Genomic DNA, 57,671 nt, shown 5'->3' with positions numbered 1-57,671 from the left:
CAAGCGGCGGCCGTTGGCAAGCGCCCCCATCTGCACGCCTTCTTCCAGGCCGTTGCCGACTTTCAGCTTCTTCGTCGTCGCGACGAAATGCTCCGTGAATTCCTCGTAAGCGGATTCCTCGACGATAAAACGCGTCGGCGAAATGCACACCTGACCGGCATTGCGGAACTTGGCGCTGGCCAGAAGTTTCGCGGCGCGCGGAATGTCGGCATCGGCGAAAACCAGTGCGGGCGCGTGGCCGCCGAGTTCCATCGTGGCGCGTTTCATGTGCTCACCGGCCATCGCGGCCAGCAACTTGCCGACTGCCGTGGAGCCCGTGAACGAGATCTTGCGGATCAGCGGATGCGTGATCAGGAACTTGGAGACATCGGCGGGAACGCCAAACACGAGGTTCAGCACGCCAGCAGGCAAACCTGCGTCGATGTAAGCCTGAACCAGCGCCGCGCAGCTCGCCGGCGTTTCTTCCGGGCCTTTCAGGACCACCGAGCATCCTGCCGCCAGCGCCGCCGATACCTTGCGCACAGCCTGATTGATCGGGAAATTCCACGGCGTGAAAGCGGCAACCGGGCCGACCGGCTCACGCGTCACGATCTGGCGCACATTACCGGCGCGGGCCGGGATCACGCGGCCGTACGTCCGGCGCGCTTCTTCAGCGAACCAGTCGATAGTGTCCGCTGCGCCGAGCACTTCAATGCGCGATTCGGCCAGCGGCTTGCCCTGTTCCATGGTCATGATCGCGGCCACTTCCTCGGCGCGGTCGCGCAGGTTTTGCGCGGCACGGCGCATGAGCTTGCTGCGATCGAATGCCGATACCTTGCGCCAGGCCGCAAAACCGCGTCCGGCGGCTTCGGCAGCGTCGGCGAGATGCTGTTCGCTTGCCAGCGAGAGGCGGCCAATTTCTGCTTCCGTCGCCGGGTTGACGACGGCCGTGTCGCGGCTGCCAGCGCGCCATGCGCCGTCGATGTACAACTGCGTGTTCGGGTAATTGCGCGATAGAGTGCTGTCGCTCATGCCTGGCTCCTGATGTTCGTGATGTTCACGGTTATTGGGGAAACTGCCGCCGGTGTTGATTCAACATTCTCAACATTCGAAACCCGGCGAATTAACCATTTATGGTAACGCGATCACGAGGGTTTTGCTCGCGGCGGTGAATCCGGGCGTGGTTGCGGGCCGCAGAGGGCGGTTTTTACGTCGGATATTTCCGTCGGTTTGAACTTAAACTGACCGCTCCGGCTGGCGGCGCCATCCGGGATTGCACCTTGCTGCCGCTGGCAAAACCACCGCCAAGCGCGAGCCCGACAACCCGACGGAATTCACCCAATAAACCCCTAGTGCTCACGGCAAAACTCACGTCTACACCCGAACTCCGGCGCTTTGCTCGCACGCTCGTCAGTTGCCTGCTCAGCTACTACGTCGCCAAACTCGCCACGCTCCCCGAGCTTTACTGGGCGGTCATCACCACCCTCGTTGTCGTCACGCAGCCCAGTCTCAACCAGGCGCTGAGCACGGGCCGGGACCAGATCATCGGTGCAGTGATTGGTGGACTGGTCGGCGTGGTGGGCTTGTTCGCCATCCTGCGCGGCGCACAGCCGCTCATCGTGTTCGCCATCGCACTCCTGCCGCTCGCAGCACTGGCCGCTTGGCGCCCAACCCTCCGGCTCGCCTGCGTCACGCTCGTCGTTGTTGTGCTGGTTCCGGCAAGTGGCCACGGCTCGCCGTATGCACGGCCGATCGACCGCCTGCTCGAAATCCTAATTGGCGCGGGATCAGCGCTACTCGTTGCGTTCTTGATGCCGAACCGCGCGATCAATATCGCCCATGACCGTGCAAGCGAAATCGTGCTGGTGCTGGGCGAGTTGATCGCGCTGACGCTGCGCAAGCCGGGTGACGCGAGCGATGCCGAGCGTTTGCATGGGCATTCCGCGGCCGCCGAGCAGGCACTCGATGAGGCCATTACCGAAGCAGGGCGCGAGCACATCATCGTGCCGGTGAAGCGCACGCGTGGTGACGTGATTGATAAGGTTGCGCCGATGCTGACGCGGCTGCATCGCGATGGGCTGTTTTTAGGGCAGGCGTTTGCGGGAGATGCGGGGTTGGCTGGACGGTTGACTTTAGTTGTCCGAGAAGCGTTGAGCAACACCGCCGATGCGTTCGATGGATTAGCGAAGGCGCTCGCGGCCACGCTCGATGCCGATAAGCGGAAACAAGATGAGAACGTTAGAGCGGCGCGCGAGGCGTTTGAGAGGCTGAGGGTGGCGGCGGAAAAGGCGAATGCATTAATGGAGAAGAATACCGTGCTGCCATTTGTGCTGAATTTGCTGGTGACGGATTTTGGGGAGCTGGTTACAACGGTGGAGGGGAAGGAAGGGTGACGCGAGTAATGGCGAGACGGCGGAGAGAGCTAAAGCGCTTGACTGGGCTCCTTTAGCTCACATGACGCGAATAGTGCAGATAAGAGATGCGTGAGATGGACGAAAAGCAGAGTTCTTTTCTTTCGAAACGAACGATCCGGATTTCGATAAAAATTAACCCTTGCTATGTGAATTTCTGACTTCACCTGTGACCTTTGTAATTCGCAATGCGAGCGCAAAAGCTAAGAGTAGTGGTCCTAAAACCTTCATCAGGTTTTCCGTCTTATTTGGTTTACTGGTCTCTCGATACATGGCATAACGATGCTGCTCGCGTTCGTAGAAGTCTGCAGCCTGGTTGATCTGCGCTACAAACTGCGTCCGATATTCAACGCTCATCCCAAATCGCTCGAAGCCCGTGTCGGCAAGCGGAGGCAGATCGCCCTCGAAATCCGCTGGCATCCGCTTCGCAATTTCATTCGACTTCACGCAGAGCTCACGCTCCTCTTCCGCGATAGCGTCAAAGTCTGGAGGCGAGTTTGGTCCCTTGGTGCGGATGGCACAAATGCCAACGGGATTAGTCAACGCTTCTCTCAGTTGATGGTATGCAGACCAAGTAGCGGGACCCTGAGAATGTTCCGCATAACGTCCTGACAAAAAATGCTCCGCTTCTCTGCTGCTCCCGATCAATCCCAATGTCGCAGCCGCAAGCCATATGTAGTCGGCACGCTTCCAAGAGCGGCTCGAAAGCGGCCACCAGTAGACGAGGGTTACGTGCATCAGTATCAACAGGAAAAGGAAAAAACCGATCAAATAGGCCGGTGTCGCGCTCAGTTCTTCAACCAAGGTGCTGTAACGCATGAACCCTCGCTTTTTGAGTAATATGGACGAGACTCGCTTGATCTGGGGGGAGTCGCATATGAGATAAATCTTAAAAGTGTAGGATGCGTTTTCGCGTTAGCGACACCTCTACAAACTCGCCGAAAGCCCGGATTGGCAGGTGTTAATGACAACGCACTCGCCGTATTTTGTGAACCCCTTTGATGATCACACGACCAGTATTCGCTTAGCAGGCTGCGGAAATAGAGGCCGACTTTACTGAGCCGTGAGCTTAATCAGAATTTTCAGCGGGGAATTTCTCATAGTTTGAAATGCGGACCGGTTAATTTCGGTTTTCGGACCTGTTTATGACGCTCTCTTGGGCATTTTTGGCTCACAGCGGCTGCAACGGCCGGATCTCTCCCAAGGTGCGCATGCGCACGAGGTTGTACGCGGCCATGGTCAGCACAAACATCTGATCGACCTTCTTCAAGCCGCGCACCATCACTTGACGCATACCGCCGATGCTCTTAGCCCAGCCGAAACCTTGTTCGATGAGCTTGCGCTTTTGCTGGGAAACCGCATAGCCCGCACTCTGGGCGATTGACTCGGGCACCGCCGACTGGCGGCCTGAGTTGTTTTGCGCCACGTGAGGCGTGACTTTCATGGTCTTGCAGCCTCGATGAACTCTGCCGCGTCATAGCCTTTGTCCGCCCCCAGCGTGATCTCGCGCGTCGGATCGCCAAGCGCCTGGCGGGCATCGTTGATCATCACTTTGGCCGCTTCGCGCTCGGCATAGCCATCGGCCAGCGTCACCACGGCGCTGGCGATCAGCCCATGGCGGTTATCGCTTAACGTGTGGCCCATGTAGCGTAGCTCGCTTGCCGTTTTGCCCTTACGATACAGCCGCGAATCGGGGTCGCTCTTCGATTCATGCGTCTCATTGCTGCGCGTCTCACCCTTGAAGCTCCCACCGTCTTCGGGGTCCTGATCATCATCGCGGCGCACAAAGCTTTTATGGCCGGCCCATGCTTGAATTAACGTGCCATCGACGCTGAAGTGCTCACCGCAAAGCCAGCACTTCTTCTCGGCAATGCCCACAACCTCGTTGAAGAACTCGATGACCGCGTCATGCTTGATCAGGCGCTCGCGGTTCTTGGTGAAGACAGTGGGCACCCAAACGGCATCGTCCATCGACAGCCCGATGAACCAACGAAACAGCAGGTTATATTGAACCTGCTCCATCAACTGGCGCTCCGAGCGAACGCTATAGAGCACTTGTAATAGCATCGCGCGCAGCAACTTCTCCGGGGCAATGCTGGGCCGCCCACCTTTGATATCAGCCTCGTACATGCCGGCAAACAAGCGATCCATCCTGGCCAATGCTGCGTTGGCCATCTTGCGAATCGAGCGCAGCGGATGATCGGCTGGAACAAAGTCCTCCAGCTTACGCAACGTGAACAAATTCTCGGTAAAGGTATCCGCGCCGCGCATCGCTTCTCACAGTTGTGGGGTCTTCACTAACAACGTTTGAACTGACCTTTTGGGTGACTCCGGGGTGAGGTATTTCCGCAGCCTGTTAGAGCGCATGAACGACGCGGATGCGAAACCTATTGCTCCGAAAACCTATTGAACCGCCCCGGGAATCGTGGAGGCTGGTTGGTTTAAGTTAATACGGGTTCAACGGCGGATGTTTCAAGTTGCCGGTAGTAGTTTGCCTCAGCTTCAGCGGGCGGGATATAGCCAAGCGGTTCCATCAGCCGATGGTGATTGAACCAGGCCACCCATTCCAGCGTTGCCAACTCGACGGACTCACGTGTTTTCCAGGTGCGGCGATGAATCAGTTCAGCCTTGTACAAGCCGTTGATCGTTTCAGCGAGGGCATTATCGTAGCTATCGCCCCGACTGCCGACCGACGGTTCGATGCCCGCTTCGGCGAGCCGCTCGCTATAGCGAACGCTGACGTATTGCGAACCTCTGTCGGAGTGGTGTATCAGCATTCCGTCGCCGCCTGGTCGCCGTGCGTAAAGTGCCTGTTCAAGCGCATCCAGAACGAAGTCCGTGGTCATCGATGTGCTAACGCGCCAGCCAACGATCCGCCGAGCGAACACGTCGACCACGAACGCGACGTACAACCAGCCCTGCCACGTCGAGACGTAGGTGAAGTCCGAGACCCAAAGCTGGTTTGGCCGCGAAGCGTTGAACTGGCGATTGACCCGATCCAGCGGGCGCGGGGCGCAGGCATCGGGGACGGTCGTGCGAACACGCTTGCCTCGCATCACGCCACGCAAACCCAGTCGTCTCATCAATCGCTCAACGGTGCAGCGAGCCACCTTGATGCGCTCCCGGTTCATCTGTTTCCAGACCTTATCCGCGCCGTAGACCTGCATGTTGGTCTGCCAGACGCGCTTGATCTCGGGTTGCAGACGTTCATCGCGTATCGCGCGAGCACAGCGCCGCGACGGATCGCGAAGCTGTGCGGCATGACGCCGATAGCCCGACGGGGCAATCCGCAAGACCTTGCAGATCGACTCGACCCCGAAGGTGTCGCGATGCTGATCGACGAAGGCCTTCAGGACTTCAGACGGCGGTCGAGCTCCGCCTGGGCGAAAAACGCGCTCGCCAACTTCAGAATCTCGTTGGCGCGGCGCAGTTCCTTGTTCTCACGTTCCAGCGTCTTGAGGCGTTCACGCTCCGACGTGGTCACGCCTTCGCGCTCGCCGCTGTCGATCTGCTCACGCTTGACCCAGCCCAATAGGGTCTGGCTCGAACAACCGATCATCGGCGCAATGGTTTCAACAGCTGCCCACAGTGACGGGTGCTCGCCACGCTGCTCGCGCACCAGACGAACGGCGCGCTCTCGGACTTCAGGGGAAAATTGGCTTGGCTTGCTCATGGCTCCATTCTGGTAAGAAGCCGTTATGACGGGGAAGCTGGCTGCACCGGATATCCAAGATCCGTGAGGCGTTTTAGTAATCGCTTAACGGTGCTCTGCATGTCGTGCCGGGTGAAATAGTCTGCACCGAGATCTGCGTATTCCACGCCATTGCGAAGCATGTGCCACGCTGCGGTGAGCATCGACGCAGCCACTGCGATGATTGCTTTCTTTGAACCGCGCCGCGCCTTGACGCGAGTGAACTGGGCGAACAGGTAGCTGTTCTTCGTACGTACTGCGGCCCATGCGGCAGTCACGAGTGCCGTCTTGAGCCATGTGCCGCTCTTGCGGACACGCGTACTGCGGCGCTTACCGGCGCTCTCATCATTGCGGGGACACAGTCCGGCCCACGATATGAGGTGAGCGGAATCGGGAAAGCGCGTCATGTCGACCCCAATCTCGGCCACCAGGACCCGCGCGGTCAGGTCACCGACGCCGGGAATGGTTCTTAGCAGTTGAACGTGCTGCCGGATTGGCGTCAGAGCAAGTCCCACGGCGGCATCCAGTTCAGTCAGCGCGTGCTCAAGGGCGTCGATGAGCTGCAAATGCAGCGCGAGCATCGTACGGTGATGTGAAGTTATGCGGCCGCGCAATGCTTCGCGTAGTTCACTCGTCTTCTTGCGCGCGTGACCTTGCGCCAGTGCCGCGAGCAGCACCGGATCGTTCTCGCCCGAGATGATGGCCTTCAGAATCGCGCGTCCGCTGCCGCCAAGTACGTCAGAAAGGACACTGCCCAGTTTGAGATTGGCATCCTCGAGCACCTTCTGGACACGCAGACAATGCTGGGCGATCTCGCGCGTCAGCTGTTTGCGTGTGCGTGTCAGATCACGTAACTCCTGGATCGCGGCCGGCGGGACGAAGCTGGAGCGGATCAGCCCGTGTGCGAGCAGGTCTGCGATCCACGTCGCATCGTTCACATCGGTTTTGCGGCCAGGCACGTTCCGAATATGCGCAGCGTTGCCCAGCACGAGTTCGAAGGAGCCCTCGAGAACGTGCCACACTGGCTTCCAGTAAACGCCGGTGGCTTCCATTGCCACGTGGGAACAGCCATGGACGGCCAGCCAGTCCGACAGCGCCAGCAATCCCTTAGTGGTACTGTAAAATCTCTGCACTTCACGGTGCTCCGGCGCTGACACACAACGGACGCAGGCGACGATGATGTCCTTATGTATGTCCAGCCCGGCACAGCGCGGATAGAGTACCTGCATGCTGCCCTCCTGCAAGATAGAGAATGGCAGCGGCGACAACCCTCGTTATCGGATTCTGGTAAGCGTGCTCCGGCAGGGCGACATTTGCCCTCGGTCACAATTCGGGGTGCTCGCAGGGTTGCGGGTCCAACTCTCAAACGGGCTCAGTGCACCAGATAATGGGCCGACCTCGACCACCGCTGCCTCGTAATCGTATTCCTTCCCAGATCCGCCTGCAGCAGTCGCGCGCTTCATCCTTCGGGGTCGGGCAAAACCCGATGAATCACTCTCAAGAGTTGGAGCCTCCACCAAATCCGGGGCGGTTCACTATCGTTCTGATTCGATTGCCTTCGAAGGGGATGAAAAGCAGCGCCTTCAGGCCCTTCAACACATTGATCCCAGTTTCTCCGAGGTATTCTTTGGGTCTTATCCAATTCTCGTTGAAGGCGACACCGAACATGCTGCATTTATAGCTGGGCGGTTTTAAGATAGTTGAATGGACCAAGGAGCACGGAGTTGAAAAAGCTATCCGGTTTTCGGGAAAACTGCCGGCTTAGCTCCAGATTAACGGCGACTCCTGCCTGACTTGAGAACCCAGACGCCTCAAACGCTTAAGCTAATTTCGACTCGTTTTCGATCCCCTATTAGTGAAAACAGAGTATTGGCGGCCGTAGATTGCCGTTCGACCGTCCACGGTCTCGTTGCAAAGTCTTCATCGCCGAAAACAAAGCCGACCTCCGGTCGGCTTTGCCCTTTCATACGTCGATGCCGTAAAAACTTACATCGGCGGCGCAACCCCATCCTTCTCAACCACCACGCGCGAAGCCGCGAACTCGGTACCGCTCACCGGCGTCGCCACGATAAACACCTTCTTGCCCGCGACCAGATCCGTGCGCGCGGCCGGCGCGAACGTCACCACAGGCACGCCGTCCGGCACCGTCACTGTGTTGCTGCCACCCTTGTACGACAGCTTCAGATCACGCCCGCTCGTGCCCGTCACGACCTGATCAACGTTCGCGTTGGTCATCGTGCTGTTCGGCGAGAGATCCCATGCATAGTGGCCTTCACCCGTGCCGCGTGCCGCTTCCGGGAACACCAGCACTTCGGTCGCCGTCATCTTGCCGTTGGTACCCGTGGTCGCTGCCGTACCAATGAACGAACCCGGCTTGATGTCCGATAGCTTGATGTTCTTCACTGCCGTGACCGGCGTGTCCTGCTTCATGTCGATCGTCACGGTGTCGCCGCTGCGACGATGCACGGTCAACGTATCGCCGGACAACGAGACGATATCGCCACGAATACGCGCGGGTTTAGCCGCCGGCGCCTGAGCAAATGCAACGCTGGCAAACGCGAGCGCAGCAACCGATACACCGAGTTTCAAACGCAATGAGGTGGATGACGCAATAGACATGGAGGCTCCAGTTTTAGTATTTGACGCGAGAAAATTCAGGCACCGCCGAACCAGTTGTAACCCTGGTTCTCCCAGTAACCGCCGGGATATTCGTTCGTCACGGTAATCGCGACAATGTGCTTCGGGTTCTTGTAGCCGAGCTTCGTCGGCATGCGCAGCTTCATCGGGAAGCCGTATTTCGGCGGCAAGACCTGGCCGTCATACGTCAACGCCAGGAGCGTCTGCGCATGCAGTGCCGTCGGCATGTCGATGCTGGTTGAGTAGTTATCCGCGCAATGAAACGCCACATATTTTGCGGTGGTGTCCGCGCCGGAACGCTTGAGGAAATCAGAGAAACGCACACCGCCCCACTTGCCAATCGCGCTCCATCCTTCAATGCAGATGTGCCGCGTCACCTGGCTTTCCTGCGGCAACGCGCGCAGTTCTTCAAGCGTCCACACGTTCTTGCCCTTCGCCAATCCACCGACCGGCAGCTTGTACGTAGCGGCATCGACGATTGGTACATCGTCGATGTCATAGAACGCGTTGAACGGGAACGGCCGCGTGATCATCGACTCGGGATAGGTCGGCGCGAGCTTGTTCGGATCGAAGAGGAAAGCTTGCGCTTCGTCATTGAAACGCGACATGGTCCGCAGCACGGTGTTGACGGATTTATCGTCGGAGATATTGCAGCCCGACAGCATCATGAGGCCGCCCAGCGACAGAATGCGCTTGCCGAAAAGACGCCGCGCCGGCGCCTTCAGTTCATTGCGCGCATCTTTGAGGATATTGTCGACATCGAGCTTCGACGCAATCAGTTCGCTCTTTCTGTTCAGCATGGTTCAGCGGCCCCGGATCATCAACAACAACGAGCGTGGAACGAGCGCGACCATCACCACGTGCAACACGAAAAAGGCCACCAGGAAACTCATCGCGAAGAAGTGGACTACGCGGGCATTGTCGTAACCGCCCATGAGCTCACGCAGCCACGGGAATTGCACCGACTTCCAGACCGCAAGACCCGACAAGATGACAACGACTATGTCCACGATCACCGCCAGATACGCAGCCTTCTGCACGGCGTTGTAGTGCGTGAGATCGTCATGTTTGAGCTTGCCGGTCAGCGCGGCGCGCAAATCGCCGAACAGGCTTTTGATGCTGAGCGGAAACAGCTTGCGGCGGAATCGTCCGGAGATTATGTTCAGCCCCACGTACACCAGGAAGTTCGCGACCAGCACCCACATGGCCGCGAAGTGCCACAGCAACGCGCCGCCCAGCCATCCGCCCAACGTGATGCTTGAGGGAAAAACAAACGAAGGGAAAATCGGCGAAGCGTTATAGACCTGCCAGCCGCTCGTCACCATCACCACCACCGCCAGCGCGTTGATCCAGTGCGTGATGCGAACCCAGCCAGGCTGGGCTATGACATGAGTCGAAAGTTGAGTCGAAGATGAGTTCAAGCTCGCCTCGTGGGGGGATGATTCGAACAGGGTGCCAAGACGCCGTAGCTCGCGGATTCGGGCAGACTTGAAGGGCCGCACTGCACAGTGCTACACGCGAAGGCCTCGTCTTGATTGCATCTTAGCGACCGCACGCTGATCTGCGCATGACGCGTTAATGACTTTTTTGTCATCTTTTCCACGCGTCCGGGCAGGTGGATAGAATGGGCCTTATTCCTTATTCCTTATTCCTCACGTAAAGCGACGCGCCCGCAGCATGACCATCCTGGTTATAGAAGACGACCGCAAGACCGGCGACTATCTGAAGAAGGGGCTCACCGAGTCCGGGTATCAGGTCGACCTGATCCGCAACGGCGCCGATGGCCTGCATCAGGCGCTGGCGCATCCGTACGAGCTGATCGTGCTGGATGTCATGCTGCCCGGTCTTGATGGGTGGCAAATCATGCAGGCGTTGCGCGCGAAGCGTGACCTGCCAGTCATCTTCCTGACCGCGCGAGATCACGTCCGGGACCGTATTCACGGCCTGGAACTGGGCGCTGACGATTACCTCGTCAAGCCGTTCTCATTCACCGAACTCGTGCTGCGCATCCGCACGTTGCTGCGGCGCGGCGTGATACGCGAGTCCGATGTATTCCAGGTCGCGGATCTTCACGTCGATGTCCTGCGCCGGCGCGTGACGCGCCAAGGCATAGACATCGCGTTGACGAACAAGGAATTCGCGTTGCTTCATCTCTTCTGCAAGCGGCAGGGCGAAGCGCTGTCACGGACCTTGATTGCATCGGAAGTGTGGGACATGAACTTCGACAGCGATACCAACGTAGTCGATGTCGCCATCAAACGCCTGCGCGCGAAACTCGATCAGCCCTTCGATATCAAGCTGATCCACACGGTGCGCAGCATCGGTTATTCGTTCGGCCCATCCGGGGACTCGCATTGAGTCCGCTATGGCGTTCGCGCTCGCTGGTCGTACGCATCACGTGCCTGTTCGCGCTGATCGTGTGTGTGGTGGTGAGCATGGTTGGAGCGTCGTTGTATCACGCGACCAGCGCCACGCTGTCCACGCGTGCGGATTACCAGTTGATCGGACGGGTCGAACACTTTCGCTCGCTGCTGCACGACCTCTACACGATCAAGGAAATCGAAGCGCGCCCCAAGCTGTTCGAGACCATGCTCGGCGACAGTCAGGACGTGATCATTTTCCGACGCCCCGGCCAGGCGCCGTTCATCAGCGTGAACCCGGAAAACATGCCGTTGCCGCCGCTCGTCCCGGTGCCGGTTCAACGCGCCGTCAACCTCGACGCGCTCTATGAAGGCTCGCGCCGGGACGGCGTGCGCATGCGCTGGGTCGCGGCTCAAGCGCGGGTAGGCGCCAGCGGCGAAGTCATCGAGATCATCGCGGCACACGTGATGACGCAAGAAGCGCGGGTGCTGTCGGCGTATCTCGTGCGTGTCTGGATCAACGTGGTGAGCGCGGTGCTGATCACGGCGCTGCTCGCGTGGTGGGTATCGAGCCGTGGTCTTGCGCCGCTGCGAAAAATGGCCGACAGGGTCGCCGGAATCACACCCGATACGTTGTCCGCGAGACTCGATATAGAAAACACCCCAACCGAATTGCAAAGCCTCGCGATGTCGTTCAACGCCATGCTCGACCGCTTGGCGACCGGTTATGAACGGCTGCTGCAGTTCTCCGCGGATCTGGCGCACGAGGTACGCACGCCTATCGGCGTGCTGATCGGACAGACGCAGGTGACGCTCGCGCATACGCGCAACGAGAGCGAATACAAGAGCGTGCTCGAGTCGAACCTGGAGGAGCTGGAACGGCTTGGGCGCATCGCGCAGAACATCTTGTTTCTAGCGCAAGCGGACCACGAGCGGCAGGAAATGGAACGCACGCCGCTGAACATTCGCGAACAACTGGAAACCATTGCGACGTACTTCGAAGGACTCGCCGACGAACGCAATCTGAGCTTCGAAGTGCATGCCGAAGGCAAGATGTTCGCTAACGCGATCATGTCCCGGCGGGCAATCAGCAACGTGGTGGTCAACGCGGTGCGCTATGCCAAAGCCGGCACTACGATCCGGCTGACCGGCAGCGAAGACTCGCAGGGCGCGCAAGGTGCACGGGGTGCAGTGATCGTGATCGGCAATCAGGGCATGCCCGTCGCACCGGACGACCTCGCGCGTCTGTTCGATCGCTTTTATCGCGGCGATGCAGCCCGCAGCGAGTTCACGGAATCGAGCGGCCTGGGGCTGTCTATCGTGCAGGCGATCATGCGGCTGCACGGCGGGTCGGCGTCAGTGAGTTGTTCGGCGGACGGCTGGATCGAATTCACGCTCCGGTTCGCCGCCGCGCCGCAATTCCACAGCATGCCTACTCCACCGCGCCAGCCTTGAGCGCCAGTTCCTGACGCTCGGCGAGCAGGCCGTGAATCTGCGATACAACCGCCGCACCCTCGCCCACCGCCGCCGCCACGCGTTTTGTAGATGCCGAACGCACATCGCCGATAGCGAACACACCCGGCACGCTGGTTTCCAGCGAGGACGAGCAGTCCGCGTGGCCACCATGGGCAGCGGGCCCCGTCAGCACGAAACCCTTGGCGTCGGTGTTGACATTGCAGCCGCGCAGCCAGCCAGTATTAGGGTTGGCGCCGGTGAAGAGGAACAGATGCCGCACGTCGAGCTTGAGCGGACCGTCAGGTGTCTTGCAATGCACGGCGGCGAGCGTCCGGCCATCGCCTTCCAGCGACTCGATCTGCGTGCGCGCGTGCACCGTCACGTTCGGCAATGCCGCGATCCGGTCGATCAGGTACTTCGACATGCTCAGTTCCAGCCCCGGTCCGCGGATCAGCAGATGCACCCGCGCCGCGTGCGAGGCGAGATACACGACTGCTTGCCCAGCCGAATTGCCGCCGCCCACCAGCACGACTTCCGAGCCCTTGCAAAGCTTCGCTTCGACCGGCGACGCCCAGTAATACGTGCCATGCCCTTCGAATTTTTCGAGCCCGACAATGTTCGGCCGTCGATAAGCCGCGCCAGTCGCGATCACAACCGTGTGCGAACTCACACGCTTACCGTTCATCAGTTCGATCTGGATCGGCGTGCAGTTGCAGTGGAGCGCCTTGATCTCGGTCGGAATGGCGATGTGCGCGCCGAACTTCTGTGCCTGCACGAAAGCGCGCCCGGCCAATGCCTGACCGGAAATGCCGGTCGGAAAGCCGAGGTAGTTTTCAATCCGTGAACTCGCGCCGGCCTGCCCGCCGGGCGCGCGGCAATCGAATACCGCCACCGACAACCCTTCGGACGCCGCATACACGGCCGTCGCCAGGCCGGCTGGCCCGGCGCCGACAACCGCGACATCGTAGATATGCGCCGGATCGAATTCCGGCAGCCAGCCAAGTTGCGACGCGAGCTCGTTTTCATCGGGCGCGCGCATCACCGTGCCGTCGGGACAAATGACGAGCGGGAAATCCGCCTTCGATGTCGAGATCCGCTCAAGCAACGCAATGGCTTCGGGATCGCTACACGCGTCGATCACGGTGTGGGGGTAACCGTTGCGGCTCAAAAAACCTTGCAGCGATATCAGCTGTCCATCGTTCGACTGGCCGACGAGAATCGGTCCGCTGCCCTTTTCGATCAAACCGACGCGACGCAGGATCAACGATCGCATGATCCGTTCGCCGAGCTCCGCTTCCGCCACCAGCAGCGCGCGCAGCCGGTCGGGCGCGATCAGGATGGCTTCGACGTCGTCCATCGCGTGACCGTCGACCAACGCAGGCTTGCCCGACAACTGGCCGACTTCCGCCAGGAATTGCCCGGGCTCCGACTCGACCACCAGATGCACGTGGCCCAGGCCGTCGCGCCGCGTAACCCGCACCCGGCCGTTCAACAGCACGAACATGCCGGGGCCGGGCACGCCAACTTCGAACATCAGTTCTCCAGCACGCCAGTACTGCACGTTGCCGAAGCGCCGCATACGGTCGATTTCCTCGACAGTGAGATACGGGTACATCTGATGACGGCGGCTTTGGAGCGGCGAGAACGGCGCGTCGGCGGCGACTTCTGCCGGCGCCACGGTGGTCGTGTCATTTGCGATCGCGTTGAGGTCTTCCGATACAGGCGGCGGACTGTTGTCGCGCCATTCCGGGTGGCCGTGGCCATGGTTGGGCGATTCGTTGGTCCCTTCGAGCGTGGTACTCATGCGTGGCGATCTCCATGCAGGTAGACGGCGTCATGCAACGCGCCTTTGCCGGCGGCCGGCGCTTTCGCGGGCCACGGGCACATGGCGGCCATTTCGCCCAGGTCCTCGCGCGCGCCGCCGAAGTCGGTGAGCGGCTTGAGGTCGAGACCGGCAAGGCGCCAGGCGTCGAGTCCGCCGGTCAGCGGCACGACGTCCTTGAAACCGGCATTGCGGAGTGCCTTGGCCATCCACGCCGCCGATACCTCGTTCGGACACGAGCAATAAATGATGATCTTCTGATCCGGCTGATAACTTTCCACGATCTTCTGCAGCTCGCGTTCATCGGCGAAAATGGAGCCTGGAATCACAAAAGGATCGAGGACGCGTTTCTCCGCGGAACGGATATCGAAGATAGCGGGCAGCGGTTCGTTTTCCATCAGCGCATACAACTCGTTGACGGTAATGCGCGCCGTTTCCAGCGTCTTCATCAACATCTTCCGGCGCCAGTAGCGATAGGCCACGTAACACGCCAGCGCGACCGCCACAATCAGGAGCGCTTGTTTCCCGAGCCGCGCGATCATGGCGAACACCATGTCGAGCTCGGCCGCGAAGATCACGCCCACCGCGAGTCCCACTGCGGCCCATAACGCCACGCCCACACCGTCATGCGCGATGAAAGAGCGCGTGCGCACGCCCATGGCGCCGGCCAGTGGCACCGAAACCAGCGACAAACCCGGAATGAATTTCGCGACGAGCAACACGCGCACGCCCCACTGGCCGAAAAACCGTTCGGTCTTTTTTACGCAGGTATCGCGCGACAGGGACAGCTTGCAGATGGTCTTGAGCGTGCGGTCGCCGTAGCGCCGGCCGCCCTGGAACCAGACGAGATCACCCAGCACGCCGCCGACGACGGCAATGCCGAGCATCAGTGCGAGATGAGGCCACAAGCCCTGGCCGTTGACGCCCATCATGGCCACCGACGCGCCAACTACGATCAGCGTCGGCATTGCGGGCACGGGCAGGCCGAGCGCTGCGCCCATCACGTTGAAAAAGACGATTGCCGGGCCATACCGGTCAGCCAGTTCATGCAACAGCATGGGATTCTCCTGCAGGTTGTGCAGCGCTGGATTCGGGTGTGGAGAGCCTGAACGCCGTGGGCGCTTCGCGCGAAGCGCTTACTTTATACGGCTCGTGCGACGGCTTTGCGATGAAGCGCGGTGAGTTCGAAAACGCGGCCGGACATTACGTCGAGCGACGAGCCGCTCCGCGCAACGCCTGGCAGTTCTTAGCCACTCCGCGTTCCCGTCATGCGCGCCGCGATGCGCCGTCGCATTCATGAAATGAGTGTAGCGCGGATTGGCGAGAATGCCGATGGTCGAGGCCGTTCCCACGACGCAGGTTCTTCGGCGCGAACCGTCTTCAGCGTATGCCTAAAATCCGCATGTTTTTCACCCGCGTCGCGCTGCCTCGTCGCCTTCGTCACTTCAGGCCGAAGTCTACCCGCGTGGGTGCCCCCTTGTCCTTGATGCCATCGGCGTTGAGGTGCGGCGCGACGATGAAGATCCGCTTGCTGTCGATCTTGCCCTCAAAATACTCCTTCACCACCTCCGCCCGGCGCTGCGCAAGCGCACCGAGCGCGCCCTCGTCCACCGGTGCGTGCTCCTCCAGCGCGGCTTTCACGTCGGCGTCGGGCACGGACTTCGTCATGCCGATCAGGTTGCGCGGTTTCTTGAAATCCGCGCCTTTGTACGCTTTCGTCAGGAACTTGCTGTATTCATCGGCGGAAATCGGGATGCTCGACGGATTGATGTTCGGATTGTCTTCGCTCGCGTCCTTCATTTTCGAGAGGCGCACTTGCCGGTCGACATAGGCCGCGCGCAAACCGGGTTCGTCCAGCGCCGGGTCCACCCGCGCCGATATCTCCAGCGTGATCGACGGCTTGTCGGTCAGGGCCTTCGCGATGGTGTCGAGTTTCTCCTTCGCCGCGTCGCTCAACGTGGCTGAGCCCGGATCGAATTCCACGTAGCCGAGTTCTTCAGGGTTCTTGCCGCCAAACGCATTCGCCAGCAGCGAGAACGGCGCAGTTACCGCGCGCTCGACAAGGTGCAGGATTGCTGTCCACACCAGCGCACCGATCGAGAATTGCGGATCCGAAAGCGAGCCGGAAACGGGAATGTTGACGTCGATCTCGCCCTTCGAATTCTTCAGCAACGATACCGCGAGCCGCACCGGCAAATGGGTCGCGGTGGTGTTGTCGACGTGATCGCCGAACGTGAGTTGATCGATGAAAAGATGATTGTTCGCGGTGAGCTTTTCGTCGGCGAGCATGTAGTGCAGATCGACGTTGAGCTTGCCCTTCGTGATCGGATAACCCGCATATTTGGTGGAATACGGCGAGATATTCGGCAACTCTACGTCGTGCGCGCTCGCAGTCAGATCCAGCGACGGTTTCGCGATCAGCGGATTCACCACCCCTTTGATCGATACCGGTCCGTTCGCGGACAGTTTCGCGGCGACATCGACGGGCGCGGGCGTGGTCGAGTGCGTGCCGAATGCGCCGATAGTGCCCGTGATCGAGACCAGGTTAGCGGTGAAATTCGGCTTGATGAAGTTATCGGTGTAAGTCACACGGCCGTTTTGCAGCACGAGCTGGCCAAAGCGCAAATTCGCCGATGACGCCGCGGTTTTCGGCGCGGCAGGTTTCGCAGCCGGCGTAGACGCGATAGACGCAGAAGCCGCCGTGGAGGCGCCGACTTGCGTGGAGGCCGCGCCCTTGTCCTGCGCCACGATATCGCGGAGATTGAGCTTGCCTTGCGCGTCCAGCAGCACGCGGCCATAGAAGTTCGCGAACGTGACGCGCGCGGCCTCGACGTCCGCGCCTCGTTCGTCGTAGCGGGCATTCAGTTTTGTCAGGCCGAGCAGTTTCCAGCCGGCCAGCGGGTCCGAATTCAACCGGTCGATCAGCCGCACATTCGACAACGACACATCGCCCTTGTAACCGGCCTTCAGCGCGCGTCCAGCGCCTGAGAACGACGCGTCGCCGTTTGCGCTCAGCAGCGCGCTGGAAACCGTCGCGTTCAGGTTGCCGCCGAAGTACGGCTCGAACGCCGATGCGTCCAGTTCGCTGGCGTCAATATGCAGCGCAAGGCTCAGCGGTTTCGCGGTTAGCTTGCCGGCCACGGCGAGCGCGCCTTTGCCGTTCATCGTCAGCTTGCCGTCGATGGCGAGCGGTTTCGTCAGGTCGTCGGTGACTTGCTTGATGTCCAACTGCAACGGCGCGATATGCAGTTTTACCGGGTGCGGCGTGGATTCGTCGGTGAAGTCGGCGCTGCTGTCGTTGAGCGACACCTGCGCGATTTGATAACGCCACGCCGGACCCGCCTCGTTCGCCTTTTCGACCTTGCGCGTCGCGCTGGCTTCCGGCGCGGTTTCGTGCGGACCGGCGAGCGCGGTGAGATCGATACTGCCATCCTTCAGGCGTTTTGCATCGATGGAAAGACCGTTCAGCACGACGCTATCCATCGCCGCCGTGCGTGCTGCAACATCGATCTTCTGGATCTTCGCTTCTGCTGACGCCAGCGTGATGGGTGCGGTGTTCGCTGTAGTCGGCACGAGCTTCAGCGACTTGAGCGTGACATCGCCGGCGCCGACCTGAATGGACGGCTCGAGCTTCGACCAGTCCACTTGCAACGGCAAATTTGCGCCGAGCGAACCGTCGGTGATACGAGCCGCCACCGCGTTCGCCACGTAGGGTTGTAAAGGCGCCAGCGGCAAGTCGCTCAGCGCGAGTTTTGCGTCCGCATTCTTCCCCGGCAGCGTGAAACTACCCGACGCGTCGAGCCCGCCGCCGTGATCGAAGGCCGTCTTGAGCGTATAGCGCGCCGGGGGTTTGCCGAGCGTGGAAAAGTTGTCGAGCGTCACGTTCAGGGCAGTCAGTCCGAGCGTGGCGGGTTGCGCCATCAAGCGGTCGTCGAAGACTATATGGCCTTGCTCAATCGCCAGATGTTTGATCGCTAGGTCGAGCGGTTGTGCTGCGGCGTCGGCGGGTTTTGCATCGCTGGCGGGCGTCGAAGCTGTCTGGGAAGCAGGCGTTGATGCGCTCAGTTTTTCGAAGTTGAATGCGCCGGATTTATCGCGGGAGAGTTTTACGTCAGGTTGCGTCAAACGCACTTCATCCAGTCGATACACATTGCGCAACGGCTCAAGGTTCGCTGCATTCACATGCAACGTTTGCGCGGCGAACAGCGGTGCATCCTGCTTGTCCGTCACGGCCAGATCCGCGAGATCTGCGGTCCCTTTGATACGAATCACGGGAGCGTCAGCGCTGAGCGCAAAGCTCACATCGAGGTTCGTCGACAAGCGTCCGCTCTTGACCGCGACCGGCAACGAAGCAGGCGCGTACGACACTATTTGCGGCACGTCGAGGCCGTCGAGTTGCAGCGCGATCTCCGACTCGCGCGACTCGGAGAACGGCTTCGTGCGTCCGTGGATAGACAACGGCGAACCATCAATGCGCGCCTGCAGCGAAGGCGTCACGAACAAGTCGGTGGTAGACGGGAGATTGGCGATGAACGGAATCCCGATCGACCAGCGATCGATTACGTGATGCGTTTTAAGCAGGCGGTCGTCGAAATCGATCCGGCCATTTTCCACGCGAATATTCGATACGGAGAATCGCGCCGGTTTGGTGGACGGATTCGCTGAAGGCTTCAAGAACTTTTCAACGAGATCGGAGAAGTTAAAGCGTTGCGCGTCGAATCGCACGATATGAAAGCGTGGTGAATCGATCTTGAGTTCGTTGATGATTGGCGCGAGTCGAAATAACGACGACCACCACGGGCGGACGATCAGGCGTTCTATATCGACGAAATCACCGCTTTTGGCTCCCGCGCCCAGGTTTGCGGGCGCTTCGCCAATATGCACGCGGTCGGCTTCGAAACTGAGCGTATAGGGATTAAGCGCGATTCGTTCGATGCTGGCCGGGCGATCGAGTTGTGCTGAGAGTTGCTGCTCCGCGATATGTCGAATGAGCGGAGGAGCCGCGAAAAAGCCGAGCAGGCCGATTACGATGACGGCGAGCAGGAGCCCGATCACAATGCGCCGAGTGCGCCGGGCTTGCGCTACCGAGTTCACGCCTTTAAGCAGGCTACGCCCGGCGGATGTCAGGGAAGTCTTGTTCAGGCTTGCCATGCGTGCCTCGTAGCGCGGCCGCGCGCGCGGGCACGAGCCACACGCAGCCTTGGGAAACAGGAGGCCTGAGTATACGACGCTGTGCGGGCAAATTGAACCCCAAAGGAGGCCGTTCGCACTTGGGGTTTGGGGTTAGTGCTTTCGGCGTTCACGGTCGGGGTCAATGCCGGGTTGGTGCTTTCGGCCTCAGTGGTCTGCGTGAGTTGGTTGTTTTCTTTATCACTGTTAGCCACTGTGCGTGGCGGCACGTCATTTCTTTGTCCAAAGCGACAAAGAAACGAAGCAAAGAAAACGCTTTCAAAACGAGGGCTCATAAGTGTGCACAGCGTGCAGTTCTGATACATGGGTACCCCAAAAGCACGGTGCTCGCCAGAGCCACTGATGTTTGAACCCCTCCTTCTCGCGAATCCTGACACGAACACGCTTCGCCCCCAACGCTCTCGGGCAAGCACCAGTTACCAAGGAACCCGCACGGCCTCACGTATTTTGACTGCCTCCGTTTCTTGATGCGTTAGCTGCTCGGTTTGCGCTGTTATTTTCGCGGGTTACGGCCTGACGCATCCTGCGGCGTTGTTTCTTAGGCGGGTTCGGCTGCGAGGCCCGACATGCATACAAATTCGGAGGGCGGTTTACGCGGATAGCGCGGGGTGTTCCTTGGGCAGGTTCAGTCACTGGTGGCGAAGCGTGTGGGTATCCGTGTTCGGAGAAAGAGGGGTTCACACATCCGTGGCTCTGGCGAGCACCGTGCTTTTGGGGCACCTATGAATAGAAACTGCACGCTGTGGACACTTAGGGTAGCGTGGTTTGAAAGCGTTTTCTTTGCTTCGTTTCTTTGTCGCTTTGGACAAAGAAATGACGTGCCGCCACGCACAGTGGCTAATAGTGATAAAGAAAATAGCCAACTCACGCAGACCACTAAGGCCGAAAGCACCAACCCGGCATTGACCCCGACCGCCCCCCGCCCGTCGGCGCAAGCGAAAAACCTGAAAAATTATTGCCGCTCAATTGCCGGTGGCGCCCACGTCCCATTCGAAGCTTCTGCCTTCGGCGCATACAGCCGGAACATCAACTGAAAATCACCATCGGGCGCCGGCAACCAGTTCGAAACCCGTGCCTTCGCAGGCTCCGCAGCCGACACGGAAATATCGACGGATCCATCACGGTTCTTCTTTAACCGGTCCCGGTCATTCAGCGAAAGCCGCAGCGTCTTGTCGTCGATTAACGCACCGTCTTTCGTATACGCAGTCAACGTCCAGAACCCGCGCACCGGCGGCAACTGGTTCGGCGCAAAGTGCAATACATACTCATTTGCACCATTCAGCGCGTGGCCGTCGCTGTCGGAGAATGCCACCGGCTTCACCTCGTCGTCCTTCGTGCCGGTACCCGGCTGCCGCCGCGCCAGGAACGCGCGCAACGTGTAGTCGGTGTCGTAATTGCCCGCGCCATCGCCGAACCAAACCCAGCCGTTACGACTGATCGCATTCGACGGCACCGTGTCCACCCGCGTACGGCCATCGGCAAGGCCGGTCGCCAGCAAATCAGCATCCGCAGGACGGAACTGCACCGGCTCGCCGGCCTTCACGCCAAGGTCGCCGAGCAAAGTGACGGCGTGCGGATCATTCGGCGCCGGCGGATTGTCCTGCAACGCCTTCGCAAGACGCGTGAAAAACGCGGTGGCATCGAGCGAATCGGCTCTGTCGCCGCCCGTGCCTGTTACCACCGTCGGCGTGCTGGCTGTCACGTTCGGCCACGCACTGCCGGCCGTCGCAGCGCTGGTTTTATCGGCGGAAGGGGCTTCTATGGTCATCGCCGTCTGCAGCTTGCGCGCCTCGCGCACGTCACGTTGGCCATTCACACGCACACGAATGGAAAGCCACACGTAGCGGGTCGGAGTTTCAACCCGCGTCACACCGTCAGGAAGCGTTCCCGTATAACCCACCGGGACAAACGCAATCACATTGCCCTGTTGCGCCGCCAGCCTGGCCGCTCGCGCCGCCTTCATACTCAGCTTTCTTTTCACCGGCACGGCCTGATCCTGCCCGTGTGGGATGCTGGAGTAGATCACGTTGGTCCAGGCATCGAAGGCGCGGGCATCGTAATAACGGCCATGCAGCGTATTCGGCGTATTCGGAAGCGATACCAGCACCGGGCCGCTGGAGACATCCAGCCACGCGGTCGATTCCAGCGTATCCACGCTCGGCCGCCCCGACACGCCGACCGGCGGCAGCGCCGTCGCATGCCGCAGCGTATTCACGGGCGCCTGACCGGGCCGGGACGCATCGCCGCCCGTGGCTTTCTCCCGTGCAATATCCGAGACCACCAGCGGATATCCAAACACATAAGCGTCCGCCACCTGATCCTTGCGCCAGCCATCCCCGCTGGTCACGACGGGCGCCTGCGTCGCGCACCCGCCAAGTACCGCCAAACTGCTCAAACCAGCAGCCACCCATAGCGCCGCGTACAACGAAATTGCCCAGCGTCGATTATTTTTCATTCGATTTAAGGATCTGTTTAAGGCTTTCACTTCGTTCGTCGAGTGCGCAGGCCGGTCCTCGTCTCCCGGTCTTCTGCCAATCCGCGTCACGGCGCTTAATCTATCTTGAAAACGGTTTTTATCTTATCCAATGACGATAGGCAAGGAGCGCGTAACGCCCCTGAACGCCTCCGCCGCGGTTTCAGAAAAGTTTCGACCGATGCAGGCATCGCGTAACATGATTTTTTTCGGTTTTTTTAGCCAGTTTTTTCTAATCCGTTCGCGAGCCGCCGATGTATCTGCCCTCCTGCTTCGAAGAGAAACGCGCCGAGGTTTTACATCGGCTAATGGCCGACAATCCGCTTGCCGCCCTTGTCACGCATGGCGCCAACGGCCTCGACGCGAACCACGTGCCATTCGAATTCGACGCAAGCTTGGGCGAGCACGGCATTTTGCGCGCTCACGTGGCGCGGGCAAATCCTGTTTGTCATGAAATTGAAAGCGGTTCTGACGCACTGGTTATTTCCCAGGGAGCATCCGGTTATATATCGCCGACTTTCTTGTTCAACGCGCCCCCTCCTATTGAAAATACACCTTGACCTTCCAATGATTGGAATGTCGATACTGGTCACATCGAGCTGAATTTAATGGCTCACACTGAACCAGGAAGCCTCGTCATGTCCGCATCGTCTGTCCCAACCGCCAATCCTGCGGCCGCTGCTGCTTCTGTCGCTTCTGGCGGGTCCGCCACCGCTGAATTTGCTATCGGCGGGATGACGTGCGCGTCGTGCGTGCGGCGTGTCGAAAAGGCGCTGGCCAAGGTGCCAGGCGTGGGACAGGTGTCGGTCAATCTGGCGACCGAAAAAGCGACCATCCACGCCGATATGTCCGTGTCGCGCGAGCAACTTGTCGCCGCCGTGACCAAGGCCGGCTACGAAGCGACGTTCATTGAACCGGAAGCCGCGCCCGTGGCCGCGTCCGCCCACACGGGCGAACTCGTGGCAGTGATCGTGTCCGCGCTGCTGACGCTGCCGCTTGTGCTGCCCATGCTCGGGCTGAATCTGCATCTTGGCGTCTGGGTATCGCTGGCGCTCGCCAGCATCGTGCAATTCGTGCTTGGCGCGCGCTTTTATGTCGGCGGTTTCAAGGCGGCCCGTTCTGGCGAAGGCAACATGGATCTGCTCGTGGCGCTCGGAACCTCAGCCGCCTGGGGCCTGAGCGTGTACGAACTGTTCGCGCATCCCGGCGAGTCTGCTCATCTCTATTTCGAAGCGGCGGCGGTGGTGATCACGCTCGTGCGCTTCGGCAAATGGCTGGAAGCGCGTGCCAAGCGGCAAACCACCGACGCCATTCGCGCGCTCGACGCGCTGCGCCCAGAGCGCGCACGGATTCGCGATGCGGCGACCGGGAACGAACGCGACATCGCACTCGCGGATGTACGCAACGGCGACATCGCAATCGTGCGGCCGGGTGAGCGCCTGCCGGTCGACGGTCTGATTCGCGAAGGCCGCACGCACGTAGATGAATCGCTGATTACCGGCGAAAGCCTGCCCGTGGCGAAGGAAACGGGGGCACGCGTGACCGCGGGTTCGATCAACGGAGAAGGCGTGATCGCTGTTGAAACGACCGCAACCGGCGCTGAGACCACGCTCGCACGGATCATCCGGCTGGTTGAATCGGCGCAGGCCGAGAAGGCGCCTATTCAGCGGCTGGTGGACCGGGTATCGGCGATATTCGTGCCGGTAATCCTGGGAATCGCGCTCGTGACGCTGATCGGCTGGCTGTTGATGGGCGCGGGCGTGGAAACGGCCGTGCTGAACGCGGTCGCGGTGCTCGTGATCGCCTGTCCGTGCGCGCTCGGACTGGCGACGCCCGCCGCGATCATGGCCGGAACGGGTGTCGCGGCGCGGCACGGTGTGTTGATCAAGGATCCGCAGGCGCTGGAAATGGCGCATCGGATCAGGATTGTCGCCTTCGATAAAACCGGCACGCTGACTGTCGGCAAGCCGTCCATGACGGCGTTTGAGGCGGATGAAGGCGTGGACCGCGCAGAAGCTTTGGGGCTGGCAGCAGCCGTTCAGCGACTTAGCGATCATCCGCTGGCGCGCGCGGTTGTTGCTGTTGCCGATGACGAGCGGATTGAGGCCGTTACTGCAAGCGATGCGAAAGCGGTCGCCGGGCGCGGTGTCGAGGCGCGCATAGGCGAACGCCATCTGGCGATAGCCAGCGATCGTTGGCTCGACGAGTTGCGGCTGGTCGCGCCGGAACGGTTGGCAACACGCGCGGCGGAACTGGAACAGCTTGGGAATACCGTGTCGTGGCTGGTGGATCTGGGCGCGACCCGCGGCGCAGGTGATCTTTCACGCGCTGTGACACCGCGCGTGCTGGCCCTGTTCGCGTTCGGCGACTCGCTGAAACCCGGCGCGCGCGCAGCAATCGAGCGGTTGCGCGCGATGGGCATCAAAAGTGTCCTGCTCACAGGCGATAACGCCGGCAGCGCGGCCAGCGTGGCGAAATCGCTCGGCATTGCACCCGACGCCGTTCACGCGCACATGCTCCCCGCCGACAAGGCGCGCGTGATCGCGGAACTCAAGGCATCGGCACAAGGCGCGGTGGCGATGGCTGGCGACGGCATCAACGACGCACCCGCGCTCGCCGCCGCCGATATCGGCATTGCGATGGCGACCGGCACCGACGTCGCCATGGAAGCCGCCGGCATCACGCTGATGCGCGGCGATCCGGCCTTGGTGGCGGACGCCATCGATATCGCGCGGCGCACGTATCGCAAGATCCAGCAGAACCTGTTCTGGGCGTTCGTGTACAACCTGATCGGCATTCCGCTCGCCGCGTTCGGACTGCTCAATCCGATGCTCGCGGGCGCAGCCATGGCGTTCTCAAGCGTGAGCGTGGTGACCAACGCGTTGCTGTTGCGGACGTGGCGTGCTCAGGCTGGCTTGGTTCCGTCAGATGCCGCTGCCGACGCCGACGCTCGCGGTCCCGACGGCAAGCCGATCACTCGGCCCGCATAGCGTGCTTCCTTCGACGCTTCTTTGCGCGCGTCGCAACACATCGCTTCGATACGGCCGGCAATGTCCGTATCGAAGGCCGCGGACTTCGCGCCGTTGGTTGTATCGACGTGAAGCAGCATCTGTTCGCTCGCCGCGATGGGCTCCGTTCCCTCGTCCGCGAACATCTCCATATACAGGTGGACACGCTTGGCATCGAACGCGAGTACCGATGCCTCCACACGAACCGCCGTACCTTCCTTGATCTCGTGCAGATAGTTGATGTGCGCCTCGAGCGTGAACAGCGAGCGGCCTCGCGAGGTACGGGCCGCATCGTCCAGGCCAATGCGGTCCATGAACGCATCGGTCGCGAGGCTGAAGATCAGCATGTAGAACGCGTCACGGAGATGGCCGTTGTAGTCGACCCATTCGGGCCTCACCGTGTCGCGGTAGATCGTGCGATTGTGCGTCACTCGTATGCCTTCTCTAGTCCACTATGCCGTGGCGGGATTTAGCCTGCGCGATGGCCGTCATCACGCTCGTGATGCAGTCGTCGCGGTAACGTTCCAGTTGCTTGATAGAGTGCGTGCCTTGCTGATCCGTGGTGCCGTCCACCACGCGGTCGATGAGTTCGTCCGTGAGTTTCGGTGCGACCAGCTTAGTCCACGGTAATTCTAACGCCGGGCCGAATTGCTGCATGAAATGACGCATGCCAGCCTCGCCGCCCGCGAGCGTATAGGTCAGGAACGTGCCCATGAACGACCAGCGAATGCCTGCGCCAAAGCGAATTGCATCGTCGATTTCGCCGGTAGTCGCCACGCCTTCGTTCACCAGGTGGAGTGCTTCGCGCCAAAGCGCTTCCAGCAAGCGGTCCGCGATGAAACCGGGAACCTCTTTGCGAACTCTTAGCGGGCGCATGCCTATCGATTCATAGAATGTCGATGCTGCTTGCAATGTTGCTTCCGAAGTCTTTTCGCCACCAACGACCTCAACCAGCGGCAGCAAATAGACCGGGTTGAACGGATGGCCCACGATGCAGCGCGACGCGTCTTTGGCGCTCGCGTAAAAATCCGTCGGGAGCAAGCCCGACGTGGACGACGCGATGATGGCTTCCGGTTTCGCCGCCATGGATGCTTTCTCATGGAGCGTCAGTTTCAGGTCCTCGCGCTCCGGGGCGCTTTCCTGAATGAAGTCCGCATTAGCAACGCATTCCTCGATGGTCGCAACGAAGCGCAGTCTTTCCTGCGACGCACCCTTGGCCAATCCCACCCGTTCGAGTGCCGGCCATGCATTGGCGACGTTCGCCCGAAGTTGCTGTTCGGCGCCCGGCGCCGGGTCCCACGCTACCACGTCAAGTCCATGCGCTAACGCTCGCGACACCCAGCCGCTTCCAATTACCCCTACGCCCAATGCAGCAAACGTCTTGACTTGCATATAACGGATTCCTTATTAATTTGAATTTCTACTTGCTTTAATGCTTTAGTGCCTTGTGCTTGTCTTGAGCCTGAGCGGCCCGCTTGTCGCACGGCGTGCGTCAGCGGGATTCAAGCTTGTATCTTCCGCGCTCTTACACGAACTGCTCGATCTTGCGTCGATCCAGCAAACGCTCGCCTCGTGCCGGCAATTTCAGCTTCTTTCGCCCCTCTGCCGGCGTCAACGCACGACCGCCCAGACGTTCGATAATCTCCACCGCCCGCTGAACCAGCGTCCCATTGCTTGCGAGCACACCGCGGTCCAGATACAGATTGTCTTCAAGACCCACGCGCACGTGGCCGCCCAATAACATCGCCTGGGCGACCATCGGCATCTGCATGCGGCCGATTCCGAACCCTGCCCACTGCGCACCCTCGGGCATGTTGTCAACCATCGACTTCAACGTGCCTACGTCCGCCGGTGCACCCCAAGGGATACCCATGCATAGCTGGAACAAGGGCGCATCGTCCAGCAAACCCTCCTTTTGCATTTGCTTCGCGAACCACAAATGACCGGTATCGAAGATCTCTAGTTCGGGCTTCACGCCCAGTTCTTGTATCCGCTTCGCGCCTGCTCGAAGTTGCGCGGGGGTGGATACGTAGATTGTGTCGCCATCGCCGAAATTCAGCGTGCCGCAGTCCAGCGTACAAATCTCCGGCAACAACTCTTCCACGTGCGCCAGCCGGGTCAGGCCACCGACCAGGTCGGTACCGGCGCCGAACTGCATCGGCGCTTCGCCCCCGCCAATTTCCAGGTCCCCGCCCATGCCCGCCGTCAGGTTGATGATCACGTCCACATCCGATGAACGGATGCGGTCCACCACCTCGCGATACAACGCGGGGTCACGGCTGCCGCGGCCCGTGCGCGGATCGCGGACGTGGCAATGCGCGACGGTGGCGCCTGCTCGCGCGGCCTCAATGGCCGCTTCCGCGATCTGCTTGGGTGTGACCGGGATTGCCGGGTGTTTGCTCGTGGTGTCTCCTGCGCCTGTTACCGCGCAGGTCACGATCACTTCATAGTTCATGTCACGCCGTCCTTTCAAAGGCCAAGATATTGCTTAACTGCCGGCAAGCCGTCCTTGCCGTCTACCGTCTTTACGCCCGCGAGCCATGCATCCAGCACTTGCGGATTTTTCTTCAAATAGTCCTTGGCTGCATCGGCCGGACGCACTTTGGCCATGACCGGAATCATCAATTGGTTCTCCAGTTGCGTGGTGAACCGCAGGTTGGAAACCAGCTTGCCTGCGTTCGGGCAGCGCGTCAGGAAGTCGGGGTTGGTCAGCGTATAGACGCGTGCTTCGCCGTAGTTCGGACCAAACACGGCGTCACCGCCGGAGAGGTAGTTCATCTTGATCTGGATGTTCATCGGATGCGGTTCCCAGCCGAGGAACACGACCCACTTCTTCTCGCGCACGGCGCGGTCGACAGTCACCAGCATGCCGGCTTCACTCGATTGCACCAGCTTGAAACCGCCCAGTCCGAACTGGTTGGTATCGATCATCTTCTGGATCTGCGCGTTTGCGCTGCTGCCCGGCTCGATGCCGTAGATCTTGCCGTCTAGCTCGTCCTTATGCTTCGCGATGTCCTGGAAGCTCTTCAGGCCTGCGTCGTATTCGTAGCTGGGAACGGCGAGCGTGGCTTTGGCGCCGGACAGATTCGGCGGGTCGAGCCTGTCGATTTGCTTGGCGTCGAGGAAAGGCTGGACCGATTTTTCCTGCACGGGCCACCAGTAGCCGAGTGACACGTCGATCTGCTTGGTCTTCAGGCCCGCGAGTGAGATTGGCACTGACGCTTGGGTGATTTTCGGGTCATAGCCGAGGCCCTGGAATACGACTGATGCGAGCGCCGTGGTCGAGGTGATGTCGGTCCAGCCGATATCGACGAATCGAACGGTGTGGCAGCTTGCGTCTTCCTTGCTTTGCGCGGATGCGCCGATTGAGGTCAACGCGAGTAACAGACAGGCGAGCAGCTTTTTCGTTGTCGGGAGTGATGTCATGGCTTCCTGTTCCGGTAATTTTCCGTGAGGGACAGACGCGTTCGGATGTGTCCGACCGTGCATAAAAGTAACGCCGCATAATGGCGGGGAGGCGACCGGTTGCGACCGGGAGTTGACTGTGAGCGACGGTTTTTTCGTTCGCACTTCATGGAAGACTGGTACCCCATCAAGTGCGAACGAAAACTAAGGATTTGGCCCCATTGCGCCGGCAATTTCAGCTTGTTAGCTTGCTAGTCCGATTGCAAAAACGCCCCTACCGTGTAATGCCTGCCACCGAAGACTTTCACTTTCTGCTGCTGCCCGAGTTTTCGTCCATCGGCTTCATGTCGGCAATCGAGCCGCTACGCGTCGCCAACCGCTTCCGGGGTGCACTCTACCGGTGGCACATCCTGAGCATCGACGGCGGCCCTGTCTGCGCCAGCAACGGCATCTCGCTCAACGCAGAAAGCGCCCTGAGCGACGTCGACGAAGCCACCAACGTCATCGTCGTCGCAGGCTTCAACCCGCTAAGCCGCTACACGCGCGAAATGGCCGACTGGCTCCGGCGCATGGATCGCAAAGGCGCAACACTGGGCGGTATCGATACAGGAAGTTTCGTGCTGGCCGAAGCGGGCCTCCTCAAGCACGAGCGCGTGACATTGCACTGGGAAGCGGCATCGGCGTTCCAGGAGCGCTATCCGTCACTCACGGTCAGCCAGGAGCTATTCGAAATTGACGCGCGACGCATCACGTGCGCGGGCGGCACGGCTTCCATCGACCTCATGCTCGACCTGATCGGACGCCGCCACGGCGCCGAACTCGCCGCCCAGGTCTCCGAGCAATTCGTGCTCGGCCGCATCCGGCAGCGCTCGGACCACCAGCGCATGCAGATCGCAGCGCGCTATGGCATCCACAATCGCAAGCTGATCCAGGTGATCGGCGTGATGGAACAACACATGGAGGAACCTCTGTCGCCAGATGCACTGGCAGAGGAAATCGGCGTGACGCGACGTCAGTTGGAACGCCTGTTCTGCTCGGCGATGAAAGACACACCCACCCACTTCTATCTCGGACTGCGCCTTGCACGCGCCCGCGAATTACTACAACAAACCGACATGTCCATTACCACGGTCTGCGTGGCATGCGGCTTCGAATCACCCTCGCACTTTTCACGTACCTACCGTACGCGCTTCGGCTCAAGCCCGCGCCAGGACCGCAGTTCGCCACGCGCGACGACACCCGCTGAGGATGCCGTCGCGACCAGCTGAAACAAACTGATAACGCTTAGAACGAGTGCCGGATACCAATGCGAACATCGCTTTGGGTGCTCGATGTCGACGGCGTAAAGCTATAGCCGATCACCGCGTTCACACCACTCGATGCCTTGAGAAAGTCACCTGACACATAGACGTCGGTACGCTTGGACAACAGGTAGTGCAGTCCGAGTGAGCCCATGTTCCACTTGTGGCCTTCGAACGCCGTGAACTGGTAACCGCCGTACAGGATCAACGCAGGCGTGAAGTTATACTGCGCGCCACCTTCACCCACGTGCATGTGCGACGACTCTCCGTAACCCTTGATCGTGGTGTAGGTGTAGTTGCCCAACAGCGTCAGGTTGCCGAGTGCATACGATGATCCAATGCCGTAAGTCATCTGGCTGTCGACGTTGAACGCGGTGCTGCTGAACAGGTCAGTCACGGCGCCCGTCGTCGGGTTCACGGTTGCAACGGTCTGGCCAAGGAAGGTCTTCGTGCCGATCATCGCGTACGGGTCGAATGCGTAGATACCGTTCGGATTGTTCAGGCGCGTGACCGCCGTGCCGATCGTGAAGTCGCCGTGCGCGTAGTGTGCGCCCAAGCTGTAAGCGCTCTTCTCGTGGAAGTCGCCCGCAACGTTGCCGAACGAATACAGGCCGCCGAAAGTCAGGCCGCTGATGTCAGGCGACATGTACTTGATCGAGTTGGGCAAGCGGTCGCCGTTCATACGGTCAAAGTCGCCCTGGTGGATCGCGTAGCCGCTGCCGAACGAGGAGATGTTGTAACCCTCCATGAACTCGTTCGTCAGGTCGAGCTGGTTACCCGCCGAGATCGTGCCCCACTGGTTCTGCAAGCCCACATAAGCCTGCCGGCCGAATTCCGCGCCGCCTTGAGCAAGCGTTCCGTTGCCTAGGTGGAAGCCGTTCTCGAGCACGAAGATTGCCTTCAATCCACCGCCCAGGTCTTCCGTGCCCTTGAAGCCGAACCGGTTACCGTAAGAGACGCCATCGTCGAATTTGACGACGTGCGAGCCACCCGTATTGTTGACGTAGGTAATGCCGGCGTCGAGGATACCGTACAGCGTCACGCTGCTTTGCGCGTGAACCAAAGCAGGTGCAGAGACGGCGCCTGCGCTCAACGCCAGGGCCGCCAGCTTTACGGCATTTCGCTTCTTCATCGTTGATTCTCCCTGATACCCGTTTGCACGTTTCGTTGGACGAAGCGAGGTCCGCGCTGCTCCGGCGATGGATTGACATCGCGCAACGCTTCTCGCTCGAGTTTTATTGCAGAGACTGGCGTACTACAGTGATCTGACACATGGGGTGCGGGTGCACGCACTGAGCTTCAAGCGCTTGCACCAGCCTTGCAAAAGTAAGAGGCCATATTTAGTGGGGCTCGACCTTTTGCGACGCAAATCTGTCCAGTTGCGACCGTCTGTTGTTATTTGGAACCAAGCGCCGTTTGCACCGCTTGCCACCCATTTGCGCCCGTACTTGTGGTAACGCCGTCAAGCCAACCCTTCACGAGATCCGGGTTGCGTTTGAGCGCTGCTGCAGCAGCGGTATCCACGTTGGTCTTGTTTTGAAGGACGTCGGTGATAATGCCGTTCTCCAGGTCGACGTTAAATGTCATCTGCTTGAAAAGACGTCCCACGTTCGGGCATTCGCCCACGTAACCCGCCCGCGCGACCGTATTGACCGTCGCGCCGCCGAAGTTCGGGCCAAAGTATTTATCGCCGCCATCGAGGTAGGTGAGATGGAACTTCGTGTTCATCAGATGCGGCTCCCAAGCAAGGAACACGATCCACTTCTTGTCGCGCACGGAGCGTTCGACTTGCGTCAACATGCCGGTCTCGCTCGACTCCACCAGCTTCCAGCCATTCAGTCCGAAAGCCTTTTCATCAAGCATCTTCTTGATGTTCTGATTCGCTGGCGCGCCCGGTTCAATGCCATAGATCTTGCCGTCGAACTTGTCCGCGTTCTTCTGCAAGTCCGCGAACGTGTGCACGCCGGCTGCCGCCACATAGTCCGGCACCGCCAGCGTGAACTTCGCGTTGGTCAGGTTCGGGTGCACCACGTCGATCGACTTCTCATCCACAAACGGCTTCACCAGCGGCCCTTGCGCGGGCATCCAGTTGCCGAGGAACGCATCGACCTGGCCTTTCTTCAAACCCTGATACGTGATCGGCACCGAAAGATTCGAGACACTCTGCTTGTAGCCGAGCGCCTTCAGCACGACGCCGGCCATGGCGTTGGTGGCGTCAATGTCGGTCCAGCCCGGGTCCGCCATCTTGACCTGCAGGCAGCTTTGGGGCTCGGCGGCGACTGCCGTACCGATGGATGCGCAGAGTGCCGCAATGCAGAATAGCGCGTGCGTGAAGGGCTTTTTCATGTTGGCTTCCTGTGGGTGATGGGATTGTGGTTGTAGTTCAGCAGCGTGGGCTCTAGCGTGTGACAGCGGGAAAACGCGCCATGGCTTCGAGCGTGTCGAGGTCAATGTGATTGCGCATATAACGTTGGCTGGCATCTACCGATGGTTGCCAGTCCCATGATTCGATTACCCCTTGCGTTGTCGCTTCGAAGTGAAATTGGCGGCGCCGCTGGCTTTGCACGACTTCTTCGCGCAGCGCGTCGAGATCCCAACGCTCGGCGATTTCCTCGCGGAACGAAGCGACCCGCGCCGCGTGTTCAGGCAGCGTGGCGAGGTTGATGCGTTCGAGTGGATCCGCTGTAACGTTGAAGAGCTGGTCAGGGTCCGAGGGCGTATGGATGAACTTGAAGTCACCGCGGCGCAGCATCACGATCGGCGCAATCGCACCTTCGGCCAGGTACTCGCCGATGGCTTCATCGTGTGCCTGCGGCTCGCCGCGCAGATGCGGCACGAGACTGCGGCCATCGAGCGTATCGGGCCATGCCGGTCGCGGCGCGCCACGGCCCAGTTCCACCAGCGTCGGCAGCAAGTCGAGATGCGAGACGGAAGCGCTCACATGCGCCGCCTCGAATTGTCCCGGCGCGTGCACGATCAGCGGCACGCGGCAGCCGCCTTCGAAAAACGTCATCTTGTACCAAAGGCCGCGTTCGCCCAGCATCTCGCCATGATCGGAGGTCACGATCACGATGGTGTCGTCGGCCAGTCCCGCCTGATCGAGCGCTTCGAGGATCGCGCCGAATTGCGCATCGACGTAAGAAATCGCGCCGTAATACGCATGGCGTGCGTTGCGGATCTGCTGGTCGGTTGGCGGCGTCTTGTCCGTCTCGCACACGTAGCGCAGGCGCTTCGAATGCGGGTCGGCAGCGTCCAGCGTGTCACGGTACGCAGGCATTTCAATGTCTTCGTCGCGGTACATGTCCCAGTATTTCTGCGGAATCGCGTAAGGATCGTGTGGGTGAGTGAGCGACGCCACCACGCAAAACGGCCGCTCGTCTTTCCCGGCTTGCCGCTCACGCGCTATGTCGAATAACTTCTGGCGCGTGGTGTAGGTCACTTCATCGTCGAAATCGAGTTGATTCGTGCGCACGCACGGCCCCGCGTCGATCACGGAACTCATGTTGTGATACCAGCTCGGGCGCGTCTCGAAGTCGTCCCAGTTCGGCGTCCAGCCGAAATCCGCCGGATAGATGTCGGTCGTCAGCCGCTCCTCGAAACCATGCAACTGATCCGGACCGCAAAAGTGCATCTTCCCCGAGAGAATCGTCCGATACCCCTCCGCCCGCAGGTAATGCGCGAACGTTAATGTTTGCGAGGGAAATTCGGCGGCGTTATCGTAGGCACCTATCGCCGAGGGCAGCTTGCCCGACAAGAATGAAAAGCGCGACGGCGCGCAGAGCGGACTCGCGCAATACGCTGAATCGAAGACCACGCCCCGGGCCGCGAGCGCGTCCATGTTCGGCGTCTTCGTGACGTGATGGCCGTACGCGGACAACGCGAACGGCGTCATTTGATCAGCCATCAGAATAAGGATATTTTGTTTGCGTTTAAGCATCGGAGCGAGGCTCGAATAGAATCAGGAAGGTGGCGCGGCATGGTCGGCATTACACGGCGAACGGCCCATGTCGCACACCACTATTGCCGTTCAATTCGCGGCTGTGAAGAGAGCAAAACGTTATGAGCTCATAAGGGGGACTTATGTCGAGACAGGATCGTTTGCCGCCCATGCAGGCGCTGTCGATGTTCGAGTCCGCCGCGCGTCTTGCCAGCTTTACCGCCGCCGCCCGCGAACTGGGCTCCACGCAGCCGGCGGTCAGCCAGCGCGTGGTGCAACTCGAGGAGAACCTGGGCGCGGCGCTGTTTGAGCGCGGGCACCGGGGCGTAACGCTTACCGAGGACGGCGTGCGCCTGTTCGAAGCCGTGCGTCAAAGCCTCGACACCATTCGCATTGCCACCAACGACATTCGGGCGCGCCATGCTGCGCCCGCGCAGCGCTCGCTCAATCTCCTGACCGACTTTGGCTTCGCAACGTATTGGCTGATGCCACGCCTGTCGCAATTCAAGGCGCTGATGCCCGACGTCGACGTAAGGATCACCACCGCGCAAGACGTACTCGCCGCCGATCATGATCACGCGGATATCGTGATCGGTTTTGGTCACGTGGCAACCGACTGGGCCGGACGCGGCACGGTCAAATTGTTTCCCGAGCAGGTCACGCCGGTGTGCAGTCCCGCGTTCCTCGCGCGACACGGCAAGCCCGCCCATCCTTCGGACCTCATCAACCTGCCGCTGCTGCATCTGGAGCCCACAAACCCAGAGCGCTGGCTGTCGTGGCATGGCTGGTTCGCGGCGCACGGGCTGGCGGCGCCGCCTGCGCATCGCGGCATTACATTCAACAGCTATGGCTTCGTCGCGCACGCGGCGATCATGGGCCAAGGGGTGGCGCTGGGCTGGGCGCCCCTGGTGGACGAACTCGTTGCGAGCGGCCAACTGATCCAGTTGTTTGACACACCGGTCACGACGGCCGGCGGATATCTTCTGAATGCGCCACGCGCGCAAACCACCGCCGTCTGTGCATTTCGCGACTGGCTGCTGGCTGAATGCGGCGTGACGGCCTGAAACCCTCCTGAACCGCTTGACGCTCCGATACCAGCGTCACGGCGTTTAGCTTCTAGCCGCCGCCCCATGCAATTTGTTCTACTGCACCGTATGCGCGCTGCGTTCGCGGCGCCGCCATTTGCATAGTGGAGAACCGCATGGCCGGCAGTAACGTCACTAGTAACGTCATTGATCCCCTTTCTCATCAACTCGTACTGACGGTCGCTTGTCCCAGCGCCGCGGGACAAGTCGCCGCCGTGGTCGGCTTCCTCGACCGGCACCAGTGTTACGTCGATGAACTCACCGTCTTCGACGACGACCTCAGCCAGCACTTCTTCGTACGCTGCGTCTTCCACGGAGTGGATCACGATGAAACGTTGGAGATCGCCGCGTTGCAGCAGGAATTCGCGCCTATTGCCGAGCGCTTCTCCATGACGTGGGCGATCCACAACGTGGCTGCGCGACCGAAGGTGCTCATCATGGTGTCGAAGCTCGAGCACTGCCTCGCGGACCTGCTGTTCCGCTGGCGCATGGGCGAACTGAAGATGGATATTGTCGGGATCGGGTCAAACCATCGAGATCTGGAACCGCTTGCCGTGCAGCACGGCTTGCCCTTTCATCACCTCCCTGTCACCGCGGACACCAAGCCGCAACAGGAAGCGCGTCTGCTCGATTTGTTCGAGTCGTCCGGCGCGGAGTTGATGATTCTCGCGCGCTACATGCAGATCCTGTCAGGCGAGACGAGCCGGAAACTGGCCGCGCGTGCGATCAATATCCATCATTCGTTCCTGCCCGGTTTCAAGGGTGCGAAGCCTTATCACCAGGCACATACGCGTGGCGTGAAGCTGATCGGTGCAACGGCACATTTCGTGACCGATGACCTGGATGAAGGTCCGATCATCGAGCAAGTGGTCGAGCGCGTGGATCACTCGTACAAGCCCGAGCGTCTGCTTGCAACAGGACGCGATGTGGAATGCATCACGCTTGCGCGCGCGGTGAAGGCGTTCATTGAACGGCGCGTGTTTATCAATGGCGACCGTACGGTGGTGCTGTGATCAGCGTTTAAAATCAGTCTCTGAAATTGTGCTTGGAAACGAAACAACGCCGCTAAAAAGCGGCGTTGTTTCGTTGAAGCTAAAGCTAAGGACCCTTAATTAGCAGTCCAGCTCGACACGCGATCTCCATGCGCGCTCACCCACGCATCCGCAGCAGCGGCCGGCTTGGCGCCGTTGGTGGTTGCCAGCATCACGCTGTCAATTTCACCCGGTTTCCATTGGAACTTCTTCAGGAAAGCGACCACTGTAGGCGCCTTCTTCTCGAGTTCCGGGTTGATCACGCTGTCCACGTGCTCGGCTTCACCGAACACCTTCTTCGGATCTTCCAGGAATTTCAGCTTGTACTTCGCGAACATCCAGTGCGGCTTCCAGCCCGTCACAATGATCGGCTTCTTCGCGTTTTCCGAACGCGCCAGTTCCGCCGTCATTGCACTGCCCGAACTCGGCATCAAGGTGTAGTCGAGACCATATGCCTTGATCGCTTCGCTCGTCTTCGACATCACGCCGGCACCTGCATCGATACCAACAATACGCCCGCCGAACTCGGCCTTCTTCGCTTCGAGATCCGCCAGGCTTGTCACGTCTGCATCTTCCGGCACAATCAAGCCGATCTTCGCGTCAGGGAAGTTGGTGCCGAGATCGACCACCTTTGACTTGAAGTTTTCCCAATACGCACCGTGCGTGACCGGCAACCACGCCGACAAGGTAGCGTCAAGGTCACCGCGCGCCACGCCCTGCCACATCACGCCGGCCGCGACCGGCACGAGTTGCACGGGATAACCCAGCTTCTTCTCGATGACCTGAGCCGCCACGTTCGACGTCGCCACGCTGTCGTCCCAGCCTTCCACGTAACCGATCTTGATGGTCGGTTTCGCGTCGGCGGCAATCACACCCGCGCTGGTTGCAGCCAGCGCAGCACTTAACGTGCTCAAAACAAGCAGTTTCTTGATCAGTCTCATTGTCGTACTCCCCTTTGCGGTCCACACCATTGAGGCTTTAGAATCACCGGCCAGAAATACGCTGACTGGTTTTTTTTCGACACCCAGTTGTCTGGATGCGACCTCGTTTTATCCGGCTGCGTCGCCGGCCCTGATGAATACCCTACTTATCGACGACAAGATCCGTCAGCGGCTTGCTGCAACACAGCAGAACCATGCCTTGATCAATCTCGCGCTGTCGAATGCCGCCGTTGTGGTTCATCTCGACTTCGCCGGAGAGCAACTTGACCTTGCAGGTGCCACACATGCCTTGCGTACACGATGCCGGCAAGCGCACCCCCGATTTCTTGGCCGCGTCCAGCACATGCTGCGTGCTTGCGCACTCGATCTCACGATTACTCTTGGCAAAGCTGACCTTGAACGTGGTCTCTACAGGCGCGAGCGTGATTTCAGGTGAGAGGTCAAAGCCAACAGCGCTTTCCCGCATCTCTGCGAACGTCTCGGTGGACTGCAATGCATCGGCTACATGAGCAGTCGTCAGTTGCGCTGCAACTTCTGCGATCGTCTCAAAGGAGAAGCTTTCCTCGTGATAATGCTTAATGTCGAAACCGCCCTCCGCGAGCAGATTGCGCACTGCTTTCATGTAGGGCGCAGGACCGCAGGTAAAGATTTCCCGTTCGAGAAAATCCGGCGCAATCAGCTTGAGCAAAGGCAATGTGAGGAACCCCGTCACGCCGGGCCAGTTCGTCCGCGCGCCGACTCGTTCGCACACGAACGCCGTGCGAAAATTCGTCTGGTTCGATGCAATCAGATCGAGCTCACGCGCGAAGATGATGTCGTCAGGCGTGCGCGCGCTGTGCACGAACACGATGTCGCGATCCTCGCCAAGTTCGTGATGCGCACGGCTCATGGACATCAACGGCGTGACACCCGATCCCGCCGATAAAAACAGGAACTTGCGCGCCGGATGCCGCGCGCAGGTGAATTCGCCAGCAGGTCCAAGCACGCGAACCTTGCCGCCCGTCTGCAGATTGTCATGCAGCCAGTTCGACACCTTGCCGCCCGGCACGCGCTTCACCGTGATGGAAATGGTGTGCGGACGCGTAGGCGGCGAGGAGATTGTGTAGCAGCGATTGATCGATTCGCCGTCTATCTCCAGCTCCAGCGTAATGAACTGCCCCGGCTCGAAAACGAAGGTCCGCTCACCCGGCGCACGAAAGAAAAAGCTCTTTACGTCGTGCGTTTCCTGCCGAACGTGGCAGCAGACGAGCGTCTCGTCGGTGTCGCTATCCCAACGGGTGGGAAGCGTGCCCCAGAACTCGGGCTGGGTCACTCGGTTCGGGGCAGGCTCGAACGTCGCCTGATCGCGCATCATCTTTTTCTCCGCTATGGCTTTGAGTGCGACGCTGTTTGTCGGTCAGCGCTTGAACGACACGACTTTCTCGCCGTGCGCGCTCACGCTCGCTTCATCCGGCGTATTCGCATAATCGTCGAGCCGCCCGATATACCATTCGCAGAATTTCTCCACGAGGCCTTCCGTGAACGGCGAATACGGACCTGGCTCATACGCGCTGCTCGTCACGCCGAGTTGCGAGAATTCCACCAATGCACGGTCCTGGTCGTTGGTCGCGCGCCAGACGGCGGTGAGGTTGTCGACGTTGTAGTCAATGCCTTCCTTCGCGTCCTTGTGCACGAGCCATTTAGTGCGAACAAGCGTTTCGCCGGCCGACAGCGGAATCACCGAGAAGCTCACAATGTGATCGCTCATGAAGTGATGCCACGAATTCGGCTGCGTCCAGAATGAGAGACCGCCGAGATCGGCTTGCTGGAAACCGCCAAGCAATTTCTTCGATGCCACCTTGGCGTCCATCGTCTGCGACTCGCCGCTGCGATCGAGCGGCAAACGTTGCGTGCGAAACCCGCTGACAAGGTCCGCCAGCCGGTCGATTTCCTTCGACGGCAGGTTCATCGCTTCCCATTGCTTCGTGCGTTCTTCAACGGTCTTGTCGAAGGCAGCCATGGCTTCTTCGTTGTCCGCGGAACGCTGATAACCGAAGCCATATTCGTAGAGCGAGATGGTCAGTTCCGGATGGTTCGCGACGCAGTGATAGCACTCGCGATTGTTCTCCATCGTAAGCTTCCAGTTGCCCTTTTCGATGATGTCGATGGTCGCGGCTATCTTGCAGTCGGCAAGGCCGTGCGGCAGCAGGTACGGTTCCATCGAAGCGCGCAATACCGCGAAATCCGCGGGCGGTGTTTCGGCGAGACACACAAAAATCAGGCCCGCGAGGTTTTCGAGGTGGACCTTCTTGAGGCTGTGCTTGCACTTGTCGAACTGCTCGCCCATGTGCTCGGCGAACATCAGGTCGCCGTTCAGGTTGTAGGTCCAGCTGTGATACGGGCACACGATATTGCCAAGCGAACCCTTTTCCGAGCTGCACAGGCGTGCACCGCGATGCCGGCAGACGTTATGGAACGCGCGGATCTGCATGTCGTCGTCGCGCACGATCAGGATGGAATCGTCGCCGAGTTCCACTGTCATGTAGTCGCCCGCTTCCGGTACGTCCGGTTCGACCGCGACCTGGATCCAGTGCCGCCGGAAGATCGCATCCATGTCCAGCGCGTGGATTTCCTCGCTCGCGTAGAACGGCGCTTCCAGCGTGTGACCCTTCTTGCGGCGTTCGATCATTGCGCGAACGTCTGCGGAAACTTTCATCGTGTGCTCCGTGTTTTGGTGCCCCGCCTGACCTTGAACGTGCGGGAATCGTGCGGGAATTTTCGTGTCGCAAATCAGTAATCGACGAGTTGATGCTCGCGCAAATACGCCAGGATCACTTGTGCTTTTTCGACGGAACTCCCTTCAATTACGACGCTGCCGCCGCGGCTTTCCGTGGTCGTGGCCGAGAGCATGCGCGCGTGGCCCGAACGCTTTTCCGCGGCCGCCAGACGCACGGGTTTTGCCGTCGCGGGCTTGATCGACCAGGGAAGGCTTGCGGCGGCATTAGCGGCGCTCACCAGCACCGGTTCGATGGCGCCTTCGCGCAGTTTTGCGTACGCGTATCGCGGCGTGGCGTTGGCCATGGGATGCACCGCGACCAGTGCGGGCAAGGTTGCCTGCACGCGGCGGCGCAACCCTTTCGGCAGGAATTGCCGAACGGTGACTTGTCCCGCTTCAATGTCGATATCCACCGCCGATGCAAGCAGCGCGAAGCCCATGGCATCGGCGAGTTGGTACGGCAGCATGCCGCTGTCTTCCGTGCCTTCCGCACGCGTGCCGGTCAGCACGAGGTCGTAACCCTTTAAGCGCGCGCTGAGTGCCGGCGCGATTTCATCGCCAACGGCCACGGCCAGCACTTCCACCTTTGCCGCGCCCAACGCGAGATATTCGCGCAATGCGGGATTGGTTGGATCGCCCGCGTGCAACACGTCGAGCGTCGCCTGGTGTTGGGTGGCGAGCCGCTTTGCCAGCGTCAGCGCGGCGGCGTCGTTGCGGCTGTAGCGCGCGGTCCCGCTCACCGGATGACGGCCGACCGAGACGAGGACGGCGATCTTGCTTACGCGCTTCGTGGCGGATGCATTACTCAAGTTACTCAATTGAATACTCCCCGAGCGTTCTTGATGAGATTCATGCGAGCGCTCCTTCCAGCTTCGCTGTGCTCGAGGCTGTGCCGCCAGATGTTGTTGGTGAGCCCGTGTTTGCACGCGCGTTACGCGCAGCCGCGGCGGCATCGGTCAACGCGGCGATCGTTTCCTGCGCGTCGCCGATGATCGTCAGGTTCGCCCGTTTTGCGATCGGCGCGCTCGCGTCCAGGTTCACCGCAATCACGTGGCGGCAGTCCTTGATGCCCTGCAAGTGCTGCACTGCGCCGGAGATACCGAATGCAATGTAGATGCTTGCATCCACCGTCTTGCCGGTTGCGCCGATCTGCTTGTCGCGCGGGAACTTGCCATCGTCGACGGCTACGCGGCTTGCACCGATTGCAGCGCCTACGGTGCTGGCGAGCCGCTCGAACGCCGGAATATCAGTCACGCCATTACCGGCCGACACGATGAAATCCGCCTCTTCCAACGCCACTTGCGCGGCATCTATTTCTTCGATGCCCAGGTCTTTATACGGACTCGTCGCCTGCGGGCGGCCTTCGACGAAGAACTGCTCCGCCGCAACCCGCTCGCCTGCGCCGACAAATGCCAATCTTGCATCGACGGCATTCGGGGCTAGCAAGACCACATCGGGAAGCGAACGCACGGCAAACGCCTTGCGCGCTTGCGTATAAACCGCTACGTGCGCGGCGTCTATTTCAACCACGTGCGTCGCCACCGATGCCTTCGCTTGCGCCGCGTATCGGCGGCCGAGATCGCCGTCGCCCGTCGCGTTATCGGGAAGGAAAACGTGCGCCGGCGAATACGCCGCGACGCACGCGGCAAGCGCGTCCAACGCGGTATCGGGTGCGAATGCGCGACGATCGAACGCCGGCATCTCGATCACCTTGTCCGCGCCAAGCACAGCCGCGTCGTCCTTCAATTCGCCAAGGACAAGCAATACGACTTGGGTTGTCGAGTCCGCGAGTAACGCCGCTGCTGCGAGAGTTTGCCGTGCGTGGTCATCCAGCGAACCACGATCGCTGTGAGCGGCCACGAGCAATGAGCGTTGCGCTGTGGCCGTCGTACGACGCGGCTTCGCCTGTTCACGATGTGCGCCTGGCGCAGCAGCCTGAACGTCTCCCGCCACGCCGACAAAACCCAGCGTAATGCGCTTGAGCCCTTCAGCCGTGATGGAAAACGGCCGGCGCGGATCAATTCGTTTGATGGTGTGCATTGCTTACTCCAGCGCCGCTGCAACGAGTTCAGCCACGTCCAGCACTTCCGGCCGAGCACCTACTACGCCTTCCAGCATCGCCGTGCAGTTCGGGCATCCGACCGCGACTATCTCAGCGTTGACCGCGCGAGCGTCGTTGATACGGATGTCAGGAATACGCTGCTTGCCGGGGATATCCGTGAGCGGCGCACCACCGCCACCGCCGCAGCATCGTCCGCGCATGCCGTTACGCTCCATCTCGACCACCTTGATGCCGATCGATTTAAGCAGCTTGCGCGGTGCTTCCGTTTCGCCGTTGTATCGACCGAGATAGCACGGGTCGTGATACGTAACCGTCTTGCCGGCGGAGAGCGCGCTTTCAGCAGCGGGCGTGAGCTTGCCACTGGCGACCAGCTCCGCGATCAATGACGTGTGATGCTGCACTTCATACAGGCCGCCCAGCGCACGATACTCATTGCGCAGGCTATGCATCACGTGCGGATCGGCGGTGACGATCTTCTTGAACGAATACTTCGAGAGCGTCGCGATAAGTTGCGTCGCCAGTTGCTGGAACGTGGCTTCATCGCCAAGACGACGCGCCGTATCCCCGGTATCCGTTTCCACGCCGCCAAGCACCGCATAGTCGACACCGGCCTTGTTCAGCACTTTGACCAGCGCGCGCAGGGAGCGCTGGTAGCGCATGTCGAATGCACCTTCGCCCGCAATGAGCAGCACGTCTACCGGACGTCCCGGCTGCGCGACCTGCACTTGCAGATCGACAGCCCAGTCGTAGCGCGCGCCGATATCGAAGCCATTCGCGCTACCCGTCTCACGCAGGTTCGCGAGCGTTTCGGGACCCTTGCCCGGTACGATACCTTCGACCAGCGTCTGGTTACGCCGCATATCAACAATGGCGTCCACATGCTCGATCAGCATCGGGCACTCTTGAACGCATGCCCGGCAAGTGGTGCATGACCAGATCGTGTCCGCTTCGATCATCGTGGAAATCAGCGGCTTCGACGGTGCGCCTGAATGCTTACCGAGTGGGATTCCGGGCGTCGGGCTGCCGGCATACGCAGCGTCCGTACCGCCGACCATACCCGTCACCAGATCCTGGATCAGCTTCTTCGGATTCAGCGGCTGACCCGCTGCGAACGCGGGACATGCCGCTTCGCATTTGCCGCATTGCACGCAGGCATCGAAGCTCAGTAGTTGATTCCAGCGAAACTCCACCGGCTTGCCAACGCCATATTCCTTCGCGTCCAGCACAGGCATCTTGAGGGCTGTCGGCGGCACAACATCGTTCTCGTGGCTGCGCCCCGTGAAACGCTCTTGCCGGGGATGAAACGCGAGATGCAGCAAGCCTGCGAGCGCATGTTTCATCGGACCGCCGCGGGCCGCGCCGAAGGTCATCGTGAAAGCACCCGCGGCAATCAGCAACGCGACGATGATCGCCAATGCGCCGGACATTGCTGCAGCGGGCAACACGATGAACAGCACAAGCCCAAGCGCGAACGAACCCAGCAGCAGCGGCAAGCTGTCCCACGGACCACGGGACAAACGCGCCGGTACTGCCTTCGCTCCATGCCGGCGACGCCACACGAACACCGCGCCGACGAGCATCACGAGCGCTGCAAGGAAGATCAGCTTGTCGAGCCATGGCGAATAGATAGCCAGACCGTAGTTGAGGAACACGAGCGCCATGGCTGCAATCGCGCCGCCGGCTGTAGCCACGTGCGTCTTCGCAATGTACGGATCGCGTGCGACCACATGATGCAGATCGACGAAATAGCGCTTCGGGATCGACAGCAAATTGCTCCAGCCGTATGCACCCGCAGCCGTCGCGCGGCCTTCACGCCAATACGCCGCACGCTTGAACAGTGCAAATGCCAGACCCGCCGCCGACAACCACAACAACGCGGTAATGACAAATACCGGGCTCATTATCAGAAGTCCTTGACGAGGCGCAGCGCATCGTAGATCGCGCCGTGAATGTTGTGCATGGAGATGCAGTCGCCAACGCGGAACAGCAGGAAGCGGCCGTTGCCCAGCTCTTCACTCAACGAAGGTTGCGGCTCGGAGGCGAACAGCTTGTGCACATCGATCTGACCGCGATTCAACGACTCCGGCTTGAGCTGCCAGTAGAGCTCGTCGTTTGGCGTGATGCCGTTCTCGATCACCACCTGATCGACCGCGCGCTCCTCCTGCTCCTCCGTGTACTCATTGCGGATCACAGCGATCTTCTTGCCGTCTTCCTCATACACCTTGTCGAGCCAGTAGTTCGGCGTGGAGATCACGCCTTGCGCATACAGACGTCGATAGAAAATCGGGAAGGTCGTGCCGCCCACATCGTCGGAAACCTTGACGTCGGGCGTCACGATCTCGACGTTGCCACCGCGGCTCGCGATGAAGTCCGCTACGCCCGCGCCTGCATGCGTGCTGACGCCGTCATAGACCAGTACGTTCTTGCCCGGCTCGACCTTGCCCGAGAGGATGTCCCACGAACTAACAGCAAGACCCTCTGCGACGCCCCACGCCGGCACTTGCTGCGTGAACGATGAACCGCCCGTAGCCAGCACGACAATGTCCGGCTTTTCCGCCATGATCATCTTGTCATCGGCGGCAACGCCCAGACGACGATCCACACCGAGGCGCTTCGTTTCCATGTCGAACCAGCGCACGATGCCCGCCATCTGCTCACGCTGCGGCGCCTTGGCCGCCAGCATGATCTGTCCGCCCACATAATCGTTCTTCTCGAACAATACGACGTCATGCCCCCGCGATTTCGCCACGCGTGCGGCTTCAAGTCCCGCAGGACCCGCACCGACAACCACGACCTTGCGCTTCGGTCCACGCGATTTTTCGATCACGTGCGGCATGGTCTCCTCGCGTGATGTCGCCGCGTTCTGCACGCACAGCACGTCGAGACCGTTGTACTGCCGGTCGATACAATAATTCGCGCCCACGCACTGCTTGATCTCGTCTTCGCGGCCATCGCGGATCTTGATGACCATGTGCGGATCGGCGATCTGCGCGCGCGTCATGCCAACCAGATCGATCATGCCGGACTCCAGCAAGCGCTCGGCCTGCCCGGCGTCCCGAATACTTTGCGCATGCATCACCGGCAGCTTCACCACCGACTTGATGCCAGCCGCGAGGTGCACGAACGGTTCGGGCGGCAACGCCATCGGCGGCATGCAGTTCGCGAGCGTGTTGTGCGTGTCTGCACCGGACCCAATCACGCCGATGTAGTCAATCAGGCCCGACTCCGACATCGACTGCGCGATCTCTTTCAACTGCGTGTGATCGAGACCGTCTTCATGAAATTCGTCGCCGCACATACGCAGCCCGACGCAGAAATCCGGACCCACCGCTTCACGCACGGCCTTGAGCACTTCGTTACCAAAACGAAGGCGGTTTTCAAGTGAACCGCCCCATTCATCGGTACGAAAATTCGTGCGCGGACTCCAGAACTGGTCAATCAAATGCTGATGCGCGGCGGATATTTCGACGCCATCCATGCCCGCATCTTTCACGCGCTTGGCAGCCGCCGCGAAGTCGGAAATGATGCGCTTGATTTCTTCCACTTCAATGATCTTCGCGTTGCCGCGATGCACCGGCTCACGCACGCCGGACGGCGACATCAAATGCGGCCAGTGTTCGCCGTGATACGCGGTGCGACGGCCCATGTGGGTCGCCTGGATCATGATCTTCGCGCCATGCTTGTGCATGGCTTCGGCGAGACGTGAGAGCGGATCGATGACCTTGTCGGTCGCAAGATTCACCGACTTCCACCATCCTTGAGGACTGTCGATAGACACCGGGCTCGATCCCCCGCACACGGCGAGGCCCACGCCGCCCTTGGCCTTTTCTTCGTAATAACGGATATACCGATCCCCGGGCAAACCGCCCGGCTCCGCGTAGACCTCCGCGTGCGCGGTGCTGACAATGCGATTGCGCAAGGTCAGCTTGTTCAGCGTAAGAGGCTTGAAAAGGTTGGGGTAACGCATCGCGGTCGACCTCGGATTTATCTATGTACTACGCAGCTTTATGACTCGTTCACGCTGCCAGCGGCGTCACTTCGAACACGCAATGCGAATGACCTTCGGCCGCGCATTGCGTCTCGACTGAAAACGACTTCGGGCCCTTCTTCGTGCCTTCCGGTGCGGTGTCGTTGACCCAGTCCATTGCGCCTGCAAACCAGCCGGCGAACATGTAGCAAAGCTTGCCTTCCTTGCCCGGCTGCGCCAGCACGAAGGACGAGTTATGCAGATGCACCGTTGCCGTTGATGCAGCCGGGTCGCTTTTCACGATTGAGAACAAACCCCAGCCGCGTTGCGACAAGCGCTTCAGGTAATGTTCAAACACGGCCATGCCGCTGATCCCGTGCTGCTTCGCTTCTTTATCGCACCAGTGATACGCCGACTTGTGGCCCGCCGTATAAAGGCTCTTCGCGTACACGTCGCGGCCGAGAGCTTCTTCAACCGCCAGATGGTTGTTCGTGAAGAAGTGGCGCGGTACATACAGCATGGGCAGCGAGTCGGTCGTCCAGACGCCGGTTTCCGGATCAACGTCAATAGGCAGTTGCGGTTGCATCGTGTGGGTTCCTTTTTATTGGGTGAGCCGGGTCAGACGTTCCAGACGCTGTCGAACACGCGCACCCAGTTCTCGCCCATGATCTTCTTGATGCGCGACTCGCTCCAGCCGGCGCGTTCCATCGCGGCGGTCAGGTTCGGGAATTCTCCGATCGTTCGGATTCCTTCTGGATTCACGACCTTGCCGAAATTCGTCAGTTGACGATAACGACCCTTGTCGTGCGTGATCCAGTCAAAGAATTCCGTGCTGTAACCCTGCGTGAAGTCCGTGCCAATGCCCACGTTGTCTTCGCCGATCAGGCCGACCACGTATTCAATGGCCTCAAGATAATCTTCGACCGTCGCATCTGGGCCGCGCTTGAGGAACGGCGCGAACATCGTCACGCCGACAAAACCGCCTGCATCGGCAATTTCTTTAAGCTGCTCATCGGACTTGTTGCGCGGATGTTCCTTCAGGCCCGAAGGACAGCAATGCGAATAACACACCGGCTTCTTCGAGAAGGCAATAGCTTCGGAAGACGTCGTGCCGCCCACATGCGACAGGTCGACCATGATGCCCACGCGATTCATTTCCTGGATCACTTCGCGGCCGAAACCCGAGAGACCGCCATCGCGCTCATAGCAACCGGTGCCCACGAGGTTCTGCGTGTTGTAGCAAAGCTGCACGACGTTCACGCCAAGCTGCTTGAATGTTTCGATGTAACCGAGGTTGTCTTCGAATGCGTGCGCGTTCTGGAAACCGAAAATGATGCCCGTCTTGTTCTCTTTCTTCGCGCGGCGAATGTCGTCCGTCGTGCGCACGAGCGTGAGAATGTCGCTGTGCTCGCGGAGCATTTGACGCATTTCAGCGATGTTATCTACGGTCTTCTGAAAGCTCTCCCAGACCGATACCGTGCAGTTCACCGCGGTCACGCCGCCCTTTCTCATGTCTTCGAATACCGACGGCTCGAACTTCGAAATGTTCAGGCCGTCGATGATGATGCTGCTGTCGTGAAGTGTGCTCATCTCATGCTCCGGAAAAGGAGGGCGTAATCAATAAATGGGGAAGCGCTCGCACAGCGCGAAGATTTCGCTGCGCACGCGGTGTTCGGTTTCGGCATGACCGTCCGGGTGATCGCGCAGTGCGTCGAACACTTCCACAATCAGGCGGCCGATGTCACGGAACTCTGCCACGCCAAAACCGCGCGTGGTGCCAGCCGGCGTGCCGAGGCGCACGCCTGAGGTGACCGTGGGCTTTTCCGGATCGAACGGGATTCCATTCTTGTTGCAGGTGATGCCGGCGCGTTCCAGCGCGTGCTCGACCTGGTTGCCCTTCAAACCCTTCGGACGCAGATCGACGAGCAGCAAGTGGTTGTCCGTACCGCCCGTCACGAGATCAACACCGCCTGCCTTCAGCACTTCGCCCAGCGCCTTCGCGTTGGCCAGCACGTTATCGATGTAAGTCTTGAAACCGGGCTGCAGCGCCTCGCCGAAGGCCACGGCCTTACCAGCGATCACATGCATCAGCGGGCCGCCCTGGAGGCCTGGGAACACCGCTGAATTGATCTTCTTCGCGATGTCCTCGTCATTAGTCAGTACAAAACCACCGCGTGGGCCACGCAACGTCTTGTGCGTGGTGGATGTCACCACATGCGCATGCTCGACCGGGTTTTGATGCCGCCCTGCGGCGATCACACCGGCAATGTGCGCCATGTCGACCATCAGCTTCGAACCTGCCTTATCCGCAATGGCACGCAGACGCGCAAAGTCCAGCTCGCGCGGATAAGCCGAGAACCCCGCGATCAGCAACGTCGGCTTGTGCTGCATTGCGAGTTCTTCGATCTGCTCGTAATCGATCAGCATCGTCTCGCGGTTCACGCCGTACTGGATCGCGTTGAACCACTTGCCGGAAAGTGCCGGCTTAGCGCCATGCGTCAGGTGACCGCCTGCATCGAGCGACATGCCGAGCACGGTGTCGCCGGGTTTCGTCAGCGCGAGCATCACGGCGCCGTTCGCTTGCGCGCCCGAGTGCGGCTGCACGTTGGCGAACTGCGCGTTGAAGATCTCCTTTACGCGATCGATCGCGAGGGTTTCGATTTCATCGACGAATTCGCAGCCGCCGTAATACCGCTTGCCCGGATAACCTTCCGCATATTTATTCGTCAGCACTGAACCCTGCGCTTCAAGAACGGCGCGCGAGACAATGTTCTCCGACGCGATCAGTTCGATCTGCGACTGCTGGCGTTCCAGCTCTTTCAGGATGGCGCTGCGCACGGGCGCGTCGCGGGTGGCAAGCGGTTCTTCGAAGAACGGGGCGGCGGGGCGAGTCGAGGAATTTGACATTGAAGCATCCGTGGGTTCGGGGACAAGTCGTTTTTTGAAAGGCGGTTTGCTTCGTGGGCCAGCATGCAAAGGCACTTGAAACCACGCTCGGAACCGCTTTCCGATGCGTCTATTCTTGACTTTCACCCCACACGCCAATTTATGAATTTAGACGTGTTCTTGGCCTTTTCCGACATACGCGTCCGTTTTACACAAGTCGCTAAGGGTTACCTCTGCACACCCATTCAATGCTGCACTGCGGCGGAGAGTTCGCGCTTAAAAGCGGTGCGAATCGTGGTCATGATCCCCTTCACGGTGCGTCGCGAAGCGCTTACGTCTCCGTAAGCTTCAATGCCGATAGGGTTTAGCCTGATGGCATGCATGTTGCAAACATCTACAAAATGTCCATAGTCGTGTCCCCACGACACAGCCACACCCTAGATTCGAAGGATTCCCTCCTCCATGTCCCCCGACCGAACCGCGTCGCTCGCGCATTTCGCGTTCATGCCGCTGCCTAACTTCACGATGATCGCGTTCACCAACGCTATCGAAGTGCTGCGCATGGCGAACTACCTGACCGGGCAAAAGCTGTACACGTGGTCGATCGTGAGCCCGGAAGGCGGTCCCGTGGCCGCAAGCAATGGCCTCTCCGTGGATACCGGACCGGTCGAGTGCGTCGGGGTGCCGGACATTGTGTTCGTAGTCGGCGGCATTGACGTCCAGCGCGAAACCACGCCCGCGCATCTGTCCGCACTGCGCCGTTTTGCGCGGCTCGGCAGCGTGCTCGGCAGTCTCTGCACGGGCACGTATGCCCTCGCGCGAGCCGGTCTGCTAGCCGGCTATGCATGCGCGATCCATTGGGAAAACATGTCGGCGCTGAAAGAGGAATTCCCGGAAACACGCTTCCTCAAAGAGCTATTCGTGATCGACCGGGACCGCGTGACGTGCACGGGTGGCGTCGCGCCACTCGACATGATGCTGAACCTGATTGCCACGCGCGTGGGATCGGCGAAGGTCACGCAGATTGCGGAGCAGTTCATCGTGGAGCACGTTCGCGATACCAGCGCGCAGCAGCGCATGCCGCTGGTCGCGCGGTTAGGCTCGGCGAACAAGTCGCTATTCGAAGTGATTTCGCTGATGGAGAACAACATAGAAGAGCCGTTGTCGCGCGAAGAACTCGCGCGTCTGGCGGGGATGTCGCAGCGACAATTGCAGCGGCTGTTTCGCGAGCATCTCGGCATGACGCCGACGCATTACTACCTGACGCTGCGCCTTCGCCGCGCGCGTGAATTGCTGCTGCAGACCGATATGTCGATCATGCATATCACCATGGCTTGCGGCTTTCAATCTGCTTGCCACTTCAGCAAGAGCTATCGCGATGCATTCGGCACGGCGCCCACGCGGGAACGCCGGCGTCAGTTGCCGCCACTCGCCGTTGTGGCTGCTCCTTCGATGGCAATTGCTCAAAGCGCCGCTTGATATGCAACTCAAGCTAAAAGCGGCGCTCTGAGCTTCATTCCACTAAGCTGCCTTCAACATCCCGTGCGGGTCGATCACGAACTTGCGCGGCGCACCGCCATCGAATTGCCGATACCCGTCAGGCGCCTGATCGAGCGTCACCACCGAGACATTGACGATATCCGCAATCGGCAAGCGATCCCACAAAATGGCCTGCATCAGGTTCTGGTTGTACTTCATGACCGGCGTCTGCCCGGTGAAAAATGAATGCGACTTCGCCCAGCCCAGACCAAAGCGAATGCTCAGCGCACCCTTCTTCGCGGCTGCGTCGGCGGCGCCTGGATCGTCGGTGACATAGAGGCCCGGAATTCCGATTGCGCCCGCTACCCGCGTGATTTCCATCAGCGAATTCAGCACCGTGGCAGGCGCTTCCTCATGGCTTCCGCTGCTCCCGTGACCGTGCGCCTCGAAGCCGACACAATCGACCGCGCAGTCCACTTCCGGCGTTCCGAGAATGGCCGCTATCTGCTCGCCGAGCGTTGCGTCCTTCGATAGATCCACTGTCTCGAAGCCCACCTTACGCGCGTGCGCGAGGCGCTCTTCGTTCATGTCGCCGACAATCGTGCAAGCCGCGCCCAGCAAACGAGCCGATGCCGCCGCGGCCATTCCGACCGGACCCGCGCCGGCGATATACACCGTTGAACCCGGTTTCACTCCGGCCATGACGGCGCCGTGATAACCCGTGGGCAGGATGTCAGAGAGGCACGTGAGATCGCGGATCTTCGACATCGCCTGGTCGCGATCGGGAAACTTCAGCAGATTGAAGTCGGCGTAGGGGACCAGCACGTATTCGGCCTGGCCGCCAATCCAGCCACCCATGTCCACGTAACCATAGGCACCGCCCGGGCGCGACGGATTGACGTTCAGGCACACGCCCGTGTTTTGCGCCTTGCAGGTCGGGCAGCGGCCACATGCTACGTTGAACGGCACCGAAACCAGGTCGCCAATCCTGAGTGTCTCCACGTCGCGCCCAACCTCGATCACCTCGCCAGTGATCTCGTGCCCGAGCACGAGGCCGACCTGGGCCGTCGTGCGGCCCCGAACCATATGCTGGTCCGACCCGCAAATATTCGTGGTGACCACCTTGAGGATCACGCCATGGCCAATTTGCCGGCCGCTTGGGTCGACCATCTTCGGATAGTCGATGGATTGCACTTCAACCTTGCCCTGCCCCAGATACACAACGCCGCGATTACTGCTCATTGCCTGTCTCCTTGTCTCGTGGACGATTTGCATGGCAAAACACAGCCATGCACCGCCTAACGAGCGTAGTCCTGTGCCGCACCCCGGACGCGCATCGAACGCGACATGGGTTTGGCAGAAACCGACATCACGGTTTTATATTGATTGACCAATCAATATAAAATACCTAGGATTCAATCCTGGTTTTCCTAACGCTACTTAACCAAAACCCATGCCCAAACTCGGAATGCGTGAAATCCGCCGGGCGCAGTTGATCGACGCCACGCTGCTTACCATCGACCATGCGGGTCTTGCCGGCACGACGCTGGCGTCCGTCGCTCAGCGCGCGAGCATTTCCACGGGTATCGTCAGTCATTATTTCGGCGACAAGGACAGCCTGCTCGAAGCCACCATGCGCCACGTGCTGCGCGACCTGTGGAACGCAACATCGCGCAGGCGCCGGGCGGCAAAAGACGAGCCGCGTGCGCGCTTGCGTGCAGTGGTGGCAGCGAACTTCGATGCCGCGCAAGTCAGCAATCCGGTGATGAAGACATGGCTCGCGTTCTGGTCGGAGAGCATGCACAAACCGCAATTGCGGCGGCTGCAGAACGTCAACACGCGTCGCCTGTTTTCGAATTTATGCGCCGATTTTTCGAAGGTGCTGCCCCGTGCCGCCGCTCGTCGCGCGGCAAGCGGCCTGGCCGCATTGATTGACGGCTTGTGGTTGCGCGGCGCACTGTCTGGCGTTCCGTTCGACACGAAAGCGGCCATGCGCCTCGCCAACGATTACATCGACCTCGTGCTTGATATACGCGATACACGCGGCCGGACCCTCACCTAAAGGACTACGCAATGCCCGTATACGAATTGCAGCGCTTGTACATTGGCGGCGCTTACGTCGACGCCACCAGCGGCGAAACCTTCGACACGCTCGATCCGGCGACGGGCGAAACGCTCGCGAGCGTTCAACAGGCAAGCGCGGCCGATATAGATCGCGCTGTACGCTCGGCGCGCGAAGGGCAGCGCGAATGGGCCGCAATGACCGCGATGCAACGCTCGCGCATCCTGCGTCGCGCGGTGGATCTCCTGCGCGAGCGCAACGACGAACTCGCCGCGCTCGAAACCCGCGATACGGGCAAGCCGATTGCCGAAACGCGAGCCGTCGACATTGTCACAGGCGCCGATGTAATCGAGTACTACGCCGGGCTTGCAACGGCCATAGAAGGCCAGCAGATCCCTCTGCGGCCCAGCTCGTTCGTCTATACGCGGCGCGAACCGCTCGGCGTGTGCGCGGGTATTGGTGCATGGAATTATCCGATCCAGATCGCCTGCTGGAAGTCGGCCCCGGCCCTCGCTGCCGGCAACGCGATGATCTTCAAGCCCAGCGAAATCACACCGCTTAGCACGTTGAAACTTGCAGAAATCTATTCCGAGGCCGGCGTCCCCGCTGGCGTGTTCAACGTCGTGCAGGGCGATGGCCGCGTGGGCGCATTGCTTGCCGCGCATCCGGACATCGCGAAGGTCTCGTTTACGGGCGGTGTCGAGACGGGCAAGAAAGTCATGTCGATGGCCGGTGGTTCATCGCTGAAAGAAGTGACGATGGAACTGGGCGGAAAGTCCCCGCTTGTCATTTTCGACGATGCAAATCTGGAACGCGCCGCCGACATTGCGATGAGCGCCAACTTCTTCAGTTCCGGCCAGGTCTGCACGAACGGCACGCGCGTATTCGTTCAGCGACCGGTGTACGAGCGCTTCGAAGCGCTCGTGCTGGAGCGCGTGAAGCGCATACGGGTGGGCTCGCCAACGGACTCTAACACCAACTTCGGCCCGCTCGTCAGCGCAGCGCAATTGCATAAGGTCCTGGGCTTCATTGAAAGCGGCAAGCAAGAAGGTGCGCGACTGATCGCGGGTGGATCGCGGATCGTGCACGGCGCGTTCGCTCAAGGGCAATACGTCGAGCCGACCGTCTTCACCGATTGCCGCGACGACATGCGCATTGTGCGCGAAGAGATTTTTGGCCCGGTCATGAGCATCCTCGTCTTTGATGAGGAAACCGAAGTGATTGAACGTGCCAACGCGACCGAATACGGCCTCGCCGCGGGCGTGGTCACGGAGAACCTTTCGCGTGCGCATCGCGTGATTCATGCGCTGCAAGCCGGCATCTGCTGGATCAATACGTGGGGTGAATCGCCCGCTGAAATGCCGGTGGGCGGATACAAGCAGTCGGGCGTAGGCCGCGAAAACGGGATTACCACGCTTGAGCACTACACGAGCATCAAGTCCGTGCAGGTCGAGCTAGGTCCCTACCAACCCGTATTCTAAGGAGCGATGCGATGAGCGCGAACGAGTTCGATTACATCGTCGTGGGCGCGGGTTCAGCGGGCAACGTGCTCGCCTCGCGTCTCACCGAAGACCCTGACGTGACCGTGCTGCTGCTTGAAGCAGGCGGTCCGGACTACCGCTTCGACTTTCGCACGCAAATGCCGGCCGCGCTGGCGTTTCCGCTGCAAGGAAGGCGCTATAACTGGGCTTACGAAACCGATCCCGAGCCGCACATGAACAATCGTCGCATGGAATGCGGCCGCGGCAAGGGACTCGGCGGATCGTCGCTGATCAACGGCATGTGCTACATCCGCGGCAATGCGCTCGACTACGACGGCTGGGCCGAGAGAAAAGGCCTTGAAAACTGGACCTATTCTGATTGTCTGCCGTATTTCCGCAAGGCCGAAACGCGCGATGCAGGGCCGAACCCGTATCACGGCGGCGACGGTCCAGTGCACGTGACGACCTCCAAGCCCGGCAACAATCCTTTGTTTGCCGCGATGGTCGAAGCCGGTGTGCAAGCAGGTTATCCCCGTACGGATGACCTCAACGGTTACAGTCAGGAAGGTTTCGGCCCGATGGACCGGACCGTGACGCCGAAGGGCCGCCGCTCCAGCACTGCACGCGGATATCTAGACCGCGCGAAAGGCCGGCCGAATCTCACGATCATCACGCACGCCGTCACAGATCGCATCTTGTTCGCCGGAAAAAAAGCGATTGGCGTGGCCTATCTGCACAGCGGTGAACGTGTCACCGCGCATGTGCGCCGCGAGGTGCTCGTGTGCAGCGGCGCGATTGCATCGCCGCAATTACTGCAGCGTTCGGGCGTCGGCCGATCAACTTGGCTGCGGGAACTCGACGTGCCTTTAGCGCATGACTTGCCCGGCGTGGGTGAGAATCTCCAGGACCATCTGGAGATGTACATGCAATACGAATGCCTTGAGCCCGTGTCGCTTTATCCTGCGCTGCAGTGGTGGAACCAGCCGCAGATCGGGATTGAATGGATGTTGAACGGTACGGGCATTGGCGCCAGCAATCAGTTCGAGGCAGGCGGTTTTATCCGCACGCGCGACGACGATCTTTGGCCCAACATTCAATATCACTTCCTGCCCGTCGCGATCAACTACAACGGCTCGAACCCGATCAAGATGCATGGTTTCCAGGCACATGTGGGTTCCATGCGCTCGCCAAGCCGCGGCCGCATCAAGCTTACGTCACGCGATCCTAACGCGCACCCGAGCATCCTGTTCAACTACATGTCGGACCCGCTCGACTGGCGTGAATTCCGTGACGCCATCCGCATTACGCGCGAGATCATGCATCAGCCGGCGCTTAAGAAATATCGAGGACGCGAGTTGCATCCGGGAGCCGATCTCACCACGGACGATCAACTCGACGCATTCGTCAGGCAACGTGCGGAGACGGCTTTCCATCCGTCGTGTTCATGCAAGATGGGTTACGACGATATGGCCGTAGTCGATAACGAAGGCCGCGTGCACGGGCTCGAATCGCTGCGTGTGGTGGACGCGTCGATCATGCCGCTGATCGTGACCGGCAACCTGAATGCGCCGACCATCATGCTGGCCGAAAAGATCGCGGACAAGATTCGGGGGCGTGAACCGCTGGCTCGCGTTGATACGCCGTATTTCGTCGCGCATGGCGCGAAGGCGCGCAAGACAGAGACATTCGCGGCTGTGTAACTGGTAACGGATGTTTGGGCATCCCGGCTTAACGGCCGAGCGGTGCCCTTTTTCGTTTCAATCTGCTGAATCGACTGCGGTCGTGGAAGCTGAATCACCCCCCAAGGCGCGCACGCGCAGCCATCGCTATGCGCGCGATCGTCTCGGCACTTAAGCGCGCAGCCACCTTGTGAACATACTCATGATGGCGCGGCTCAAGCGGCGCACCGAGGTACTGTGCATGCAGATACCGAATCAACGCAATTCGCCGATGCCCGAGCGCCAGGCTGCGATCGAGCAAGGCGAGCGCAGCCTGAGGATCATGCTGCTCGCACGCAAGCTGCGAAAGTCCGGCGGTTTGAACGCGCGTCGACGTCATGGCCGTTTCAGCGCGTATCCGTCGTGCGCGCCGCCGTATGCAAAGCTGCCGACGCGCGCCATCCGTCGAAATCCGCACGATGCCAATCGAGTTCAACGCCCACGCGGCGCGTGCCTTCGCGAATCTTCGGCTTGTAAAGCAGCAACGTCAGCGCATCGAGCGCGGGCCATCGGGTGAACGACAGCTCCGCTATCTCCACCGCCAGCGTTTCGAGCAAGCGCGTATGCGGCTTGCTCTCCAGATAGTCCGACACCCCCGCGCACCAAGCCTCGTAATCGATCAGCTCGTGCGCGTTCTCCTCGGCCGGCACGCCCCGGTAATGCAGGCTCGCATCGATGGCAACAGGCTGCGGCGCCAGATGCTCCTGAGCATGCAAGCCGATGCGCGTCAGCACCACGAGCTCATCGACAACTATGCGCCAGCCGCGTCCGCCCGGGCTTAATGTTCCGAATGGTTCGTAGGGTTTCACGACATCAGCGGTTCGGCCGCATCAAGCATCATCTTCACGAAGTAGTCCGCGAAGCTGCGGCGGATCACTAGGTCGAAGCTGTCGTCTCCGGTCGGCAACACCGTCACTGAGGCCTTGAAATAATGGCTCTGCGCGCACTGGCCGACACCGAACAAACGCGGATGCAGATCGAGCGGACAACCGCGCGCGAGAACATCACGCGTGCGCGTGCCGCTGATTTCAAGCACGGTGTAACCGCTGCCGATATCGACGGCGGCCGCATACAGACCCTTGAACGCCTCGCGCAACTTGGCTTCCATTGGAGCCGCCTGCGTTGCGGAATGCGCGGCGGTCGAGCGCACCAGCCACTCGTCGGGGCCGAGCCACATCAGGTCGTAGCCGTTGCCCGTCGCCGTCGTATTCGGCTTCTCGGGCGGCTTGCAGCCAATCACACTTTCCACCGCCGCAACGAACGCGGCATCGCGCAGGTCACCACGCAGATTGACCAGTTCCAGGAACGGCCGCTCGACAAGACGAAACGCCTTCGATGCACTCACCTGATGTTTTTTCAGCAATCCATCCACCCCTACCAGCGGCGATTCTTGCCACACACCCTGCCCGATTGCACGATCCACGACCGTCTGGTTGCTTCTGTTGTCATTCCACATGTTGACGTGCTCCTTCGCTGTCGTAGAACACCGAGCTGGTGATTTTTGCCGGCATCTGTTTGCCGCCCGCGAGCGGAATCATCACCGACTCGCCGATCTTGTCGAGACCGCCCTTGATGACGGCCATCGCGATCGAGCGCTTTAAAATAGGGCTGAAATAGCTGGATGTGACGTGACCGAGCATCGGCGCTGTGTCGCCCGTGAACGGACCCGGCACGATCTGCGAGCCTTCGGGAATCACGAACGACGCATCTTCAGCCAGCAAGCCGACGAGTTGCTTGCGCCCTGCCTTCGCCGTATCCGAGCGCGTCAGCGAACGCTTGCCGAGGAAGTCCTTCGACTTCGCAACGAGCCCGCCCATACCAAGATCGTACGGTGTCATCGAACCATCGGTATCCTGCCCGACGATGATGTAACCCTTCTCCGCCCGCAGCACGTGCATGGTTTCCGTGCCGTACGGCGTGATATCGAACTCGGCGCCGGCGGCCATCAGCGCCTCCCACACGGCACGTCCAACATTCGCCGGCACGTTGACCTCGTAAGCAAGTTCGCCTGAGAAACTGATCCGCATCACACGCGACGCCGCGCCCGCTACTGTCCCCTCGCGATAACTCATGAACGGAAACGCAGCGTTCGCAAAGTCGATATCGCGGCAGACCTTCTGCAATACCTTGCGGCTATTCGGACCGACGACCGCAAACGTCGCCCAGTGATCCGTCACCGATGCCAACCGCACCCGCATGTCAGGCCACTCCGTTTGCAGCCAGCGTTCAAGCCATGTCAGCACGCGCGCCGCGCCGCCGGTCGTGGTCGTCATCATGTAGTGCTGGTCGGCCAAGCGCACCGTCACGCCGTCATCGAAGATCATGCCGTTTTCGTCGAGCATCAGGCCGTATCGGCACTTACCTACTTCCAGCTTGCTCCACGGGTTCGTGTAGACCCAGTTGAGCAGCTTCGCGGCATCCGGACCCTGGATGTCGATCTTGCCGAGCGTCGATGCATCGAGAATACCAACGCTCGTGCGCGTCGCCAGCGACTCGCGCGCGACTGCGGCATGCAAGTCCTCGCCGTTCTTCGGG

At 60.3% G+C, this 57,671-nt stretch carries 45 protein-coding genes, 1 pseudogene and 1 other annotated feature (2 of these 47 cut by a window edge); of the genes and pseudogenes, 12 read left to right on the top strand and 34 right to left on the bottom strand.

What is annotated here, in order from left to right:
* Nucleotides 1–1,011 carry the 5' portion of an NAD-dependent succinate-semialdehyde dehydrogenase gene (locus SBC1_RS27385; protein WP_165102033.1) on the bottom strand. Its footprint begins 438 nt before the window's first position, so the window shows 1,011 of its 1,449 coding nt (coding positions 1–1,011); the start codon lies at nucleotides 1,009–1,011; the stop codon falls past the left edge of the window.
* 320 nt (nucleotides 1,012–1,331) lie between these two features.
* Here SBC1_RS27385 and SBC1_RS27380 point away from each other — a divergent pair, with 320 nt between their 5' ends.
* The gene (locus tag SBC1_RS27380; RefSeq protein WP_165102031.1) at nucleotides 1,332–2,372 is read left to right on the top strand and encodes an FUSC family protein; all 1,041 of its coding nucleotides are present in this window, start codon (nucleotides 1,332–1,334) and stop codon (nucleotides 2,370–2,372) included.
* Between the two features lie 153 nt (nucleotides 2,373–2,525).
* Here SBC1_RS27380 and SBC1_RS27375 read toward each other — a convergent pair whose 3' ends face one another.
* The 7 genes and pseudogenes from SBC1_RS27375 to SBC1_RS27345 all read right to left on the bottom strand — a co-directional run bounded on the left by SBC1_RS27375 (nucleotide 2,526) and on the right by SBC1_RS27345 (nucleotide 10,139).
* On the bottom strand, nucleotides 2,526–3,209 hold the full coding sequence (locus SBC1_RS27375) for a hypothetical protein (RefSeq protein ID WP_165102030.1): 684 nt from the start codon (nucleotides 3,207–3,209) through the stop codon (nucleotides 2,526–2,528).
* A 352-nt stretch (nucleotides 3,210–3,561) separates the two neighbouring features.
* Nucleotides 3,562–4,661: pseudogene (locus SBC1_RS27370) on the bottom strand (IS5 family transposase).
* A gap of 170 nt (nucleotides 4,662–4,831) precedes the next feature.
* Nucleotides 4,832–6,063 (bottom strand): IS3 family transposase gene (locus SBC1_RS27365; protein ID WP_370469577.1). Its coding sequence is split into 2 segments (ribosomal slippage): nucleotides 4,832–5,772 and nucleotides 5,772–6,063, totalling 1,233 coding nucleotides; the frame shifts between segments, so codons are not numbered across the junction.
* Nucleotides 5,669–5,785, bottom strand: a sequence feature (AL1L pseudoknot). It overlaps the preceding gene by 117 nt.
* 23 nt (nucleotides 6,064–6,086) lie before the next feature.
* A complete protein-coding gene (locus SBC1_RS27360; RefSeq protein WP_165988999.1) occupies nucleotides 6,087–7,310 on the bottom strand; it encodes an IS110 family transposase in 1,224 nt (407 codons plus the stop codon).
* A gap of 757 nt (nucleotides 7,311–8,067) precedes the next feature.
* Nucleotides 8,068–8,700 carry a hypothetical protein gene (locus SBC1_RS27355; RefSeq protein WP_165102025.1) on the bottom strand — a complete coding sequence of 211 codons (633 nt, stop codon included), beginning with the start codon at nucleotides 8,698–8,700 and terminating at the stop codon, nucleotides 8,068–8,070.
* 35 nt (nucleotides 8,701–8,735) lie between these two features.
* Nucleotides 8,736–9,518 (bottom strand): molybdopterin-dependent oxidoreductase, encoded by a 783-nt coding sequence (locus tag SBC1_RS27350; RefSeq protein WP_165102023.1) that lies wholly within the window; start codon nucleotides 9,516–9,518, stop codon nucleotides 8,736–8,738.
* A gap of 3 nt (nucleotides 9,519–9,521) precedes the next feature.
* On the bottom strand, nucleotides 9,522–10,139 hold the full coding sequence (locus SBC1_RS27345) for a cytochrome b/b6 domain-containing protein (RefSeq protein ID WP_255541723.1): 618 nt from the start codon (nucleotides 10,137–10,139) through the stop codon (nucleotides 9,522–9,524).
* Between the two features lie 256 nt (nucleotides 10,140–10,395).
* Here SBC1_RS27345 and SBC1_RS27340 point away from each other — a divergent pair, with 256 nt between their 5' ends.
* Nucleotides 10,396–11,076: a heavy metal response regulator transcription factor gene (locus SBC1_RS27340; protein WP_165102020.1), complete on the top strand. Its 681-nt coding sequence runs from the start codon at nucleotides 10,396–10,398 to the stop codon at nucleotides 11,074–11,076.
* Complete coding sequence (locus SBC1_RS27335) at nucleotides 11,073–12,533, top strand: heavy metal sensor histidine kinase (protein WP_165102018.1); 1,461 nt, start codon at nucleotides 11,073–11,075, stop codon at nucleotides 12,531–12,533. The genes SBC1_RS27340 and SBC1_RS27335 overlap by 4 nt, the downstream gene beginning before the upstream one ends.
* Here SBC1_RS27335 and SBC1_RS27330 read toward each other — a convergent pair.
* The 4 genes from SBC1_RS27330 to SBC1_RS27315 all read right to left on the bottom strand — a co-directional run bounded on the left by SBC1_RS27330 (nucleotide 12,511) and on the right by SBC1_RS27315 (nucleotide 22,000).
* Entirely contained in the window at nucleotides 12,511–14,337 is a 1,827-nt protein-coding gene (locus tag SBC1_RS27330) for an FAD-dependent oxidoreductase (RefSeq protein WP_165102016.1), read from the bottom strand. The two genes, SBC1_RS27335 and SBC1_RS27330, sit on opposite strands and share 23 nt — an antisense overlap.
* A complete protein-coding gene (locus SBC1_RS27325; RefSeq protein ID WP_165104845.1) occupies nucleotides 14,334–15,410 on the bottom strand; it encodes a DedA family protein/thiosulfate sulfurtransferase GlpE in 1,077 nt (358 codons plus the stop codon). Before SBC1_RS27325 ends, SBC1_RS27330 begins: the two co-directional genes overlap by 4 nt.
* A gap of 385 nt (nucleotides 15,411–15,795) precedes the next feature.
* Nucleotides 15,796–19,506: a DUF748 domain-containing protein gene (locus tag SBC1_RS27320; RefSeq protein WP_165989076.1), complete on the bottom strand. Its 3,711-nt coding sequence runs from the start codon at nucleotides 19,504–19,506 to the stop codon at nucleotides 15,796–15,798.
* A gap of 991 nt (nucleotides 19,507–20,497) precedes the next feature.
* Entirely contained in the window at nucleotides 20,498–22,000 is a 1,503-nt protein-coding gene (locus SBC1_RS27315; RefSeq protein WP_165102010.1) for a DUF1254 domain-containing protein, read from the bottom strand.
* Between the two features lie 272 nt (nucleotides 22,001–22,272).
* Between SBC1_RS27315 and SBC1_RS27310 the strand changes: the two genes are divergently transcribed.
* The gene (locus SBC1_RS27310; protein ID WP_165102006.1) at nucleotides 22,273–22,578 is read left to right on the top strand and encodes an FMN-binding negative transcriptional regulator; all 306 of its coding nucleotides are present in this window, start codon (nucleotides 22,273–22,275) and stop codon (nucleotides 22,576–22,578) included.
* A gap of 174 nt (nucleotides 22,579–22,752) precedes the next feature.
* Nucleotides 22,753–25,008 carry a cation-translocating P-type ATPase gene (locus SBC1_RS27305; RefSeq protein WP_165104843.1) on the top strand — a complete coding sequence of 752 codons (2,256 nt, stop codon included), beginning with the start codon at nucleotides 22,753–22,755 and terminating at the stop codon, nucleotides 25,006–25,008.
* Here SBC1_RS27305 and SBC1_RS27300 read toward each other — a convergent pair.
* The 4 genes from SBC1_RS27300 to SBC1_RS27285 form a co-directional block, all read right to left on the bottom strand.
* A complete protein-coding gene (locus tag SBC1_RS27300; protein WP_165104844.1) occupies nucleotides 24,924–25,463 on the bottom strand; it encodes a thioesterase family protein in 540 nt (179 codons plus the stop codon). The two genes, SBC1_RS27305 and SBC1_RS27300, sit on opposite strands and share 85 nt — an antisense overlap.
* Before the next feature lie 7 nt (nucleotides 25,464–25,470).
* Entirely contained in the window at nucleotides 25,471–26,418 is a 948-nt protein-coding gene (locus SBC1_RS27295) for an L-carnitine dehydrogenase (protein WP_165102002.1), read from the bottom strand.
* Between the two features lie 133 nt (nucleotides 26,419–26,551).
* Entirely contained in the window at nucleotides 26,552–27,481 is a 930-nt protein-coding gene (locus SBC1_RS27290) for a 3-keto-5-aminohexanoate cleavage protein (RefSeq protein WP_165101999.1), read from the bottom strand.
* A 14-nt stretch (nucleotides 27,482–27,495) separates the two neighbouring features.
* Nucleotides 27,496–28,452 carry a choline ABC transporter substrate-binding protein gene (locus SBC1_RS27285; protein ID WP_165101994.1) on the bottom strand — a complete coding sequence of 319 codons (957 nt, stop codon included), beginning with the start codon at nucleotides 28,450–28,452 and terminating at the stop codon, nucleotides 27,496–27,498.
* A gap of 263 nt (nucleotides 28,453–28,715) precedes the next feature.
* On the opposite strand from SBC1_RS27285, the gene SBC1_RS27280 reads away from it, so the two are divergent.
* On the top strand, nucleotides 28,716–29,699 hold the full coding sequence (locus SBC1_RS27280) for a GlxA family transcriptional regulator (RefSeq protein WP_165101991.1): 984 nt from the start codon (nucleotides 28,716–28,718) through the stop codon (nucleotides 29,697–29,699).
* A 16-nt stretch (nucleotides 29,700–29,715) separates the two neighbouring features.
* Here SBC1_RS27280 and SBC1_RS27275 read toward each other — a convergent pair whose 3' ends face one another.
* The 3 genes from SBC1_RS27275 to betC all read right to left on the bottom strand — a co-directional run bounded on the left by SBC1_RS27275 (nucleotide 29,716) and on the right by betC (nucleotide 33,669).
* Nucleotides 29,716–30,864: a porin gene (locus tag SBC1_RS27275; protein WP_165101986.1), complete on the bottom strand. Its 1,149-nt coding sequence runs from the start codon at nucleotides 30,862–30,864 to the stop codon at nucleotides 29,716–29,718.
* A gap of 263 nt (nucleotides 30,865–31,127) precedes the next feature.
* Nucleotides 31,128–32,078, bottom strand: a complete 951-nt coding sequence (locus SBC1_RS27270; RefSeq protein WP_165989074.1) for a choline ABC transporter substrate-binding protein — start codon at nucleotides 32,076–32,078, stop codon at nucleotides 31,128–31,130.
* 52 nt (nucleotides 32,079–32,130) lie between these two features.
* Nucleotides 32,131–33,669 carry a choline-sulfatase gene (gene betC, locus SBC1_RS27265; protein ID WP_165101983.1) on the bottom strand — a complete coding sequence of 513 codons (1,539 nt, stop codon included), beginning with the start codon at nucleotides 33,667–33,669 and terminating at the stop codon, nucleotides 32,131–32,133.
* A gap of 143 nt (nucleotides 33,670–33,812) precedes the next feature.
* On the opposite strand from betC, the gene SBC1_RS27260 reads away from it, so the two are divergent.
* Nucleotides 33,813–34,733: a LysR family transcriptional regulator gene (locus SBC1_RS27260; RefSeq protein ID WP_165101980.1), complete on the top strand. Its 921-nt coding sequence runs from the start codon at nucleotides 33,813–33,815 to the stop codon at nucleotides 34,731–34,733.
* Nucleotides 34,734–34,870: 137 nt separating this feature from the next.
* Nucleotides 34,871–35,767 carry a formyltetrahydrofolate deformylase gene (gene purU, locus SBC1_RS27255; RefSeq protein WP_165101977.1) on the top strand — a complete coding sequence of 299 codons (897 nt, stop codon included), beginning with the start codon at nucleotides 34,871–34,873 and terminating at the stop codon, nucleotides 35,765–35,767.
* Between the two features lie 95 nt (nucleotides 35,768–35,862).
* Here the strand turns inward: purU and SBC1_RS27250 are convergent, their stop codons facing one another.
* From SBC1_RS27250 to SBC1_RS27205, 10 genes are all read right to left on the bottom strand, one after another.
* The gene (locus SBC1_RS27250; RefSeq protein WP_165101974.1) at nucleotides 35,863–36,726 is read right to left on the bottom strand and encodes a glycine betaine ABC transporter substrate-binding protein; all 864 of its coding nucleotides are present in this window, start codon (nucleotides 36,724–36,726) and stop codon (nucleotides 35,863–35,865) included.
* A gap of 142 nt (nucleotides 36,727–36,868) precedes the next feature.
* Nucleotides 36,869–38,080, bottom strand: coding sequence for a hybrid-cluster NAD(P)-dependent oxidoreductase (locus SBC1_RS27245; protein WP_165101971.1), 1,212 nt, complete (start codon nucleotides 38,078–38,080; stop codon nucleotides 36,869–36,871).
* A gap of 42 nt (nucleotides 38,081–38,122) precedes the next feature.
* Entirely contained in the window at nucleotides 38,123–39,421 is a 1,299-nt protein-coding gene (locus SBC1_RS27240; RefSeq protein ID WP_165101968.1) for an SRPBCC family protein, read from the bottom strand.
* A gap of 74 nt (nucleotides 39,422–39,495) precedes the next feature.
* Nucleotides 39,496–40,290, bottom strand: a complete 795-nt coding sequence (locus tag SBC1_RS27235) for an electron transfer flavoprotein subunit beta/FixA family protein (RefSeq protein ID WP_241202391.1) — start codon at nucleotides 40,288–40,290, stop codon at nucleotides 39,496–39,498.
* Between the two features lie 40 nt (nucleotides 40,291–40,330).
* Nucleotides 40,331–41,521 (bottom strand): electron transfer flavoprotein subunit alpha/FixB family protein, encoded by a 1,191-nt coding sequence (locus SBC1_RS27230; protein ID WP_165101962.1) that lies wholly within the window; start codon nucleotides 41,519–41,521, stop codon nucleotides 40,331–40,333.
* A 3-nt stretch (nucleotides 41,522–41,524) separates the two neighbouring features.
* On the bottom strand, nucleotides 41,525–43,444 hold the full coding sequence (locus SBC1_RS27225; RefSeq protein ID WP_165101959.1) for a (Fe-S)-binding protein: 1,920 nt from the start codon (nucleotides 43,442–43,444) through the stop codon (nucleotides 41,525–41,527).
* A gap of 2 nt (nucleotides 43,445–43,446) precedes the next feature.
* On the bottom strand, nucleotides 43,447–45,510 hold the full coding sequence (locus SBC1_RS27220) for an NADH:flavin oxidoreductase (RefSeq protein WP_165101956.1): 2,064 nt from the start codon (nucleotides 45,508–45,510) through the stop codon (nucleotides 43,447–43,449).
* A 49-nt stretch (nucleotides 45,511–45,559) separates the two neighbouring features.
* Nucleotides 45,560–46,096 (bottom strand): DUF5943 domain-containing protein, encoded by a 537-nt coding sequence (locus SBC1_RS27215; protein WP_165101953.1) that lies wholly within the window; start codon nucleotides 46,094–46,096, stop codon nucleotides 45,560–45,562.
* Nucleotides 46,097–46,128: 32 nt separating this feature from the next.
* On the bottom strand, nucleotides 46,129–47,100 hold the full coding sequence (locus SBC1_RS27210; protein ID WP_165101950.1) for a dipeptidase: 972 nt from the start codon (nucleotides 47,098–47,100) through the stop codon (nucleotides 46,129–46,131).
* Between the two features lie 27 nt (nucleotides 47,101–47,127).
* A complete protein-coding gene (locus SBC1_RS27205) occupies nucleotides 47,128–48,417 on the bottom strand; it encodes a serine hydroxymethyltransferase (RefSeq protein ID WP_165101947.1) in 1,290 nt (429 codons plus the stop codon).
* Between the two features lie 441 nt (nucleotides 48,418–48,858).
* On the opposite strand from SBC1_RS27205, the gene SBC1_RS27200 reads away from it, so the two are divergent.
* Nucleotides 48,859–49,875, top strand: coding sequence for a GlxA family transcriptional regulator (locus SBC1_RS27200; RefSeq protein ID WP_165101944.1), 1,017 nt, complete (start codon nucleotides 48,859–48,861; stop codon nucleotides 49,873–49,875).
* A gap of 42 nt (nucleotides 49,876–49,917) precedes the next feature.
* On the opposite strand, the gene fdhA is transcribed toward SBC1_RS27200, so the two are convergent.
* Nucleotides 49,918–51,117 (bottom strand): formaldehyde dehydrogenase, glutathione-independent, encoded by a 1,200-nt coding sequence (fdhA, locus tag SBC1_RS27195; RefSeq protein WP_165101941.1) that lies wholly within the window; start codon nucleotides 51,115–51,117, stop codon nucleotides 49,918–49,920.
* 211 nt (nucleotides 51,118–51,328) lie between these two features.
* Between fdhA and betI the strand changes: the two genes are divergently transcribed.
* The 3 genes from betI to betA are packed head-to-tail and all read left to right on the top strand — an operon-like array spanning nucleotide 51,329 to nucleotide 55,118.
* Nucleotides 51,329–51,937: a transcriptional regulator BetI gene (betI, locus tag SBC1_RS27190; protein WP_165101938.1), complete on the top strand. Its 609-nt coding sequence runs from the start codon at nucleotides 51,329–51,331 to the stop codon at nucleotides 51,935–51,937.
* Nucleotides 51,938–51,948: 11 nt separating this feature from the next.
* Nucleotides 51,949–53,418, top strand: a complete 1,470-nt coding sequence (gene betB, locus SBC1_RS27185) for a betaine-aldehyde dehydrogenase (protein ID WP_165101935.1) — start codon at nucleotides 51,949–51,951, stop codon at nucleotides 53,416–53,418.
* Nucleotides 53,419–53,429: 11 nt separating this feature from the next.
* The gene (gene betA / locus SBC1_RS27180) at nucleotides 53,430–55,118 is read left to right on the top strand and encodes a choline dehydrogenase (protein ID WP_165101932.1); all 1,689 of its coding nucleotides are present in this window, start codon (nucleotides 53,430–53,432) and stop codon (nucleotides 55,116–55,118) included.
* 94 nt (nucleotides 55,119–55,212) lie between these two features.
* Here betA and SBC1_RS27175 read toward each other — a convergent pair whose 3' ends face one another.
* The 4 genes in view from SBC1_RS27175 to SBC1_RS27160 are tightly spaced (at most 7 nt apart) and all read right to left on the bottom strand, a layout consistent with a single transcriptional unit that may run on beyond the window.
* Nucleotides 55,213–55,476, bottom strand: coding sequence for a hypothetical protein (locus SBC1_RS27175; RefSeq protein WP_165101927.1), 264 nt, complete (start codon nucleotides 55,474–55,476; stop codon nucleotides 55,213–55,215).
* 7 nt (nucleotides 55,477–55,483) lie between these two features.
* On the bottom strand, nucleotides 55,484–55,945 hold the full coding sequence (locus SBC1_RS27170) for a dihydroneopterin aldolase (protein WP_165101924.1): 462 nt from the start codon (nucleotides 55,943–55,945) through the stop codon (nucleotides 55,484–55,486).
* A complete protein-coding gene (locus SBC1_RS27165) occupies nucleotides 55,942–56,592 on the bottom strand; it encodes a sarcosine oxidase subunit gamma (RefSeq protein WP_165101921.1) in 651 nt (216 codons plus the stop codon). The genes SBC1_RS27170 and SBC1_RS27165 overlap by 4 nt, the downstream gene beginning before the upstream one ends.
* Nucleotides 56,582–57,671, bottom strand: partial view of a sarcosine oxidase subunit alpha family protein gene (locus SBC1_RS27160; RefSeq protein WP_165989072.1) — the 3' portion only. 1,913 nt of this gene lie beyond the right edge of the window; the window shows 1,090 of its 3,003 coding nt (coding positions 1,914–3,003); its start codon lies off the right edge, out of view; the stop codon is at nucleotides 56,582–56,584. The genes SBC1_RS27165 and SBC1_RS27160 overlap by 11 nt, the downstream gene beginning before the upstream one ends.

This window comes from Caballeronia sp. SBC1 (genome assembly GCF_011493005.1).
Classification (GTDB): domain Bacteria; phylum Pseudomonadota; class Gammaproteobacteria; order Burkholderiales; family Burkholderiaceae; genus Caballeronia.
This window is presented reverse-complemented; position numbering and strand designations above follow the sequence as displayed.

Excerpts from the sequence above, each read along its gene's own strand:
- SBC1_RS27375 (WP_165102030.1), bottom strand. The coding sequence starts at position 3,209 with ATGCGTTACAGCACCTTGGTTGAAGAACTGAGCGCGACACCGGCCTAT.
- SBC1_RS27360 (WP_165988999.1), bottom strand. The coding sequence starts at position 7,310 with ATGCAGGTACTCTATCCGCGCTGTGCCGGGCTGGACATACATAAGGAC.
- SBC1_RS27355 (WP_165102025.1), bottom strand. The coding sequence starts at position 8,700 with ATGTCTATTGCGTCATCCACCTCATTGCGTTTGAAACTCGGTGTATCG.
- SBC1_RS27350 (WP_165102023.1), bottom strand. The coding sequence starts at position 9,518 with ATGCTGAACAGAAAGAGCGAACTGATTGCGTCGAAGCTCGATGTCGAC.
- SBC1_RS27340 (WP_165102020.1), top strand. The coding sequence starts at position 10,396 with ATGACCATCCTGGTTATAGAAGACGACCGCAAGACCGGCGACTATCTG.
- SBC1_RS27330 (WP_165102016.1), bottom strand. The coding sequence starts at position 14,337 with ATGAGTACCACGCTCGAAGGGACCAACGAATCGCCCAACCATGGCCAC.
- SBC1_RS27320 (WP_165989076.1), bottom strand. The coding sequence starts at position 19,506 with ATGGCAAGCCTGAACAAGACTTCCCTGACATCCGCCGGGCGTAGCCTG.
- SBC1_RS27315 (WP_165102010.1), bottom strand. The coding sequence starts at position 22,000 with ATGAAAAATAATCGACGCTGGGCAATTTCGTTGTACGCGGCGCTATGG.
- SBC1_RS27310 (WP_165102006.1), top strand. The coding sequence starts at position 22,273 with ATGTATCTGCCCTCCTGCTTCGAAGAGAAACGCGCCGAGGTTTTACAT.
- SBC1_RS27305 (WP_165104843.1), top strand. The coding sequence starts at position 22,753 with ATGACGTGCGCGTCGTGCGTGCGGCGTGTCGAAAAGGCGCTGGCCAAG.
- SBC1_RS27295 (WP_165102002.1), bottom strand. The coding sequence starts at position 26,418 with ATGCAAGTCAAGACGTTTGCTGCATTGGGCGTAGGGGTAATTGGAAGC.
- SBC1_RS27290 (WP_165101999.1), bottom strand. The coding sequence starts at position 27,481 with ATGAACTATGAAGTGATCGTGACCTGCGCGGTAACAGGCGCAGGAGAC.
- SBC1_RS27285 (WP_165101994.1), bottom strand. The coding sequence starts at position 28,452 with ATGACATCACTCCCGACAACGAAAAAGCTGCTCGCCTGTCTGTTACTC.
- SBC1_RS27280 (WP_165101991.1), top strand. The coding sequence starts at position 28,716 with ATGCCTGCCACCGAAGACTTTCACTTTCTGCTGCTGCCCGAGTTTTCG.
- SBC1_RS27275 (WP_165101986.1), bottom strand. The coding sequence starts at position 30,864 with ATGAAGAAGCGAAATGCCGTAAAGCTGGCGGCCCTGGCGTTGAGCGCA.
- SBC1_RS27270 (WP_165989074.1), bottom strand. The coding sequence starts at position 32,078 with ATGAAAAAGCCCTTCACGCACGCGCTATTCTGCATTGCGGCACTCTGC.
- betC (WP_165101983.1), bottom strand. The coding sequence starts at position 33,669 with ATGCTTAAACGCAAACAAAATATCCTTATTCTGATGGCTGATCAAATG.
- SBC1_RS27260 (WP_165101980.1), top strand. The coding sequence starts at position 33,813 with ATGTCGAGACAGGATCGTTTGCCGCCCATGCAGGCGCTGTCGATGTTC.
- purU (WP_165101977.1), top strand. The coding sequence starts at position 34,871 with ATGGCCGGCAGTAACGTCACTAGTAACGTCATTGATCCCCTTTCTCAT.
- SBC1_RS27250 (WP_165101974.1), bottom strand. The coding sequence starts at position 36,726 with ATGAGACTGATCAAGAAACTGCTTGTTTTGAGCACGTTAAGTGCTGCG.
- SBC1_RS27245 (WP_165101971.1), bottom strand. The coding sequence starts at position 38,080 with ATGATGCGCGATCAGGCGACGTTCGAGCCTGCCCCGAACCGAGTGACC.
- SBC1_RS27240 (WP_165101968.1), bottom strand. The coding sequence starts at position 39,421 with ATGAAAGTTTCCGCAGACGTTCGCGCAATGATCGAACGCCGCAAGAAG.
- SBC1_RS27230 (WP_165101962.1), bottom strand. The coding sequence starts at position 41,521 with ATGCACACCATCAAACGAATTGATCCGCGCCGGCCGTTTTCCATCACG.
- SBC1_RS27225 (WP_165101959.1), bottom strand. The coding sequence starts at position 43,444 with ATGAGCCCGGTATTTGTCATTACCGCGTTGTTGTGGTTGTCGGCGGCG.
- SBC1_RS27220 (WP_165101956.1), bottom strand. The coding sequence starts at position 45,510 with ATGCGTTACCCCAACCTTTTCAAGCCTCTTACGCTGAACAAGCTGACC.
- SBC1_RS27215 (WP_165101953.1), bottom strand. The coding sequence starts at position 46,096 with ATGCAACCGCAACTGCCTATTGACGTTGATCCGGAAACCGGCGTCTGG.
- SBC1_RS27210 (WP_165101950.1), bottom strand. The coding sequence starts at position 47,100 with ATGAGCACACTTCACGACAGCAGCATCATCATCGACGGCCTGAACATT.
- SBC1_RS27205 (WP_165101947.1), bottom strand. The coding sequence starts at position 48,417 with ATGTCAAATTCCTCGACTCGCCCCGCCGCCCCGTTCTTCGAAGAACCG.
- SBC1_RS27200 (WP_165101944.1), top strand. The coding sequence starts at position 48,859 with ATGTCCCCCGACCGAACCGCGTCGCTCGCGCATTTCGCGTTCATGCCG.
- fdhA (WP_165101941.1), bottom strand. The coding sequence starts at position 51,117 with ATGAGCAGTAATCGCGGCGTTGTGTATCTGGGGCAGGGCAAGGTTGAA.
- betI (WP_165101938.1), top strand. The coding sequence starts at position 51,329 with ATGCCCAAACTCGGAATGCGTGAAATCCGCCGGGCGCAGTTGATCGAC.
- betB (WP_165101935.1), top strand. The coding sequence starts at position 51,949 with ATGCCCGTATACGAATTGCAGCGCTTGTACATTGGCGGCGCTTACGTC.
- betA (WP_165101932.1), top strand. The coding sequence starts at position 53,430 with ATGAGCGCGAACGAGTTCGATTACATCGTCGTGGGCGCGGGTTCAGCG.
- SBC1_RS27175 (WP_165101927.1), bottom strand. The coding sequence starts at position 55,476 with ATGACGTCGACGCGCGTTCAAACCGCCGGACTTTCGCAGCTTGCGTGC.
- SBC1_RS27165 (WP_165101921.1), bottom strand. The coding sequence starts at position 56,592 with ATGTGGAATGACAACAGAAGCAACCAGACGGTCGTGGATCGTGCAATC.